The sequence below is a fragment of the Rhodococcus yananensis genome, from assembly GCF_020515525.1.
Lineage (GTDB): Bacteria > Actinomycetota > Actinomycetes > Mycobacteriales > Mycobacteriaceae > Rhodococcus > Rhodococcus yananensis.
Genome location: NZ_JAIYEP010000005.1, coordinates 56,850 through 107,767, shown reverse-complemented (window position 1 = coordinate 107,767; position 50,918 = coordinate 56,850). Strand labels below are relative to the sequence as shown.

Annotated in this window: 45 protein-coding genes (1 of these 45 only partly in view); 26 read left to right on the top strand and 19 right to left on the bottom strand. The window is 67.5% G+C overall.

What is annotated here, in order from left to right:
• Positions 1–54: 54 nt before the first annotated feature.
• Positions 55–1,056 carry a siderophore ABC transporter substrate-binding protein gene (locus tag LDQ05_RS02310; RefSeq protein ID WP_226435276.1) on the bottom strand — a complete coding sequence of 334 codons (1,002 nt, stop codon included), beginning with the start codon at positions 1,054–1,056 and terminating at the stop codon, positions 55–57.
• 186 nt (positions 1,057–1,242) lie between these two features.
• Here LDQ05_RS02310 and LDQ05_RS02305 point away from each other — a divergent pair, with 186 nt between their 5' ends.
• Positions 1,243–2,133, top strand: coding sequence for an amidohydrolase family protein (locus tag LDQ05_RS02305; protein ID WP_226435275.1), 891 nt, complete (start codon positions 1,243–1,245; stop codon positions 2,131–2,133).
• Here the strand turns inward: LDQ05_RS02305 and casG are convergent.
• Complete coding sequence (casG, locus tag LDQ05_RS02300) at positions 2,069–3,733, bottom strand: steroid-24-oyl-CoA synthetase (RefSeq protein ID WP_226435274.1); 1,665 nt, start codon at positions 3,731–3,733, stop codon at positions 2,069–2,071. The genes LDQ05_RS02305 and casG overlap by 65 nt on opposite strands.
• Positions 3,734–4,069: 336 nt before the next feature.
• On the opposite strand from casG, the gene LDQ05_RS02295 reads away from it, so the two are divergent.
• From LDQ05_RS02295 to LDQ05_RS02270, 6 genes are all read left to right on the top strand, one after another.
• Positions 4,070–5,455, top strand: a complete 1,386-nt coding sequence (locus LDQ05_RS02295) for an ABC transporter substrate-binding protein (RefSeq protein ID WP_264184317.1) — start codon at positions 4,070–4,072, stop codon at positions 5,453–5,455.
• Positions 5,456–5,517: 62 nt separating this feature from the next.
• Entirely contained in the window at positions 5,518–7,785 is a 2,268-nt protein-coding gene (locus LDQ05_RS02290; RefSeq protein WP_226435272.1) for an ABC transporter permease, read from the top strand.
• The gene (locus tag LDQ05_RS02285) at positions 7,778–8,521 is read left to right on the top strand and encodes an ABC transporter ATP-binding protein (protein WP_226435271.1); all 744 of its coding nucleotides are present in this window, start codon (positions 7,778–7,780) and stop codon (positions 8,519–8,521) included. Before LDQ05_RS02290 ends, LDQ05_RS02285 begins: the two co-directional genes overlap by 8 nt.
• Positions 8,518–9,219, top strand: a complete 702-nt coding sequence (locus LDQ05_RS02280) for an ABC transporter ATP-binding protein (protein ID WP_226435270.1) — start codon at positions 8,518–8,520, stop codon at positions 9,217–9,219. The genes LDQ05_RS02285 and LDQ05_RS02280 overlap by 4 nt, the downstream gene beginning before the upstream one ends.
• Positions 9,220–9,221: 2 nt before the next feature.
• Positions 9,222–9,584 (top strand): hypothetical protein, encoded by a 363-nt coding sequence (locus LDQ05_RS02275; RefSeq protein WP_226435269.1) that lies wholly within the window; start codon positions 9,222–9,224, stop codon positions 9,582–9,584.
• 276 nt (positions 9,585–9,860) lie between these two features.
• A complete protein-coding gene (locus tag LDQ05_RS02270) occupies positions 9,861–10,679 on the top strand; it encodes an IclR family transcriptional regulator (protein WP_372461013.1) in 819 nt (272 codons plus the stop codon).
• A gap of 82 nt (positions 10,680–10,761) precedes the next feature.
• Here LDQ05_RS02270 and LDQ05_RS02265 read toward each other — a convergent pair whose 3' ends face one another.
• The 7 genes from LDQ05_RS02265 to LDQ05_RS02235 all read right to left on the bottom strand — a co-directional run bounded on the left by LDQ05_RS02265 (position 10,762) and on the right by LDQ05_RS02235 (position 18,486).
• On the bottom strand, positions 10,762–11,910 hold the full coding sequence (locus LDQ05_RS02265) for an acyl-CoA dehydrogenase family protein (protein ID WP_226435267.1): 1,149 nt from the start codon (positions 11,908–11,910) through the stop codon (positions 10,762–10,764).
• Entirely contained in the window at positions 11,907–13,583 is a 1,677-nt protein-coding gene (locus tag LDQ05_RS02260; RefSeq protein WP_226435266.1) for a class I adenylate-forming enzyme family protein, read from the bottom strand. The genes LDQ05_RS02265 and LDQ05_RS02260 overlap by 4 nt, the downstream gene beginning before the upstream one ends.
• Positions 13,584–13,618: 35 nt before the next feature.
• The gene (locus LDQ05_RS02255; protein ID WP_226435265.1) at positions 13,619–14,350 is read right to left on the bottom strand and encodes an SDR family NAD(P)-dependent oxidoreductase; all 732 of its coding nucleotides are present in this window, start codon (positions 14,348–14,350) and stop codon (positions 13,619–13,621) included.
• Positions 14,351–14,388: 38 nt separating this feature from the next.
• On the bottom strand, positions 14,389–15,183 hold the full coding sequence (locus LDQ05_RS02250) for an enoyl-CoA hydratase-related protein (protein ID WP_226435264.1): 795 nt from the start codon (positions 15,181–15,183) through the stop codon (positions 14,389–14,391).
• A gap of 350 nt (positions 15,184–15,533) precedes the next feature.
• Entirely contained in the window at positions 15,534–16,307 is a 774-nt protein-coding gene (locus tag LDQ05_RS02245) for an SDR family oxidoreductase (protein ID WP_226435263.1), read from the bottom strand.
• 70 nt (positions 16,308–16,377) lie between these two features.
• Positions 16,378–17,310, bottom strand: coding sequence for an AurF N-oxygenase family protein (locus LDQ05_RS02240; RefSeq protein ID WP_226435262.1), 933 nt, complete (start codon positions 17,308–17,310; stop codon positions 16,378–16,380).
• A gap of 132 nt (positions 17,311–17,442) precedes the next feature.
• Positions 17,443–18,486: an adenylate/guanylate cyclase domain-containing protein gene (locus LDQ05_RS02235; RefSeq protein ID WP_226435261.1), complete on the bottom strand. Its 1,044-nt coding sequence runs from the start codon at positions 18,484–18,486 to the stop codon at positions 17,443–17,445.
• Positions 18,487–18,625: 139 nt separating this feature from the next.
• Between LDQ05_RS02235 and LDQ05_RS02230 the strand changes: the two genes are divergently transcribed.
• Positions 18,626–19,390, top strand: coding sequence for a DUF6319 family protein (locus tag LDQ05_RS02230; RefSeq protein WP_226435260.1), 765 nt, complete (start codon positions 18,626–18,628; stop codon positions 19,388–19,390).
• Positions 19,391–19,485: 95 nt separating this feature from the next.
• On the top strand, positions 19,486–20,148 hold the full coding sequence (locus LDQ05_RS02225; RefSeq protein ID WP_226435259.1) for a chymotrypsin family serine protease: 663 nt from the start codon (positions 19,486–19,488) through the stop codon (positions 20,146–20,148).
• Between the two features lie 13 nt (positions 20,149–20,161).
• Here LDQ05_RS02225 and ilvD read toward each other — a convergent pair whose 3' ends face one another.
• Both ilvD and LDQ05_RS02215 read right to left on the bottom strand, forming a co-directional pair.
• A complete protein-coding gene (gene ilvD, locus LDQ05_RS02220; protein ID WP_226435258.1) occupies positions 20,162–21,886 on the bottom strand; it encodes a dihydroxy-acid dehydratase in 1,725 nt (574 codons plus the stop codon).
• Positions 21,883–22,455: a TIGR03086 family metal-binding protein gene (locus LDQ05_RS02215; RefSeq protein WP_226435257.1), complete on the bottom strand. Its 573-nt coding sequence runs from the start codon at positions 22,453–22,455 to the stop codon at positions 21,883–21,885. Before LDQ05_RS02215 ends, ilvD begins: the two co-directional genes overlap by 4 nt.
• Before the next feature lie 133 nt (positions 22,456–22,588).
• Here LDQ05_RS02215 and LDQ05_RS02210 point away from each other — a divergent pair, with 133 nt between their 5' ends.
• Genes LDQ05_RS02210 through LDQ05_RS02200 form a run of 3 tightly spaced genes read left to right on the top strand, consistent with a single transcriptional unit; the run spans position 22,589 to position 25,663 of the window.
• Complete coding sequence (locus tag LDQ05_RS02210; RefSeq protein WP_226435256.1) at positions 22,589–23,584, top strand: aldo/keto reductase; 996 nt, start codon at positions 22,589–22,591, stop codon at positions 23,582–23,584.
• Between the two features lie 44 nt (positions 23,585–23,628).
• Positions 23,629–24,969 (top strand): MFS transporter, encoded by a 1,341-nt coding sequence (locus tag LDQ05_RS02205; protein ID WP_226435255.1) that lies wholly within the window; start codon positions 23,629–23,631, stop codon positions 24,967–24,969.
• Positions 24,944–25,663 (top strand): GTP pyrophosphokinase, encoded by a 720-nt coding sequence (locus tag LDQ05_RS02200; protein ID WP_372461012.1) that lies wholly within the window; start codon positions 24,944–24,946, stop codon positions 25,661–25,663. The genes LDQ05_RS02205 and LDQ05_RS02200 overlap by 26 nt, the downstream gene beginning before the upstream one ends.
• Positions 25,664–25,794: 131 nt before the next feature.
• On the opposite strand, the gene LDQ05_RS02195 is transcribed toward LDQ05_RS02200, so the two are convergent.
• The 5 genes from LDQ05_RS02195 to LDQ05_RS02175 form a co-directional block, all read right to left on the bottom strand.
• The gene (locus LDQ05_RS02195; RefSeq protein ID WP_226435254.1) at positions 25,795–28,272 is read right to left on the bottom strand and encodes an ATP-dependent Clp protease ATP-binding subunit; all 2,478 of its coding nucleotides are present in this window, start codon (positions 28,270–28,272) and stop codon (positions 25,795–25,797) included.
• 253 nt (positions 28,273–28,525) lie between these two features.
• Positions 28,526–29,374 (bottom strand): 3-hydroxybutyryl-CoA dehydrogenase, encoded by an 849-nt coding sequence (locus LDQ05_RS02190; RefSeq protein WP_226435287.1) that lies wholly within the window; start codon positions 29,372–29,374, stop codon positions 28,526–28,528.
• A gap of 62 nt (positions 29,375–29,436) precedes the next feature.
• On the bottom strand, positions 29,437–30,594 hold the full coding sequence (locus tag LDQ05_RS02185; protein ID WP_226435253.1) for an acyl-CoA dehydrogenase: 1,158 nt from the start codon (positions 30,592–30,594) through the stop codon (positions 29,437–29,439).
• Positions 30,595–30,725: 131 nt separating this feature from the next.
• A complete protein-coding gene (locus LDQ05_RS02180) occupies positions 30,726–31,439 on the bottom strand; it encodes a TetR family transcriptional regulator (RefSeq protein WP_226435252.1) in 714 nt (237 codons plus the stop codon).
• Between the two features lie 34 nt (positions 31,440–31,473).
• Positions 31,474–33,099 (bottom strand): acyl--CoA ligase family protein, encoded by a 1,626-nt coding sequence (locus LDQ05_RS02175; RefSeq protein ID WP_226435286.1) that lies wholly within the window; start codon positions 33,097–33,099, stop codon positions 31,474–31,476.
• A 158-nt stretch (positions 33,100–33,257) separates the two neighbouring features.
• Here LDQ05_RS02175 and LDQ05_RS02170 point away from each other — a divergent pair, with 158 nt between their 5' ends.
• Positions 33,258–34,109, top strand: coding sequence for a response regulator transcription factor (locus LDQ05_RS02170; protein ID WP_226435251.1), 852 nt, complete (start codon positions 33,258–33,260; stop codon positions 34,107–34,109).
• Positions 34,110–34,113: 4 nt separating this feature from the next.
• Here the strand turns inward: LDQ05_RS02170 and LDQ05_RS02165 are convergent, their stop codons facing one another.
• Positions 34,114–34,911 (bottom strand): 3'-5' exonuclease, encoded by a 798-nt coding sequence (locus LDQ05_RS02165; protein WP_226435250.1) that lies wholly within the window; start codon positions 34,909–34,911, stop codon positions 34,114–34,116.
• Between the two features lie 83 nt (positions 34,912–34,994).
• On the bottom strand, positions 34,995–35,594 hold the full coding sequence (gene lppU / locus LDQ05_RS02160; protein ID WP_226435249.1) for an LppU family putative lipoprotein: 600 nt from the start codon (positions 35,592–35,594) through the stop codon (positions 34,995–34,997).
• 177 nt (positions 35,595–35,771) lie between these two features.
• Between lppU and LDQ05_RS02155 the strand changes: the two genes are divergently transcribed.
• The 11 genes from LDQ05_RS02155 (at position 35,772) to LDQ05_RS02105 (ending at position 47,730) form a co-directional block, all read left to right on the top strand.
• Positions 35,772–36,854: an ATP-dependent DNA ligase gene (locus tag LDQ05_RS02155; protein WP_226435248.1), complete on the top strand. Its 1,083-nt coding sequence runs from the start codon at positions 35,772–35,774 to the stop codon at positions 36,852–36,854.
• The gene (locus LDQ05_RS02150; protein WP_226435285.1) at positions 36,854–37,903 is read left to right on the top strand and encodes a DNA polymerase domain-containing protein; all 1,050 of its coding nucleotides are present in this window, start codon (positions 36,854–36,856) and stop codon (positions 37,901–37,903) included. The genes LDQ05_RS02155 and LDQ05_RS02150 overlap by 1 nt, the downstream gene beginning before the upstream one ends.
• Positions 37,904–38,105: 202 nt before the next feature.
• Complete coding sequence (locus LDQ05_RS02145; RefSeq protein WP_308013141.1) at positions 38,106–38,669, top strand: DUF6764 family protein; 564 nt, start codon at positions 38,106–38,108, stop codon at positions 38,667–38,669.
• 96 nt (positions 38,670–38,765) lie between these two features.
• Entirely contained in the window at positions 38,766–40,016 is a 1,251-nt protein-coding gene (locus LDQ05_RS02140) for a serine hydrolase domain-containing protein (RefSeq protein WP_372461011.1), read from the top strand.
• A 112-nt stretch (positions 40,017–40,128) separates the two neighbouring features.
• Positions 40,129–40,353: a dodecin gene (locus LDQ05_RS02135; RefSeq protein ID WP_226435246.1), complete on the top strand. Its 225-nt coding sequence runs from the start codon at positions 40,129–40,131 to the stop codon at positions 40,351–40,353.
• A gap of 125 nt (positions 40,354–40,478) precedes the next feature.
• A complete protein-coding gene (locus tag LDQ05_RS02130; protein WP_226435245.1) occupies positions 40,479–42,158 on the top strand; it encodes a 4Fe-4S binding protein in 1,680 nt (559 codons plus the stop codon).
• Positions 42,159–42,337: 179 nt separating this feature from the next.
• Positions 42,338–43,264: a L,D-transpeptidase gene (locus LDQ05_RS02125; protein WP_372461010.1), complete on the top strand. Its 927-nt coding sequence runs from the start codon at positions 42,338–42,340 to the stop codon at positions 43,262–43,264.
• Between the two features lie 174 nt (positions 43,265–43,438).
• Positions 43,439–44,362: a carbohydrate ABC transporter permease gene (locus LDQ05_RS02120; protein WP_226435243.1), complete on the top strand. Its 924-nt coding sequence runs from the start codon at positions 43,439–43,441 to the stop codon at positions 44,360–44,362.
• Positions 44,363–44,388: 26 nt separating this feature from the next.
• On the top strand, positions 44,389–45,252 hold the full coding sequence (locus LDQ05_RS02115) for a carbohydrate ABC transporter permease (RefSeq protein WP_226435283.1): 864 nt from the start codon (positions 44,389–44,391) through the stop codon (positions 45,250–45,252).
• Between the two features lie 32 nt (positions 45,253–45,284).
• Positions 45,285–46,613 (top strand): ABC transporter substrate-binding protein, encoded by a 1,329-nt coding sequence (locus tag LDQ05_RS02110; RefSeq protein WP_226435282.1) that lies wholly within the window; start codon positions 45,285–45,287, stop codon positions 46,611–46,613.
• 31 nt (positions 46,614–46,644) lie between these two features.
• On the top strand, positions 46,645–47,730 hold the full coding sequence (locus tag LDQ05_RS02105; RefSeq protein WP_287218654.1) for an ABC transporter ATP-binding protein: 1,086 nt from the start codon (positions 46,645–46,647) through the stop codon (positions 47,728–47,730).
• On the opposite strand, the gene LDQ05_RS02100 is transcribed toward LDQ05_RS02105, so the two are convergent.
• Positions 47,725–48,495 (bottom strand): DeoR/GlpR family DNA-binding transcription regulator, encoded by a 771-nt coding sequence (locus LDQ05_RS02100; protein WP_226435242.1) that lies wholly within the window; start codon positions 48,493–48,495, stop codon positions 47,725–47,727. The two genes, LDQ05_RS02105 and LDQ05_RS02100, sit on opposite strands and share 6 nt — an antisense overlap.
• 235 nt (positions 48,496–48,730) lie before the next feature.
• Between LDQ05_RS02100 and fgd the strand changes: the two genes are divergently transcribed.
• Positions 48,731–49,735 carry a glucose-6-phosphate dehydrogenase (coenzyme-F420) gene (fgd, locus tag LDQ05_RS02095; RefSeq protein WP_226435241.1) on the top strand — a complete coding sequence of 335 codons (1,005 nt, stop codon included), beginning with the start codon at positions 48,731–48,733 and terminating at the stop codon, positions 49,733–49,735.
• Between the two features lie 11 nt (positions 49,736–49,746).
• A protein-coding gene (pgi, locus tag LDQ05_RS02090; RefSeq protein ID WP_226435240.1) for a glucose-6-phosphate isomerase crosses the window boundary here: on the top strand, positions 49,747–50,918 show its 5' portion. 472 nt of this gene lie beyond the right edge of the window; 1,172 of the gene's 1,644 nt are visible here — the first part of the coding sequence; it begins with the start codon at positions 49,747–49,749; the stop codon falls past the right edge of the window.

The window sequence follows — 50,918 nt, the reverse complement described above, 5'->3', positions numbered from 1 at the left end:
TGTGCTCTTCCGATCTCCCGGCAGGTCGGCCGGGCCCACGATCGGTGGTGTGAGTCAGTTGTCCGCTGCGCTCGACGCCGCGTTCTTCTCGAGCAGATCCGCGAGGGAGTTGAAGAACTCCGTGTACGTCTGGATGCTCTCGTTGGTGTAGGTGTCGGCGGGCAGGTAGATGATGTTGCCGTTCTGGATCGCCGACACGTTCTGCAACGCGGGGGAGTTCTCGAGCACCGTGGCGGCCGGCTGGTAGTCCGGTTCGTCCGCGGCCACGGCGGCGTCACGGTCCATGACGATGATCAGGCCCGGATCGGACGCGGCGATGGCCTCGACGGAGATGTCGTCACCCTGCTCGTCGTTGGTTCCTTCGGGAACCTGGAGGGCCGGGGTGAAACCGAAGATGTCGAACATCGGGCCGATGGTGCGTCCGTTGCTCGGGGCGACATAACCGATCTCGCCGCCCGAGACGATCAGTCCCATCACCGACTGGTCGGGGGAGTAGGCGGCCTTCACACGGGCGATCGACGCATCGAACGCGTCGCTGAGCGCCTGCGCTTCCGCTTCCTTGTCGAAGATCTCGCCGAGGACGGTGACGCCGCGCTTGAGTTCGGTATCGAACGCTTCGCCGTCACGGGGCGCGACCTCGACGATCGTGGCGTCCGGGGCGAGCTGCTGGAACTTCTCGCGGTGCTGCGCGTAGCGTCCGCCGTTGATGATCAGGTCGGGATCGACGGCGACGACCGCTTCGAGGTCGGGTTCCCGATGCGACCCGAGGTCGACGATGGTGTCGTCCCGGGTGTAGGAGATCGTGTCGGGCATCAGAGTGACGGCACCGGCGGTGAGCGGGATACCCCAGGTGTCGAGGGTCTCGAACGTGCTGTTGTCCGTGGCGACGACGGACCGCGGCGGCACGGTGACCGTCTGGGTACCGAAGTTGTCCTCGACCGTGACGGTGGAATCGGCGGCGGTCGACTCGGTGGCGGGGTCGCTCGAACACGCCGTCAGGGCCAGAGCTGCCAAGGTGCCGAGCACGGCACCTCGGTACAGGCGGGATGCGTTCATCGATCTTCCTTGCTGTGCGCTTACCAGGAACTGGGTGAGGTAATTGAAATACCTTACAAATTTGTTAGCTTAACCTAACCTGTTGCGGGGGTTGGTTTCGGGCCCGATACGGCCTTCGACCAGCGACTTTCCCGCCGGGTGCGCGCGTCGGCCGATGCGCCCGCGCACAGTCGGTACGGTCGCGATGTGAACGAAATCGATCGCGTCGCAGACTTCCGTCGCCGCCACGGCATCGACCGTCTCATCGACGTCCACACCCACTTCATGCCGAAGAGCGTGCTCGACAAGGTGTGGCAGTACTTCGACGAGGCGGGACCGCTCGTCGGGCGGGAATGGCCCATCACCTATCGGCACGACGAGGACGAACGCGTCGCGCGGCTCCGCGATTTCGGGGTCCGGAAGTTCACGTCGATGCTGTACCCGCACAAGCCGGCGATGGCGGCGTGGCTGAATTCGTGGGCCGCCGACTTCGCTGCGCGCACCCCGGACTGTCTGCACACCGCGACGTTCTACCCGGAACCCGAAGCGGCCGGGTACGTCGCCGACGCGATCGGTGCGGGTGCGGTCGTGTTCAAGTCACACATCCAGGTCGGTGGCTACTCGCCGCTCGACCCACTCCTCGAGCCGGTGTGGTCGCAACTCGAGGAGGCGCGGATCCCGACGGTCGTGCACTGCGGATCGGGGCCGGCACCGGGGGTGCACACCGGACCGGAACCGATGGCGGAACTGCTGCGCCGTCACCCCGAACTGACCGTGATCGTCGCGCACATGGGGTTGCCCGAGTACCGGGAGTTCGCCGATCTGGCGGAGCGGTACCCGCGCGTGTACCTCGACACGACGATGGCGTTCACCGACTTCACCGAGGCCGCCACCCCGTTCCCGGCGAACGAGCTGTCGCGGCTGGCGGCGCTGCGCTCGAAGGTTCTGCTGGGCACGGACTTCCCGAACATCCCGTACCCGTACGTCCATCAACTCGATGCGCTCGAGCGGGTCGCGCACGGGTGGGGTGGGGTCAGAGGGCGACGTCGCGCCGCATCACCTTTCCGGTGGCATTGCGGGGCAGCAGATCCCGCGTGATCTTCCACTTCGTGGGGACCTTGTAGTACGACAGTCGGTCCTTGCAGTACGCCTGCAGATCCGCCTCGTCGGCCTCCGCACCCGGGTGCAGCACCACGACCGCGGCGACCTCCTGGCCCAGATCCGGGTGATCGACACCGATCACCGCGCATTCCTGCACCGCAGGATGCTCGTCGAGAACCTGCTCGATCTCGACGGGATACACGTTCTCCCCGCCGCGCAGGATCAGGTCCGACCGGCGACCGGTCAGACGCAACCGGCCGTTCTCCAAGGTGCCGTAGTCACCCGTGCGCAGCCAGCCCTCGGAATCGATGGCCGCGGCCGTGGCCTCCTCGTTCTCCCAGTACCCGAGCATCACGAACGGGCTGCGCACGCAGATCTCGCCCTCCTCGCCGTCGGGAACCCGCTCACCGAACGGATCCCGCAGCTCCATGGCGACGGTGATGGTGGTGCTGCCGAGAGTGCCCGGAAACGCCTCGATCTCGGGGGCGGTGGCCAACGCGATCGCGGTGCTGCACTCGGTGAGGCCGTAGCTGTCCACCAGGGCCTGATCGGCGAACGGAAACTTGTCCCGCAGGCGTCGCTTGAACTCCGGCGACGACGGAGCCGACGCCAACGCGAACCCCGTCAGTGACGACAGGTCGTACTCGTCGGTGTTCTCGTGCTCGAGCATCCGCGCCGCCATCGTCGGCACCGCACCCCAGTTCGTGACCTTCTCGCGCTCGATGAGACCGAAGACCTTGTCGATGTCGAAACGTCCCTCGTTGATGATCACCGCGCTGCCCGTCGCCAGCCGCACGACCGCGAGATTGTGCAGGCTCGCGATGTGGAACAGCGGCGATGTCATCAGATACCGCGCGTCGTTGGGGACGGTCTCGTCGTACGGACGCCCGTACATCTCCGACATCAACGCATCCGAGTACTTGAGATAGTCGACGACCGCGAGCACGTTGCGCTGCGAGTGCAGGGCCCCCTTCGGGCGACCGCTCGTCCCGCTGGTGAAGAGGATGACGGCCGGGTCGTCCTCGTCGACGTCGGTGGACGGCAGTTCCGCGCCCGCGCCGTCGGCGACGATCCGCGGAACGTCCTCCTCCATCGTGAGCAGTGCGAAGCCCGACACGTCGGCCTTCTCGACCAGCTCGGCCCGCTTCGCGTCGGCGATGAGCACCTTCGGTCGGACGAGCCCGACACCGTGGGCGATCTCGTGCGGAGTCCACCACGAGTTCAGTCCCACCGCGATCGCACCGAGGGTCTGCGTCGCCCAGAACGAGATGATCCACTCGGGGGAGTTCGCACCGAGGATCGCGACGCGATCACCCTTGCCGACGCCGTACTCGTCGCGCAGCGTGGTCGCGACCGCCGCGACCGCGTCGGCGTGATCACTGAACGACAGGCGCCGATCCGCCGTGACGAGGTAGTCGCGGTCGCCCCACGCGCGTGACGCGGCGACGAGATCGCCGATGTTCCGACTGCGGTTCCGCATGACCTGCATGCGGTTTCCGCGGACCTCTTCCTCGACGATCTCGAAGCGCCCGCCGGGGCCGGTCAGTCGGGAAACGACCTGCTGCAGCATCTGCTGAAGATCTGTCGGTGCTGTCATGGGGGACCTTTCCTGCGTGCGGCCTTGTGTCGAGTCCGGTATCGAGCGTGACCATCTCACCCTCTTTCCGGCCGAGGGTAGTGATCGATACCACTGACCGGGACGAGCGTGTGGTGGAACGGGAACGGCGCACGGTGTGTCCGCCATCACCGATTCGTCCCACTCACCGGGATGTAGCGATCTGCGTCACTTTCCGGCTGGCTACCTTCGCGGCACCCGCCATCCGGACGCGAGGTGAGTGCCCCCTCGCCGTCGTCGTGGACCGGTCCCATCCGAAGGAGTTCCCGAGTGAAACGCAGCACCGCATCGAAACTGGTGGTGGGCCTCGCCGCCACCATGGTGGTGGCATCGGCCTGTGCCTCGAACCGAGGAGGTGATCCGGTCGAATCGGTCGCGTCGGGCCCCGATTCGGCAGCGACGGCCGCCGGAACCCAGCAGGGGGCGGACGCGAAGTTCGGAACCCTCGAGTCGCCGTGCGGCACCGGTGACGCGTCGGGTGCGACCGATCAGGGCGTGACCGACACCGAGATCCGCATCGGCTACGGCGACGACCGCGGCTTCACCAACAGCCCGGGCCTGAACAAGGAGATGGGTGATGCCGTCGCCGCCATGATCGACTGGTGCAATGCGCAGGGCGGCATCAACGGTCGGCAGATCGTCGGTACCCACTACGACGCCGCGATGACGCAGGCCAATGCGGCGATGCAGAACGCGTGCGGCTCCGAGTTCATGATGGTCGGCCACGGATTCGCGATGGATCAGACGTCCGAGCAGACGCGCGTGGCCTGCAACATGGCGGCGGTTCCCGGCTTCACGGTGTCCCCGGACGCCGCGAACGGGCCCATGACGTACCAGGGTGTTCCGTTCCCCGTCGACTACGCGAACGGCTCGCAGTGGTTCCAGATCGCCGAGATGTACCCCGATCTGATGGACGGTTTCGATCTCGTCGGCTCCACGATGCCGACGATCATCACGTCGACCACCAAGATCCGCTCGGTCGCGGAAGCCGCGGGCTTCGATCTGAAGGATTGCGGTGTCACCCTCAACTACGAGGGCGAATCCAGCTACGTGCCGTTCGCCGAGAAGTTCCGGGAATGCGGCGTCGACGGGCTGTGGACGTCGCGGTCGCCGGTGCCCGCCGAGTTCAACTTCATCAAGGCCCTCGACCAGTCGGGCATCGACCCGATCTTCATGGGTGAGGCCACCTGGTACGGCGACGCCGCGCGCGAGTGGAACGGCGCGAACGGTGGCCTGCTCGACAACCTGCACGCCGGCATGACCTTCCAGATGATCGAGAACGCCGACATCGTTCCGGCCGTGCAGGACTACCTCGACATCGTCGAAGCGCAGGGCGGCAAGACCGCGCTGCTGGGCATGCAGGCCACGTCGTCGTTCCTGCTGTGGGCGACCGCCGCGGACGCGTGCGGCTCCGACCTGACCCGACAGTGCATGATCGACGAACTGTCGAGCATCCACGAGTGGGACGCGGGTGGACTGCACGCCGTGACCGATCCGGGCAACAACATGCCCGCGACGTGCGGACTCGTCACGACCCTGTCGGGCACGGAGTTCACGCAGGCGTTCCCGGCGGAGGCCGGCACCTTCAAGTGCGACGAGAAGTACCTGATCGCAACCGATTCCAGCACGTGGGGAACCGATCTGGGGCCCGACCGCATCGCCACGAAGTACCTGAATCCCAACATCATCAGGCCGGCGTCCTGATCCGATGACGACCGGTGCCGGCGGTGCACGCACCGCCGGCACCGACGAGCAGAGGTTTTCGCATGGACACCTTCTTGACCTTCACCGTCGTGGGGCTGGTGCTCGGATCGGTTTACGCGATCGCCGCGTCCGGCCTGGTCCTCACCTACAACACCTCGGGCATCTTCAACTTCGCGCACGGCGCCCAGGCGATGCTCGGTGCCTTCGCCTACTGGCAGTTCAAGGTCGGGTGGGGTCTACCCACTCCGGTGGCGCTGCTGATCGTGCTGGGCATCCTCGGGCCGCTGATGGGGCTGATCCTCTACACGGTGATCATGCGCGGAATGCGTGACACCGCCGAGGTGACGAAGATCGTCGTCACCGTCTCGATCCTCCTCGGGATGGTCGCGGTCTCGCACTGGTTCTGGCATCCGGAGACGCCGCGCACCATGGCGATGTTCTTCGGCGACCGCAACGGCATCGAAGTTCTCGGCGTCGGAATCCGCTATCACGAGCTGATCTGCATCGCCGTGGCGATCGCCATCGCGGTGGGTCTGCGCATCATGTTCACCCGCACCCGTTCGGGAGTGGCGATGCGCGGTGTCGTCGACGACCCCGACCTGTTGCGGCTCAACGGCCACGACCCCGATCGTCTCGCCGCGTTGTCGTGGGTGATGGGTTCGACCCTCGCGGTGCTCGCGGGCATCCTCATCACCCCCATCAACGGCGGCACCCTCGAGGCGAACATGCTGACGCTGCTCGTCATCGACGCCTTCGCCGCCGCGATGTTCGGTCGGCTGCGCAGCATTCCCCGAACGTTCGCCGGTGCGCTCTTCCTGGGGCTCGCCGCGACCTACGTCCTCGCGTACTTCCCGACCTCGTGGAACTGGACGTCCAACTTCCGGGTGTCGCTGCCGATGATCGCGTTGTTCGTGGTGCTCATCGTGCTGCCGCAGGATCGGTTGCGCGGAGCGGTGACCCGCACCCGCGAGCGCTACCACGTGCCGTCGGTGCGCAAGGCGGTCGCGTGGGCGGTGGCGCTCGTGGTGATCGTCTACGCGATCCGTCTGCTGATGGTGACCTCTGCGATCACCACGCTGACCATCGGCATGACGTTCGCGATCATCGCGTTGTCGCTGACGCTGCTCACCGGATACGCCGGTGAACTGAATCTGGCGCCCGTCTCCTTCGGGGCGATCGCCACGATCGTCGCGTTCCACCTCGGCATCTCGGGATCCGGTCTCGCCGCGTACCTGAACCTGTGGGGTGTGGTGTTGGGGGTGGCCGCGACCGCGGTGATCGGTGGCCTCATCGCGCTGCCGGCGTTGCGTCTGCGTGGCCTGTACCTGGCGCTCGCGACGATGGCGTTCGGTGTGTTCCTGTCGAACATGGTGTTGCGTGACACCACCCGCCACGAACTGTTCGGTGTCGAATTCTCGTTGTTCACCGACGGGAACATCGCGATCCCGCCGTTGAAGGTCGGTCCGCTCGACCTGAAGGACCCGACCACCTTCCTGATGACGGTCACGGTGATCTTCGCCGTGCTCGGTGTCGGTGTGATCGCGTTGCGCAACAGTGGATACGGACGCAGGCTCGCCGCGATGAAGGACAGCCCCGCCGCGTCGGCGATGCTCGGTCAGAGCCTCGTGCGGCTCAAGCTCGGCGTGTTCGGTCTCTCCACGGGCATCGCCGGTCTCGGCGGGTTGTTCATGGCGAGCGCCATGGGGTCGGTGTCCATCGAGACCTACTCGATCATGGTGAGTCTGTCGCTGCTGATGCTCACCGTCGTCGCGGGGATCGGATACGTCTCGGGCGCGTTGTTCGGCGGCCTGATGTCGGGTATCGGGTTCGCCGTGATCATGGTGTCGTTCTCGAATCTCGCGTCGGCGCAACCGGAACTCTCCGGGATGTGGACGTTCCTCGGGCACGTCGCGGCGGTGAGCCCCGCACTGATCGGTATCGGTGTGGCCGCGAACCCGAGCGGCACTGTGCACCAGATGGTCGAGGCGTACCGGACCCTCGCGAACGCCAGGCCGGTCCTCGCCGGTGGCGCGGTCGTGATCGGGGTGTCGTATCTGCTGGCCCTCACCGGTGCGCTCGACAACTGGTGGTTCGCATCGATCACCATCGCCACGGTGTTCCTGCTGCCCGTCGTCGGCCGGTGGCTGATGCCCGATGCGGTGCTCGGCGCCGAGGAAGCGGAACGTCGGCGCCCGCTCGTCCCCGAGCGCGTCGGGGTGGACGAGCCGTACGGCCCGGCCGTGCGCGACGAGATCGACCGGGAACTGGGTATCGCCGACCAGTTGAACATTCCCGCCCGCGCAGACAAGGAGTTGGTCACCCATGGCTGACGCACCACTGCTCGAAACCCGAGGGATCACGGTCAGGTTCGGCGGTCATGTCGCCGTCAGGGACGTGAGCATCTCGGTCGGCCCGGGTGTCGTCACCGGGCTGATCGGACCCAACGGAGCCGGCAAGACGACGTTGTTCAACACCATCACCGGCCTGCAGCGGCCCACGTCGGGCAGCGTCTTCCTGGACGGCAGGGACGTGACGCGGCTGGCCCCGTACAAGCGGGCCCGGATGGGCTTGGCCCGCACGTTCCAGCGTCTGGAACTGTTCGTGTCGCTGTCGGTGCGCGACAACCTGCGGGTCGCGGGGGACATCCACAACGCCAACGGACGTCACCGCATCGACGTGGACGCCGAGACCGATCGGCTCCTGGAACTGACCGGGCTCACCGACGTCGCGCACAGGGACGTCGCGGACATCCCCACCGGCCGCGCGCGTGTCGTCGAGGTGGCGCGGGCCCTGATGGCGGGACCGCGGGTGCTGCTCCTCGACGAACCGGCATCGGGGCAGACCGAACAGGAGACCGAGGAATTCGCGGCGCTGCTCGGTGAGCTCGCCGCCGGCGGACTGGCGATCTGCCTCGTCGAGCACGACATCCCCCTCGTGATGAAGATCTGCTCGACGATCCACGTGCTCGACTACGGTGCGGTGCTCGCGAGCGGGGTGCCCGACGAGATCAGGAACGATCCGGCGGTCATCAATGCGTACATCGGCACCGAGGAGGAGGCGGTATGACCGAGCCGTTGCTGGAACTGGCCGGGGTCCGGGCCGCGTACGGCACGATCGAGGTCCTCCACGGCGTGGATCTGGCCCTCGAGCCGGGGGCCGTCGTCGCGCTCCTCGGCCCCAACGGAGGCGGCAAGACGACGACGCTGAAGGTGTGCTCGGGGGTGCACCCGGTGGCGTCGGGCGAGCTGCGGATCGCCGGTCACGTCGTCAACGGCGCCTCGGCGGCGGACCTCGCACGGTCGGGTGTGTGCTCGATCCCGGAGGGGCGGGGAATCTTCCCGAACCTGACGGTGCGGGAGAACCTGTGGATCGCGACCGGGACCGGGGTGTCGCTCGCCGATCTCGAGGACGTCGCCTACTCGCGCTTCCCGATTCTCGGTGAGCGCCGGACCCAGCTGGCCGGGTCCATGTCGGGCGGCGAACAGCAGATGCTCGCACTGTCGCGCGCTTTGGGCACGCACCCCACGGTGCTGTTGCTCGACGAGTTGTCGATGGGCCTGGCCCCTCGCATCGTCTCCCAGATCTACGACATCGTCGGCGAACTGGCGGCGGAGGGTGTGTCCATCCTCGTCGCCGAGCAGTTCGCCAGGGCAGTCCTTCCGATCGCCACCGGTGCGGCACTGATGCTGCAGGGCCGGGTGGTGCGGACGGGTGATCCGGCGGAGATCGAAGAAGAACTGTCCGCAAGCTATCTAGGAGGTTGACCATGACCGCACTCGTCGACGAACGACGTGAGCAGTTCAAGAAGAACATCGCCGAGTTGGGCATCGACGCCGCCCGTCCCGCGTCCGGCGGCAAGGGCCGGATCGTCGGGCTCGTGCTGATGATTGTCGGTGTCGTCGCAGCGTTCGTGGTGTATGTGGCGTCGTTGACGCTGTCGGATCTGCGGGACATCGCGTCGTACCAGTTGCTGAGCATCGGATTCGTGACGTTGACCCTCGTCGGTGTCGCCGTGTACATCGCGTCGACGGTGTCGCGTGTGCTGAGCCTGTGGCTCGTGCGGCAGTTGCTCGAGAGCGACGCGCAGGCCACGCGGATCGCGGAGGCGCTGAAGGCCGGCGACGACTGATCCCGGCACCCGTCGCCGGAGGGCCCGCTCCCGGGCGGATACGGGCCCTCCGGCGACCGGTACGGATCCGGAATCGTTGCAGGCGGTATGTTCTCGGTGCCGCCGCCGCGAGAACGGTGTCCGGCCGTGTGCAGATCCCCGTGTCCCAAGTGTGACCGTTTCGGGCGTTTCGACCACTTCACTGAGACCGTGTGGTGCTGCTAACGTTACGGGAATCAATTTCAGTTCCGGATCCCGTCCGCTTCACCGTCTCGACCAGTTGTGATGGAGGTCACGTTGACTGTCGTCGACCCCGATTTCGTAGCCGTCGGTTCATCCGCGCAGCGGGAACTGCCGCCGTCGATGATCGAAAGGCTCACGCGCATCCTCGAGTCGTTCGATTCGGGAACAGCACGGCTCACCCTGGAGGAGGTGACGATCCGGTCCGGGTTGCCCCGGTCGACGGTCCACCGCATCCTGGATCAGCTGGTCCGTCTCGAATGGGTCGATCACGCACCGTTCGGATACTGCCTCGGGTCGCGTGCCCTCGGCCTCGGTGGCGACGTCAACCGCGACCGGATCCGGGAGAGCGCAGCCCCGTTCCTGCACGAACTCGCGATGCAGACCGGTGCCGTCGTGCACCTCGAAGTCCTCGACGGCGCGTCGACGTACTGCCTCGACAAGATCGGTGGTCCCCGCGCCGGGTCGGTCCCCACCCGAGTCGGTGGACGCGTCCACGCCCACGCCACCGCCGGCGGCAAGGCGATGCTCGCGACCCTCGATCCCGAGCACGTCGACGCACTGTGCCCGCCGCGCCCGGTGGCGCTCACCCCGCACACCATCACCGATCGTGTGGTTCTCCACCAGGAACTCAACCGCATCCGGAAACGTCGTGGTGTCGCGTTCGAACGCGACGAGGCGAACCTCGGTGTCGTCGCGGTGGGCGCACCGCTGCGCGGCGCCAACATCCCGCTCGCGAGCGTGTCGTTGGCGGGGGACGCCCGCGCAGTTCACGTCGACTGGATCGCCCCCCTCGTCGCGGACGTCGCCCGCCGCATCTCCCACGCCCTGACCGGGACCGATCCCGCCGTCGGCGCCGTCCTGGACTGGACCTAGATCTGAGTGTGCAGTTTTCGACGGATTCGGTGCGGAATCGCGTCCACAACTGCACACTCGACCGTCGCCGGCGGCTTCGAACTCAGATACCGAGGTCCTTGGCGACGATCGTCTTCATGATCTCGGTGGTGCCACCGTAGATCGTCTGGATGCGCGCGTCGACGAAGGCCCGGGACACCGCGTACTCGCGCATGTATCCGTAACCGCCGTGCAACTGCAGGCACCGGTCGGCGACCCGGACCTGCAGTTCCGTCGTCCACCACTTGATGCGGGCGGCGCGCGCCGCGGTCAACGCGCCGGCGACGTGCTCGGCGATGCAGTCGTCGAGGAACGTGCGGGCCAGGTCGAGTTCGGTGGCGAGTTCGGCGAGCACGAACTTCGTGTTCTGGAAGCTCGACACCGGCGACCCGAACGCGGTGCGTTCCTGCACGTACGCGAGGGTCTGCGCGAACACACCCTCGGCCGCGGCGACGGCGCCGACAGCCAGCGACAGCCGTTCCTGCGGCAGATTGTGGACGAGCTGACCGAATCCGTCACCTTCCTCGCCGAGCCGGTTCGCGACGGGCACCCGCATACCGGTGAAGACCAATTCGCTGGTGTCCTGCGCGTGCAGCCCGATCTTCTCCAGGTTGCGGCCGCGCTCGAAACCTGGGGTGTCGGCGTCGACGACGAGCAGGGTCAGGCCGCCGTGCGGATCGTCGGAGGTGCGGGTCGCGACGACGAACAGGGTGCCGTTCTGTCCGTTCGAGATGAACGTCTTGGAACCGTCGACGACGTACTCGTCGCCGTCGCGGACGGCGGTGGTGCGGATACCGGTCAGGTCGCTTCCGGTGCCGGGCTCGGTCATGGCGATGCCGAGGACGGTCTCGCCGGTGACGACGCCGGGGAGCCACCGCGCCTTCTGCTCGGCGGTGCTCATGTCGGTCAGGTACGGCAGCACCACGTCGTTCTGCAGCGAGAACGCGATCCCGGCCGCCGCGTGCCCGGCCCGATTCACTTCCTCGACGAGCAGGGCGTTGTACCGGAAGTCGTCGACTCCCGGCCCGCCGAACTCTTCGAGAACCGAGAATCCGAGCAGGCCGAGCTTGCCGGCGTCGGTGAACAGGCCCGGGTCGAGCAGCCCGGCGTGTTCCCAGTCCTCGTGGACGGGAGTGATCCGGTCGCGGACGAAACCGCGGGCGACGTCGCGGAACTGCAGGTGTTCGGGATCGTGGGTGAGGCGGGCGTTCATCGGACGAGTCTCGATTCGGTCGGGTGGATGAACGCGCCGCGGGCGTACTCGGCGGCGGCCGTCTCGGTGGCCTTGTAGTGGAGTTTCTTGCCGGTCGCCGAGACCGGCAGCGTATCGACGAACCGGTAGGCGCGGGGCCGCTTGAACGCCGAGAGCATCGGGTGCGCGCGACAGTGCGCGTCGAGGACGTCCGCGGTCGGGGCGACACGCTCGGCGTCGGCGACGACGTAGGCGACGACGATGCGTCCCCACCGTTCGTCCGGAACACCGACGACCAACGAATCCTGCACTGTCGGATGGCAGTTGAGGGCCTCCTCGACCTGCACCGGATGGACGTTCTCGCCCCCGCACACGAGCATGTCGTCCTTGCGTCCGACGATCGTGACGTACTCGCCGGCATCCCACGTGGCGAGGTCGCCGATGTGGAGCCAGCCGTCGCGGAACTTGGCCTTCTCCTGGTCGGGCGAATCGAAGTAGGCGTTCGCGCACTTGGGGGAGCGCACGATCACCTCCCCGACCTCGGTGTCGTCGCGGGCCACGACGTCGTCGGGATCGGCCGATCCGTCGGGGTGGACCCGTACGACGCGGACGTCGTCGTCGGTGCAGGCCCGTCCGGCGCTGCCGGCGTGGTCGGGCAGGTCCGACGGGCGGAGGAAGGTGTTCCAGAACCCTTCGGTGCTGCCGTAGCCGTTGAAGATCCGCGGGTTGAGCACCTGCTGGTAGCGCAGCGCCGCGTCCCGCTCGAGGGGCGCACCCATCGTGACGATCCCGCGCAGGCTCGACAGATCCCGCGGTCGCTCCTCCTGCGCAGTGGTGAGCATCGCGAGGTTGGTCGGCGCGCCGATGAGGAAGGTGACGCCGCGCTGCTCGACGAGATCGAGCACCGTGTCGGCGTCGAAGGTACGCAGCGGCACCACCTGTGCGCCCACGTAGAAGCTGGGATTCGGTCCGCCCGAGTACAGTCCGCCGCGGTGGAACCACGGTGTCATGTTCAAGGTGATGTCCTCGGGGGTCAGGGGGAAGTGCATGATCACGTCGTGCGCGCTGAACACCTCGATGAGGCTGTTGAGCGGCACGCCCTTCGGCATGCCCGTGGTGCCCGAGGTGTAGAGGCGGGTCGTCTCGTCCCATACGGTGCGGTGGTGCGGGGGAATCGCCACCCGGTCGGCAGCGAGATCGGTGTAGGCGATGTTCGTCGAACCGGGTGCGACCGCGGCGGGACCGTCTCCGACGGTGATGATCACGGCGGGGGTGTGCGCGGCGAGTTCGAGTGCGCCGGTGACGGTGTTCGTCAGCGCCGTGTCGTGGACGAACACCGTGGGGGTGCCGGTGTCGAGGACGAACGCGACCTCGCCGGCGGCGAGCCGGTGGTTGACGGGGGAACCGACGGCACCGACCGCCTGCACGGCGAGGTAGAGCTCGGCGAACTCGATGCCGTTGAACAGCTGGTAGGCGACGACGTCGCCGGGCCGTACACCGACGTCGGCCAGTCCGGTGGCGAGCCGGTCGACGCGTTCGCCGAGCTGCGCGTACGTCAGCTGTGCTCCGGTCACCGGGTCGGTGACGGCGACGCGGTGTGCGTACCGGGCGGTGTTGCGCCGGAACCCGTTGAGATAGGTGAAGTCGTTCTCGAAGTACTCGCGGTATGCGCGGGCGTTGTACGACGCGGTCATCGCGGACGGTCCTGTTCTCGGAGGATGGTGCGGGGTCAGCCGGCCATCGTCAGACCGCCGCTGACGCTGACGACCTGGCCGGTGATGAACGAAGCGTTCTCGGAGGCGAAGAACAGCACGGGTGCAGCGACCTCGTCGGGGCGCGCGAGACGGCGGAACGGGATCGCCTTGATCAGCGCGGATTTGAGCTTCTCCTCCTGCGCCTGGAACAGCGGGGTGTCGGTGGGTCCGGGGCACACGCAGTTGACGGTGATGCCGTGGCGCGCCATCTCCCGCGCCAGCGATTTCGTCAGTGCGATCACGCCACCCTTGGCGCCCGCGTAGATGGATTCGCCCGAGCTGCCGACCCGACCGGCGTCGGATGCGAGGTTGACGACGCGTCCGCCGTTCCCGGCCTCGATGATGCCGGGCAGGAACGCGCTGCAGATGTTGACGGGGCCGAGATAGTTGATCGCCACCACCTTCTGTGCGAATTCCGTTGTCGCGTTGAGAAACTGGTCTGTTCTGTCCCACCCTGCCGCGTTGACGACGATGTCCGGTACGCCGACGCGTGCGTGGGTTTCGTCGCGCAGTTCGTCGACCCGATGGCGGTCGGCGATGTCGACCGGCAACGCGGTGATGAGGTCGGGGAATTCCTTCGCGGTGGACTCGGCGGCGGCGAGGTCGAGGTCGGCGGCGACGACACGGTCGCCGCGACCGGCGAACGCGAGGGCGACGGCCTTGCCGATGCCGGATCCGGCGCCGGTGACCAGGGCGATGCTGCTCATGGTGGAAATCCTTCCGGGAGACTGAGTTCGGTGGGGAGTCAGGCCTTGACGAAGCGGGAGAAGTCGGCGGGACGTTTCTCGGCGAACGCTGTCGCGCCCTCGAGTCCCTCGTCGGACTTGCCGAACAGATCGAGCGCCGACATCGCGAGGTTGCTCAGGCCTGCCTGGTGATCGGTGTCGGCGTTGAAGGACTGCTTGAGGAAACGGATCGCGGTGGGGCTCTTCTCGGCGATCTCCGCGACGACGGACTTCGCTTCGTCGAGCAGAGTCTCTTGTGGCACAACCCAGTTGACGAGTCCCCAACGCTCGGCGGTCGCGGCATCGTACCGGCGGCACAGGTACCAGATCTCGCGGGCGCGCTTCTCGCCGACCACGCGGGCGAGGAATGCGGAACCGAATCCGGCGTCGAACGATCCGACGCGGGGGCCGGCCTGGCCGAAGGTGGCGTTCTCCGATGCGATCGTCAGGTCGCACAGCACGTGCAGGACGTGCCCGCCGCCGACGGCGACCCCGTTGACGGCGGCGATGACGGGTTTCGGGATGTCACGGATCAGCTTGTGCAGGTTGCCGATCTCGAACATTCCGGACTCGGTGGGCCCGTAGTCGCCGGTCTCGGCGCGTTGCTTGACATCGCCGCCGGTGCAGAACGCCTTCTCGCCGGCGCCGGTGAGGATGATCGCCGAGACGCGCGAGTCGGCCCACGCCGCGCGGAACGCCTTGATGAGTTCTTCGACGGTGCGGCCACGGAACGCGTTGTAGCGCTCGGGGCGGGAGATGGTGATGACGGCGGCCGGGCCGTCGATCTCGTAGGTGATGTCTTCGAAGATGCTCATGGTCCCTCCCGGGGATGCGGATGCGTGCCGTTCGGATGTCGAAGTGGCGTGTCGGCGGTGCGATGCGATGTCGACACCCGAGTGAATGAGTATTCATTCACTGAATGTGAACGTACCGTCAGCGCGGGAAGGTGTCAAGCGTCACAGCCTCGGGGGGTGCGGGATGGCTGGACGCCGTTCCCGGACCGGAATGCGAGCGCGGCGGTACGAGGCGGGTCGGTCGGAGGCCACCTCGAACAGCGATCACCCCCGGTCGAGGGCGCCTCGAGGGGAGGGCGCCGTCGACCGGGGGTGATCGGTGACGGGAGTCGGAATCGTTCGTCGGGTCGAAACTGCTGTCGGCCGCGACGTCAGGGGTGCAACGCGAGATAGCGTGCGGGCACCTCGCCGCCGCCGTGTACGGCGAGATCGGCTCCGTTGACGTACGACGCGAGCGGGCCGGCCAGGAACAGGCAGGCGCCGGCGATGTCCGCAGGCACGGCCATCCGCTGGATCGGCAGCGTCCTCGTCACCGCCGCGCCGCCGTCGTCGCCGTACACGTGGGCGGCGGCCTCCGTGCGGATCAGACCGGTGGTGATGTGGTTGACGCGCACCTTCGGCGCCCATTCGAGCGCGAGGGCCTTGGTCAGGGCGAGCAGTCCGGCCTTCGCCGCGGTGTATGCGGCGGTGCCCGGCTGCGGATCGTGCGCCGACACGCTGCCGATGTTGATGATCGCGCCGCCCGTCTCCTGTTCGCGCATCACCAGATTCGCGGCCTGCGCGACGTAGTAGGGCGCCGACAGGTTGAGCGAGACGATCCGGTCGAAGAACCGGGTGGAAGCGGTGGCAGAGTCGGAGTCGGGTGAACCACCGGCATTGTTGACGAGGACGTCGACGCGCCCGAACTTCTCGACGGCGGCATCGACCAGCGCGGCGGCCTGCGCGGCATCGCGGATGTCGACGGACACGAACGCGGCGGTGCGCCCGTCCGCGGACGGCAGGGTGTCTGGTTCCGAGCGTCCGCACACGAGGACGTCGGCACCGGCGGCCAGGAAGGTCTCGGCGATGACGAATCCGATGCCTTTCGTGCCGCCGGTGACGACGACGGTCTTTCCGGTGAAATCGGCGGGGTCGCTGATGCTCATGGGCCGGAGGGTAGCCGCGTCCGCGCGGCGCCGTCCCGCGGGATCCCGCTGAGCAGACGACCCGGCAGGGTCAGAGCAGGTGCACCTTCTTGTACAGGATCTTCGACGGTCCACCGATGAGGCCGACGCTGTCGAGGAAGGTCATGAGCTTCGCGCCGGACCTGCGCACCTTGTCGTGATGGTGCCGGTTGTTCTTCGCCTCCGCCAGGGCCCGCTCGGAATCGAGACCCGCGTTCGCGTACACGTCCGGGTGGATCATGCTCTTGACGACGAAATACACGGTGACGGCGGTGTTGACGCGCTCGAACGCCAGGCGCGCGCGGCTCGCGCCGGAGAGTCGGCGGGCGACCTCTTCGCGGGCGAACCGGATGTGCCGGGCCTCCTCGAGGACGTGGATGCGGCTGACCGACCGGGTGACGGGCTGCACGCGTTCGTCGCGCATGAACTCGCGCTGCATCATGTCGAGGATCTCCTCGGCGGCCATCACCGATGCGTAGGCGTTGGCGCCGCGGAAGAACATCCCCCACAGTCGGCCCAACTGGTGGATGTAGTTGGCGGGCCCGTACCCGGGCATGCCGAGACGTTCGCCGGCGCGCGCGAACATCACCGAGTGGCGGCATTCGTCGGCGACCTCGGTGAGCGCGAACTGGACGTGACGGGAGTGCTTGTTGCGGTCGTACACATCGCGCAACAGCATCTGCATGAGCAGGATCTCGAACCACAGTCCGACGCTCGACACGCTCGCGGCTTCGTGCTTGGTGACGGAGATGCGCTGTTCCTCGGTGAGTTCGTCCCACAACGCGGTGCCGTAGAGGGTGCTCCACTCGGGAGTCATGCCGTACTTGTCGTCGGGGATCGGGGCGTCCCAGTCGACCTCGATCGTCGGGTCGTAGGACTTGCGGGCGGACGACGCGAGCAGGCGCCGGGCGGTGTCCTCGCGATCGGACAGCGGGACGCCCGGGACGAAGCCCTTGCTGTTCTCGCGGGTGAGCGATGCGGTCATGCCTCCACCTTTAAGTGTGACTGAGGGTTACTGTTAACCCGAGGCTACAGTGATCGGGCCCACGACACAATGCCCACCACCCGACGGGTGGCAGGCACTGCGGGACGGGACGGGACGGGGCGGCGGGGGAGATCAGCGTCGCCGCGAGGACCGTTGATCGGTCCGCAACACGTAGGGACGCGACCGCCGGAAATCCTTGACACGCAACCGGCGCAACGGCTGGGTTCGGAACTCGTCGGGATCGAGCTCCGCCGCGAGCTTCTCGTCGAGCAGGATGGTGCCCGGTCGTGCCGCGCCCGTCAGGCGTGCCGCATTGTTGACGACGGATCCGAAGAGATCACCGAAACGCGCCAGCGCCGGACCCCACGCCATCCCGACCCGCAGGTCGGGGGTGTTCTTGCTGGCGCTGAACTCCTCCTGCAGATCGATCGCGATGCGGGCGGCGTCGGCGGGCGAGTCCGCCGCGAACATCACCTCGTCGCCGACGGTCTTGATGACCCAACCGTGGTGCGAGGAGATCACCGCGGTCACCGCAGACTCGAAGTACTCGAGCAACTCGTCGAGTTCGTTCGCGTCGATGCGGCGGGTGAGCTGGGTGTAGCCGACCATGTCGGCGAACCCGACGACGACGTCGTGGGTGACGGCGCCGCTCTGTGGCCGCACGATGTTGCGTTCGGTGTTGGCGACGATGTGCCGGCGCCAGACGTAGCTCTGCAGACTCTCGGCGCGCGTCGACATGCCCCGGACGAGGTCGTCGATGATGCCGCGCATCTGCGCGGGGGACGAATCGGCGTGCGCCTCGACGAGCCGCTCGAACATGTGGGAGTTGAACAACGTCAGTTCCCATTCGGCGAGGCGGGACACCGACTGTCCGAGCGACCGTGCCGCGGACAGTTCGAGACTGTGGTCGATCGCTCCGCTCTCCACGATCGCGGCGATGTCGCGCAGGGCCCCCACGTCGCCGTCGGTGAACATTCTTGCGCCCGGCGCGGGATCGACGGTGAACCCGAGTGCCTGCCACAGCCTGCGCACGCGCGGTGCGTCCATCCCCGACATCGCGGCGACCTGCTCCACCGTGTACCGGCGGGGCCCGCCGAGCAGGCTTCGCTCGAGCTCGGTCTGGACGGCAGCGAGCAGCTCGGATTCGGGAAGGGGTTCCGGCTGCGGCGAGGACACACCGACATCTTTCCCTGCCGAGGCGCAGAACACACGTTCCGGTATCCGTGGCCGCGGCGAACCCTGTCGTACACGTGTGCGACAGTGGGCGCCGTCGATCACCGCGACACGTGAAAGCGCGACATGTGAAAGGACGAGCATGCCTCCCCGCAAACGGGACCATCTGACCCCGGACCAGCTCACCGAACTGAGCGCGGCGATCGCGGAGGGCCGCCGCGCCACGGTGTATCTCGTCGAGGGCATTCCCAGCCTCGGAATTGCGCCGGGCGCGTCCGCGCGGGCCGTGGCCGTGTCCGGCAACACCGTCACCGTCCGCCCCAAGGGGGTCGACGACGAACTCCCGTTCGAAGCCGACGAGCTGCGGGCGACCCGCGAACCCGCGCAGGCCCGCGCGGCAGCCGCGAAGAAGACAACTGCTGCGCCCGCCGCACGCAGACCCGCCGACACGCCGGCGTCGAGCACGCCGGCGTCGAGCACGCCGGCGTCGAAGGTCCCGTCACCGAAACCCACCGCGGCGCCGGTCGCGCCGAAAGCTACGCAGGAGAAGACACCCGTGACGCAACCGTCCACCGGCACCACCGCGGCGGCCGACGCCCCGAAACCGCGTCCCGCGCGCAAACCGGCGAAGAAGCAGCCGGCCATCACCATCACCGTCACCATCGATCCGGAGAACGAGTGGACGGTCGGGGTGGCGCAGGGCACGAAGAAGATCGGGAAGCCGGCGCCCGTGACCCCCGACGCCGTCGAACGCGCCGTCCGGGCGCTCGGCGACGAGACCGCGGTGGAGGCGGTGCAGTCGGTGATCGACGAGGCGCGTCGCGCCGCGGAGGACCGGGTCGCTCAGCTCAGCCGTGAGCTGGAGGAGGCGAGGAAGGCGCTCGAGAGCCTCGGAGCCGGATCCTGACCGTCGCGGGATCGCGACCACGCCGTCGTGTGGCGTGGATCTCTAGTAATCTTTCCGCGAAAGCGGCCTGACCGGGCCGTGTGGGAGGGACATCGATGTTCAAACGATTCGGTTTGGTGCTCGCGGCCGCGGTCGCTCTGATCGCAGGTGGCTCGGGGGTGGCCGCCGCGGCGCCGCCGGTGACACTCGGCGGTGGCTCCGGTATCACCCTCGGCAACGGATCCGAGGACATCTTCGACTGCACGCTCACCACCATCGGCTACGACGGTGCGGGCCGTCTCGTCGGGTTGACCGCCGGGCACTGCGGCGACCCCGGAATGACCGTCAAGGCCGAATACGACATCGATGCCGGGACCGTCGGTCGTATCGTGTCCACCAACGACTCCCTCGACTACGCGGTCATCCAGTTCGACGCCGCCAAGGTCGTACCGGTCAACCGGGTCGGGAACGTGACCATCACCGGGGTCGGAGCCCCCGCCGACTTCCCGAACATCGCATGCAAGGAGGGCCGCACCACCGGCAACACGTGCGGTGTCGTGTGGGGCGACGTGTTCGGGGCGCAGGAGACCTGGTCCCAGGTCTGTGTCGTCGAGGGCGACTCGGGTGCACCGCTCGTGGTGGGCACCACCCTGGTGGCGATGGTGAACGCCTACCTGATGGCGCCGTGCATCGGCCCGGAGGTGGGTACCAACATCGACGTGATCTTCGATGACATCAACGCTCGCGGTGGCGTGGGCTCCGGATTCCATCCGATCTGATCGTCGGGGACGGTCACCCGCACACGGCGCCCCGTGACGCGGACCCGACCAGCTTCGTGTACTTCGCGAGGACACCCTTCGTGTAGCGCGGCGGCAGCGGCTCCCAGCCCTGCCGCCGCTGCTGCATCTCGGTCTCGTCGACGAGCACGTCGAGCAGACCGTTCGCGACATCGAGCCGGATCCGGTCGCCGTCCCGCACGAACGCGATCGGCCCGGCGTCGACCGCCTCGGGCGCCACGTGCCCGACACACAACCCGGTGGTGCCACCGGAGAACCGGCCGTCGGTCAGCAGCAGCACGTCCTTGCCGAGACCGGCACCTTTGATCGCGCCGGTGATCGCGAGCATCTCCCGCATCCCCGGTCCGCCCTTCGGGCCCTCGTAGCGGATGACGACGACGTCGCCGGCGGTGATCGTGCCGTCCTCGAGGGCGTCCATCGCGGCCCGTTCGCGTTCGAACACCCGCGCGGTGCCCTCGAAGACCGACTCGTCGAACCCCGCGGACTTCACCACCGCACCCCCCGGCGCCAGACTGCCCCGCAGGATCGTGATGCCTCCCGTCGGGTGGATGGGCTGCGCCAATGCGCGCAGCACCTTCCCGTCCGGGTCGGGTGGGGCGATGCCCGCCAGGTTCTCCGCGACCGTCCCGCCGGTGACGGTGAGACATCCGCCGTGCAGCAGTCCCGCGTCGAGCAGGGCCTTCATCACGACCGGCACACCACCGATGTGGTCGACGTCCTTCATCACGTACCGGCCGAACGGTTTGACGTCGGCCAGGTGGGGCACGCGCGCCCCGACCCGCACGAAGTCGTCGAGGGTCAGGTCGACGTCGGCCTCGTGGGCGATCGCCAGGAGGTGCAGCACCGCGTTCGTGGAGCCACCGAACGCCATCACCACGGCGATCGCGTTCTCGAACGCCTCCTTCGTGAGGATGTCGGAGGCGGTGATGCCGCGTCGCAGTAACTCCACGACGGCCCGGCCGCTGCGCCGCGCGAATCCGTCACGTCGACGGTCGGTGGCCGGTGGGGACGCGCTTCCCGGCAGCGACATGCCGAGCGCTTCGGCGGCACTGGCCATCGTGTTCGCCGTGTACATGCCACCGCAGGCACCCTCGCCGGGGCAGATGGCGCGTTCGATGGCGTCGAGATCGGATTCGGGCAGCAGACCCCGCGCGCACGCGCCGACGGCCTCGAACGCGTCGATGATCGTCACGTCGCGTTCGGTGCCGTCGGAGAGTTTCGCGGTGCCCGGCAGGATCGATCCCGCGTACAGGAACACCGACGCGAGATCGAGGCGTGCCGCCGCCATCAGCATGCCCGGCAGCGACTTGTCGCAGCCCGCGAGCAGCACCGACCCGTCGAGACGTTCGGCCTGCATCACCGTCTCGACACTGTCGGCGATCACCTCGCGGGACACCAGCGAGAAATGCATGCCCTCGTGTCCCATGGAGATGCCGTCGGAGACGGAGATCGTGCCGAACTCGAGCGGGTAGCCGCCGGCCGCGAACACCCCGTCCTTGACGGCCTGCGCGAGCCGGTCCAGCGACAGGTTGCACGGGGTGATCTCGTTCCACGACGAGGCGACACCGATCTGGGATCTGGCCCAGTCGTCGTCGCCCATGCCGACGGCGCGGAGCATGCCGCGGGACGCGGCTTTCTCCATGCCGTCGGTGACGTCGCGGCTGCGGGGTTTGATGTCGACGTGCGCGGCGTTGTCGTCGGGTTGGCTGCTGTCGTTCATGATCTCCCCCGGGGTCGTGGGTCGCGCCCGGTGAGGGCGATGAGCCGGTCCTGGACGGGTGCGTCGTAGGGAAGTGCGATCGGATCGGCGAACAGGCCGCTGGCGGCGAGCAGGTCGCGTTGCGGTTCGAGATCGGCCCACACGGCGTCGACGAGATCGGGATCGAGTCGTTCGTCGTCCCCGGTGGCGCGCGCGAGGTCCCACGTGTGCACGGCGGTGTCGCCGACCTGCTGGCGCAGATAGGCGATGCACGGGACGGCGCCGTAGGACAGGTGCACCTCGGTGTTCGGGGGAGTGACGGTCCACGCCTCGGTGGCCTGCTCGGCGTAGCGCGACCACTCGGACCGCAGGTCGTCGCCGATCGGTGCCAGCGATGCCTCCGCCTCGTCGAGGGTGCGGCCCGACAGGAGAGGCGCCACCCACCGTTGCTCGTCGACGACGTGCCGTACCAGATCGGCGACGGTCCACTCGGTGTCCGGGGTGGGGGCCGACCAGTCGTCGATCCGGGCGAGCCGATCGTCGAATCCCGCTCGGGCGGTGCGCTGCAGCCGGAGCCAGTCGATCGCCATGGACCCAGCGTAGGCGCGGGGCACTTGCTTCACTGCGATTTCGGATCCTGCGCCGAGCGTGGATGTGCGGAAGGATCGACGGGCGTGCCGTGTGTGAGGTACGCGTGCCGCCGACTCCGAGGAGAATCCCGCGATGACCGTCCCCACCGTCGAACTCGCCCCCGGCCTGACCGTCAGTGCGCAGGGGTACGGCGCCATGTCCGTCGCCCCGGTGTACGGGCCGGCCGATCCCGCGGAGGCCCTCGCGACACTGCACCACGCCGTCGACATCGGTGTCACCTTCCTCGACACCGCGAACGTCTACGGCAGCGGACTCAGCGAGCAGGTCGTCGGGAAGCTGCTGGCCGACCGACGCGACGAGGTGCAGCTCGCCACGAAGTTCGGGCTCGTCGGGAATCCGGCGAACGGGAACCGCGGGATCGACGGGCGCCCCGACCATGTGCGCGAGTCGATCGATGCGTCGTTGCAGCGGCTCGGCGTGGACGTCGTCGACCTGTACTACCTGCATCGGGTCGACCCGGACGTGCCGATCGAGGAGACCGTCGGGGCGATGGCCGAGCTCGTACGGGCAGGGAAGGTCCGTCACCTCGGGTTGTCGGAGGCCACGGGTGACGAACTGCGCCGCGCTCACGCGGTGCATCCGATCGCGGCGATCCAGTCGGAGTGGAGCATCGTCTCGCGGGACGTCGAACGGAACGTCGTGCCCACCGCGGCCGAACTCGGCATCGGATTCGTGCCGTTCTCGCCGGTGAGCCGCGGTCTGCTCACCGATGCGTTCGATCCCGCACATATCGGTGACGGTGATCTGCGTCGCCGGTTTCCACGGTTCGACGCCGATGCGTTGCCCGCCAACCTCGACGTGCGCGGTGCGGTGCGTGCCGTGGCCGACGAGACGGGCGCGACGGTCGCGCAGGTGGCGTTGGCGTGGCTCGGTGTGAAGGCCCGCGCGTTCGGTCTGCCGTCGGTGCCGATTCCGGGAACGCGGTTCGCGGCGAGGGTCGACGAGAACGCCGGTGCGCTCGACGTGACGCTCACCGGTGGGCAGGTGCAGCGGCTCGACGCGCTCGCCGACCGGGTCGTGGGGGCGCGGGCGTCGGATCCCCTGTGGGTGTCCCTCGGGCGCGAGTAACTCGTTACTCTCGGTAAGAGAATTTGTCGTATCGTTTTCCCATCATGAAATCGTGGCTGGTCTGGGGCGTCGGAGTATTCGCATACGTGGTCGCGGTCCTGCACCGCACCACCTTCGGTGTGTCCGGGCTCGCCGCGACCGAACGCTTCCAGATCTCCCCGTCCGTGCTGTCCGGCTTCGTCGTCCTGCAGCTCATCGTGTACGCGGGGATGCAGATTCCCGCGGGGGTGCTCCTCGACCGGTGGGGGTCGCGGAAGGTCGTGGCGCTCGGCGCCGCGACCATGGCGACCGCGCAACTCGTCCTCGCGATCACCGAGTCGCTGCCCCTCGCGTACGCAGCCCGCGTCTTCGTCGGCGTCGGTGACGCACTCACCTTCATCTCCGTGCTGCGCCTCGTGCCGGTGTGGTTCGCGGCTCGACGCATCCCGGTCGTCTCGCAGCTCACCGGCATCTTCGGGCAACTCGGACAGGTGCTCTCCGCCGTGCCGTTCGTCCTGATCCTCACCGACATCGGATGGACCGCCGCCTACGGCAGCGCCGCCGCGCTCGGCGTCCTCGCGTGCGTCCTCGTCGTCGCCGTCGTCCGCGACAGCCCCACCGGCGTACGCGAGGACTTCACACCCGCCGGCATCAGGGAGACCGTCGTCCAGATCGGAGTCGTGTGGCGCAGGCCCGGCACCCGCCTCGGGTTCTTCACGCACATGGGCACCCAGTTCTCGGTGACGACGTTCGCGTTGATGTGGGGCGTCCCCTACCTCGAATCCGCGCAGGGACTGTCCGCCGCCGCTGCCGGTTCGATGCTCACGGTGTCGGTGGGCACCGCCATCGCAGCCGGGCCGATCCTCGGGATCCTCACCGGGCGGTTCCCGAACCGGCGGTCGCTGCTCGTACTGACCATCATCGCCGCGTGCGCCACGATGTGGACCGTCGTCCTCGCGCTGCCCGGCCGGGCGCCCCTGTGGTTGCTGATCCTGCTCATCGTCGTCATCTCGGTGGGCGGCCCCGGATCGATGGTGGGCTTCGATTATGCACGCACCTTCAACCCCACGCCGGTGCTCGGTACCGCGCAGGGCATCGTCAACATCGGCGGGTTCCTCGCGACCCTCCTCGTGGTGCAGACGATGGGGTTGCTGCTCGACGCGTTCGGCGGGTACGGCTTCGATTCGTTCCGTGTCGCGTGGCTCGCCCAGTACCCCGTGTGGATCCTCGCGCTCGTCGGCGTACTCGTGACCCGAGCCAAGGCGAGACGGGAAACCGGGGTGTATCCGCGCACGTTGCGGCAGGTTTTTGCCGACCGTAGGTCGTCCCCACGCGGAAAGCTGGCAGACTCGGGGACGGTACATGTCGAGGAGGAACGAAGTGACGACGACCGTGGGCGAACCTGACCAGGGAGCGTCCGGACCCGACGAGGCCCGCAGCATCGACGAGCAGCCGCCTGTCGACGAGCGGCTGGACATCCTGGTCCCGTTGCCGGACCTGAGCCAGGAACTCGCGCGGTTCCTCATGGTGTACAAGTTCGGCATCGACGAGATGATGACGAAGATCAACATCTTGCGCGACGAGTTCACCTACGCTCGCGCCTACAACCCCATCGAGCACGTGAAGTCGCGGCTCAAGTCTCCCGAGTCGATCCTCGCGAAGGCCGAACGCAAGGGCGCCCCGCCCACGCTCGAGGGGATCCGCGAGTACGTCCGCGACATCGCGGGAATCCGCATCACCTGCAGCTTCATCTCGGATGTGTACTCCATCATGGAGATGATCACCCGGCAGGGCGACGTCGCCGTCATCGAGATCGAGGACTACATCGCCCGCCCCAAACCCAACGGGTACCGCAGTGTCCACGTCATCGTCGAGATCCCCGTGTTCATGTCCGACCGCGTCGAATCGGTGTACGTCGAACTGCAGATCCGCACGGTCGCGATGGATTTCTGGGCGAGCCTCGAGCACAAGATCTACTACAAGCACGACCGCGACGTCCCCGAAGAACTCCGCGACGAACTGCGGGTCGCCGCGGAGACCGCACGCGACCTCGACGTGCGCATGGAAGCCCTCCACGAACGCGTGCACGGCCGAATCTGACGTGCGATCGGCCGGGAGGTGCGCGCGGTGAATCGCTTGCGGGGCGGGAGCAACCTCGATGCCCGTCCTGTAGCGGCGCAAAATGGTGATGAGTGCGCGATATTTCGCGCACTCATCACCATTGACCGCAGCTATTCGTCGTCGCTGCCGGTTGTATCCGAGTCGTCGGTGGCGGTGTCGGAGGTCTCCGCGCGCGACAGTGTCAACCCGGTGTCGTCGACGTCGACGCGCACGGTGTCGCCGGCCGCGACCGTTCCGGCCAGCAGCAGGCTCGACAACTTGTTGTCGAGTTCACGTTGAATGGTGCGACGCAGTGGGCGCGCGCCGAATTCGGGTTGGAAGCCGGTGTCGACGAGCCAGCCCACCGCGGCGTCGGTGATGTCCAGGTCGACGTCCTGCGCACGCAGCAGGCGTCGTGTCCCGTCGAGGATCAACCCGACGATGTTGTGCAACTGCTCCTTGTCGAGGCGATGGAACACCACCGTCTCGTCGAGACGGTTGAGGAACTCGGGTCGGAAATGGGAATGCAGGCGTTCCATCAGTTTCGGGGTGAGTGCCTCGAGGTCGTCGCTGGTGTCGGCGAGGATCAGGTCGGAACCGATGTTGCTGGTGAGGATCACGATGGTGTTCTTGAAATCGACGGTGCGGCCCTGGGCGTCGGTGACGCGACCGTCGTCGAGGAGCTGCAGCAGCACGTTGAACACATCGGGATGCGCCTTCTCGATCTCGTCGAACAACACGACCGAATACGGTTGCCGGCGAACCTTGTCGGTGAGTTGCCCGGCCTCCTCGTACCCGACATACCCGGGTGGTGCACCCACGAGACGGGAGACGGTGTGCTTCTCCTGGAACTCGCTCATGTCGAACCGGATCATGCGATCCTCGTCTCCGAACACCGCCTCTGCCAACGCCTTCGCCAGTTCCGTCTTGCCGACACCGGTGGGTCCGAGGAATAGGAACGAGCCGATGGGCCGGTTCGGGTCGGCGAGGCCCGCGCGAGCGCGACGCACCCCCTCCGCCACCGCGCGGACCGCCTCGTCCTGTCCGATCACGCGGGCGTGGAGCACATCCTCGAGGTCGAGGAGGCGCTGACGTTCCTCGGTGGTCAACTCCGACACGGGAATACCGGTCTGGCGGGAGATGACCTCGGCGATGTCCTCGACCGCCACCTGCGGGGTGGATCCGGTAACGGTGTCGCCGCTGCTCTCCTGGAGTTCAGTGATCTCCTTCTTCAGTTCGGCCGCGCGGTCGTAGTCTTCCGCGGCGACCGCTGAATCCTTCTCCCGTTCCAGCCGGGAGAGTCTCTCCTCGAGTGAGCGGGTGTCGGCGTCGGGTGTCTTCGTGCGCAACCGGACTCGCGCACCCGCCTGGTCGATGAGGTCGATGGCCTTGTCGGGCATGAACCGGTCGGTGATGTAGCGGTCCGACAGTTCGACGGCGGCGACGAGCGCTTCGTCGGTGTAGTGCACCTGGTGGTGTTCCTCGTAGACGTCGACGAGCCCGCGGAGGATCTCGATGGTGTCGTCGACGGACGGCTCGGAGATCAGCACCGGTTGGAAGCGTCGTTCGAGCGCGGCGTCCTTCTCGATGTAGCGTCGGTACTCGTCGATGGTGGTCGCGCCGATCGCGTGCAATTCGCCGCGCGCGAGGGCAGGTTTGAGGAGATTTCCGGCGTCCATGGATCCCTCGCCGCCGCTGCCGGCCCCGACGATGGTGTGGAGTTCGTCGATGAACAGGACGAGTTCGTCGGAGTGCTCGCGCACTTCGTCGAGGATCTTCGTGAGGCGTTCCTCGAACTCGCCGCGGTATTTGCTTCCGGCGACCAGTGATCCGACGTCGAGGGCGATGACGCGTCGGTTCGCGAGCGTCGACGGTACGTCACCGTTGACGATGCGTTGGGCGAGTCCTTCCACGATCGCGGTCTTGCCGACGCCGGGATCACCGATGAGCACCGGGTTGTTCTTACGGCGACGGGACAGGATCTCGATGGTCTGTGCGATCTCGTCGGAGCGGCCGACGACGGGGTCGACGTTGCCGACGCGTGCTTCGGCGGTGAGGTCGCGCCCGTACTCGTCGAGCGTGGGGGTGGAACTGGGCGTGGATCCGCGGCCCGTTCCGGAGCCGTCCGTGCCGAGGTTCGCTCCCGCAAGGACGTGCTCGGCCGGATTCTCGCTGTTCGCGGCGATCCCGTACAGGATGTGCTCGGGCCCGATGTAGCTGATCCCGGACTGTCCCGCCTGCTGCTGCGCGACCCGGAGTGCGCGTTTCGTGGCGGGACTGAGGACGATCGGTCCGCCGTCGTTTTCGCCGGTGGTGACGAGGGACCGCATCTGGTCGGCGACGGCGTCCGGGTCGAGACCGAGCCCGCTGATGACACCGCGTGTCGGGTCGTCGAGGGTGGCGGCGAACAGCAGGTGTTCGGGGGTGAGTTCGGAACTGCCCCAGTCTTCCGCGGCTTTGCGGGCACCGGCGACGAGGCGTTTCGCGTCGTCGTTGAGCAGCCGACTGAGATCGACGCGCTGGACGGGAGGTTGCCGCATACTGCTCGAACCGAAGAAGCGGTCGAAGATGTCGTCGAACGGGTCGCGGGAAAGCCAGCTGTCGGTCATGTTCGCTCCGTGCGGTTGTGATCCGAAACTTCTCGACGCTCACCGATCGTAGCGGAGCACGGAGGTCCCCACGGAGGGTTACAGCGGCAGGACCGGTGATGAGCGGACATTGGTCGGAATCGGCGCGAACCGGAGCAAGCAGACGTAAAGCGGCAATCAGACGTAAAGCGAATGTGCCGTCGGCTCTGATCAATAGAGCCAACGGCACATTCGCTCGGTCCCGGGCGGTCCCGGGCGGTCCCGGGACGGGATGCTACTTGTAGCTGTAGAAGCCCTCACCGGTCTTGCGGCCCAGGCGACCCGCCTCGACCATGCGGCGCAGGAGCGCCGGCGGAGCGTAGTTCGGCTGTGCGAACTCGTCGTACAGCGACTGCGCGGCGTTGAGTGCGATGTCGAGGCCGACGGTGTCGAGCAGGGTCAGCGGGCCCATCGGGTAGCCGCAGCCACCCTTCATCGCATCGTCGATGTCCTCCTTCGTCGCGTAACCCGACTCGAGCATCCGCACCGCGTCGCACAGGTACGGGATGAGCAGGGCGTTGACGATGAAGCCGGCGCGGTCGCCCGCGCGCACCGCGGTCTTGCCGAGGGTGTTCTTCGCGTAGTCGAACACCGCGTCGGCGGTGGCCTCGTCGGTGGTCAGCGCGGAGATGATCTCGACCAGCGGCATCACCGGCACCGGGTTGAAGAAGTGCACGCCGACGACCTTGCCGGGACGCTGCGTCGCCTGCGCGATCTTGATGACGGGGATCGACGACGTGTTGGTCGCGAGGATGGCGTCGGGTCCCACGATCTTGTCGAGCTCGGCGAAGATCTCGGCCTTCAACGACTCGATCTCGGGGGCGGCCTCGATGACGAGATCGCGGTCGGCGAACTCGTTCATGTCGAGCGTGACCGTGATGCGGGCGAGGACCGCGTCGGCGTCCTCCTGCGTGATCTTGCCGGACTTGACGCCGCGGCCGATCGACTTCTCGAGACGCTGACGCGCGGCCGCGGCGAATTCCTCGGTGGTTTCCTTGACGAGGACGTCGCTACCTGCCTTGGCGCACACCTCGGCGATGCCGGCACCCATGGTGCCGCCGCCGATGACGCCTACCTTTTCGATTGCCACTACAAAGACTCCTGATCGGTGAGGGGTTCTCGACTACAGACCGTATCCGAGCGGGATCAGCGCAGCAGTGCCCGCGACATGACGACGCGCTGGATCTGGTTGGTGCCCTCGTAGATCTGGGTGATCTTGGCGTCGCGCATCATGCGCTCGACCGGGAAGTCCGTGGTGTAGCCGGCGCCACCGAACAGCTGGACGGCGTCGGTGGTGACCTCCATCGCGACGTCGGAGGCGAAGCACTTCGCAGCGGCGGAGATGAAGCCGAGATTGCCTTCGCCGCGCTCGGCGCGTGCCGCGGAGGTGTACACCATGAGGCGCGCGGCCTCGACCTTCATCGCCATGTCGGCGAGCATGAACTGCACGCCCTGGTTGTCGGCGATCGGGCGGCCGAACTGCTTGCGGTCCTTGACGTAGGCGAGCGCGGCGTCGAGGGCGCCCTGCGCGAGGCCGACGGCCTGCGCGCCGATGGTCGGGCGAGTGTGGTCGAGGGTCGCGAGGGCCGTCTTGAAGCCGGTGCCGGGCTCGCCGACGATGCGGTCGCCGGGGATGCGGCAGTTCTCGAAGTACAGTTCGGCGGTGGGGGAGCCCTTGATGCCGAGCTTCTTCTCCTTGGGTCCGACGATGAAGCCTTCGTCGTCCTTGTGCACCATGAACGACGAGATGCCGTTGGCGCCCTTGTCGGGGTCGGTGACGGCCATGACCGTGTACCAGGTGGACTTGCCGCCGTTGGTGATCCAGCACTTCGAGCCGTTGAGGATCCAGTCGTCACCGTCGGCCTTCGCGCGGGTGCGCATGGACGCGGCGTCGGAGCCGGCTTCGCGCTCGGACAGCGCGTACGATGCCATCGCGCCGTTCACGATGTCGGGCAGGACCTTGGCCTTGAGTTCGTCGGAACCGCGCAGGATCAAGCCCATGGTGCCGAGCTTGTTCACGGCGGGGATCAGCGACGACGAGCCGCACACGCGGGCGACCTCTTCGATGACGATGCACGCGGCGATCGAATCGGCGCCCTGGCCCTCGAACTGCTCGGGGACGTGGATCGCGTTGAAGCCCGACTTGTTGAGGGCGTCGAGGGCTTCCTGCGGGAACCGCGAGTTCTCGTCGACGTCCTTGGCGTGGGGTGCGATCTCCTTCTCGGAGAGCGCGCGGATCGCCTCGCGCAGGGCGTCGTGTTCTTCGCTGAGCTTGAACAGGTCGAAATCGGCGTTGAGGGCCATGAGAGCGGAACTCCTTATCGGCACGCGGTGCCATTCCTGAGGGTGGATCCGCGCCCACCTTAGCGGCTCGAAGGGGCGCGACGTCATGGAATCTTCCAATTCTAACCACGGCACTCAGTGCCAAGTCAACGTCACCCGCCGAGTTGGCGGCGGACCTGCTCGGCGACCTCCGCCGGTGGGATACCGGCCGGATACGTCACCACGGTGACGGCACGCGGTGTCGCAGCGGGGGATTCGGCGCCGGGAAGTACTCCGAAGGTGCGACGCAGGTCCGACAACTCACAGGCCAGCGTCTCCGACGTCGCGGTCTCGTCGCCGCGGATCATCGCCCGCAGCAGATAGTTGTGCGCCGACGTGATCGCCGCCGCGTAGCTCACGATCCGGACCGGTTTCTCGGTCGGCACCGCCGCGCGCAGGAACTCGGTGAACAACCGCTCGTACCGGTACGTCGTCACCAACTCGCGGTCGCGCAACGCCGGCACCCGCTGCACCACCCGATACCGCCACACCGCAAGTTCGCGACGGTCGCGGAAATGCTTGAACACCAGTTGTGCCGCGTCGCACGTCGCCCCCCACGGATCGTCGAAGTCCTGCGACAGATACTCCGACACCTGCTCGAGCAGCGATTCGTGATCGGCGAAGATCACGTCCTCCTTCGAACGGAACTGCCGGAAGAAGGTGCGCCGCGACACCCCGGCGGCCGCGGCGATCTGCTCGACCGTCGTCGACTCGTACCCGTACTCCGAGAACAACCGGATCGCCTGCGTGACCACGTGCACGCGGAATTGTGCAGGGTCGGGGCCCGCCGCGTCGTTCCGGCGGGACGATGTCGATCCGGTCGTCATGTGTCGAGTATCCAAGGTCGCCGCGACCGCACGGTCAGGACGTCGGGATTTCCGCCGCGCGAAGCTCGAATTTGAGGATCTTCCCCGTCGACGTGCGAGGCAACTCCAGTGGAAACACGATGTCGCGCGGCACCTTGTACCCGGCGAGGAGGGTGCGGGTGTGGGCGATGAGGTCGTCCGCGGTGACCGACCGCCCCTCCTTCAGGATCACGAACGCCTTCGGGCGCTCACCCCACTTCTCGTCGGGCACCCCCACGACCGCGACGTCGATCACCGCGGGATGCGCCATGATGGCCTGCTCCACCTCGACCGTGGAGATGTTCTCGCCGCCGGAGATGATGATGTCCTTCGCGCGGTCCTTGAGCTGGATGTAGCCGTCGGGATGCATCACCCCCAGGTCACCGGTGTGGAACCAGCCGCCCGCGAACGCCTCCTCGGTGGCCTTCGGGTCCTTGTAGTAGCCGAGCATCACGTTGTTGCCGCGCAGCACGATCTCCCCCATCGTCTCGGCGTCGGCGGGCACGTCGTTCATGTTCTCGTCGACGATCCGCGCGGTCTCGGCCTGCACCATGCCGACGCCCTGCCGCGACAGCAGCGCGGCGCGTTCGTCCCCGGACTTCGCGTCCCACGAGTCCTGGTACTCGCAGATCGTGTACGGCCCGTACACCTCGGTGAGCCCGTACACGTGCACGACGGTGATCCCCATCGACTCGAGCTGCGCGATCACCGTCGGTGACGGTGGTGCGCCCGCGGTCGTGATGTGCAGCGGCCGGTCCAGCGGATGCGCCTGCTCGGCGTTCGCGATGGTCGAGCACACCGCCGGGGCTCCGCACAGGTTGGTCACCCCGAGGTTGTCGATGGCGTCCCAGATCGCGTCGGCGCGCACCGCGCGCAGGCAGATGTGGGTGCCGCCGGCCGCGGTCACCGCCCACGGTGTGCACCATCCGTTGCAGTGGAACATCGGCAGAGTCCACAGGTATCTGCTCTGCCCGGTGAACCCGTTGTGGAAGGTTTCGCCGAACGAATTCAGATAGGCGCCGCGGTGCGAATACATCACGCCCTTCGGCTTGCCGGTCGTGCCGGACGTGTAGTTGAGGGTGATCACGGAATTCTCGTCGTCGACGGTCCACGACAGCGGAGACGGGTCGAGCGCGTCCGCGGACGCCAGGAGATCGCGGTACTGTGCGGTCACCACACCCGCGGGTACGTCGGGTGCCGGTACCGAGGGATCGGGAATCTCGACGACCTCCGTGAGAGAGGGCACATCCACGCCGGTCAGCGACCCGACGAACTCGGAGTCGACGAACAGCAGCGACGCCTCCGCATGGTTGAGGATGTAGTCCAGTTCGGGCCCGGCCAGCCGAGAGTTCAGCGCGATGAGCACACCCCCGGCGAGCGGCACCGCGAAATGCGCGATGAGCATCTCGGGGACGTTCGGCGTCAGATAGGCGACGCGGTCGCCCGGCGTGATCCGCGACCGCAGCACCCGCGCGAGCCGCTGCACCTCGTCGGCGAACTCGGCGTACGAGTAGGTGCGGTCGCCGTAGACGATCGCGGTGCGGTCGGGGAACACGGCCGCCGAACGCTCGAGGAAGCGCAGGGGGGTGAGCTGGCTGTGGTTGGCGGTCGCGGTCGACACGGAAACCTCCGGGATCGTCATCGGCAGAACCGGCGTCATCTGTGATGGTTGCAACACCGGACGAAGTGGAGGCTACGAATCACCGGATCGGCACCGCTACCCTACGAAGAGGGTGTTCGGCCGACCGGATCGTCGCGTCACCGACACCCGACCGAGCGGTACCCCGGAGGACGGAACGAATGAGTGGCTCAGTGCTGCGTCCCCGCGACATCGACACGTTGCGGGCCGAACTGCGCAGTCTCGGATCCGCGACCGGCCTGCCGATCCTCTTCGGCGGTGCCGTGCAGGGTGCCGACCTCGTGCTCACCGGCCACGTCGGGACCCGCGGCCGTCGCCTGCGCAACCTCGTGATCAGCTCCGAACGTGGCCTCGGTGGCCGGGCGATCGCGGAGCAGCGTCCCGGAGCCGTCGCCGACTACTTCGCGTCCCGGCACATCACCCACGACTACGACCGGCCCGTCGCATCGGAGGGCATCGAATCGTTGCTGGCCGTGCCCGTGGTGGTTCGCGGTGTCACCCGTGCCGCCATGTACGGCGGGCTGCGCACCCCCGCCCCGATCGGCGAGGTCGTCGCCGAGCGGTTCGTGCGGTCGGCGCGCGAACTGGCCCGCGAGATCGAGATCCGTGACGAGGTGGATCGACGCATCACGCTCCTCGAGAACACCGAAGGTGATCCGCGGCCGTTGCCGCGCGCGGTGTCCGACACCATCACCGAGAGCTACCTGGCGTTGCGTGAGCTGGCGGCGATCACCGCCGATCCGGAACTCGAGGAGCACCTGCGGGCCATCGAGGAGAAACTGCGCGGTATCGGTGGCGCGGGCGGGAAGACCGCGCGCGTGTCGCTGACCGCGCGGGAACGTGACGTCCTCGGCTACGTGGCGTTGGGTTGTCGCAACGCCGAAATCGCCGAGCGGTTGTCGCTGAGCACCGAGACGGTGAAGAGCTACGTGCGCGGTGTCCTCGCGAAACTGGAGGTGCACAGCCGGCACGAGGCGGTCGTCGAGGCACGCAGGCAGGGTTTGATCGTCTGAACGATCACGGGCGCGGCCTCCGTCGGCGACGCACCGCCGCCGTGAACCGTTCCCATGCTCGGCGCGGCCACGATCGTGCGGTGTCCGGCCGTCCACGGCCGGGATCGCCGACGAGGACGTCGACCGCCGGCCCGCGCACGGGCCAACTGCCGTCGACGTCACCGGCCTCGCGACCCGACCCGGTGAGGTACTCGGCGAAGCTGCGTTGTCGCTCCGCATGCCAGGTGGCCTGGTCGGCCATGATGTCGAGTTCGGCGAGTTGCGGGAAGCGCACGACGAGCGCCCGCACCAGATATCCGGCGGCCAGCGCGTCCGCTTCGGCGTCGTGCGCGCGGGTCAGGTCCACGTCGTAGGTCTTGCACACCGCGGCCAGGGTGCGTTTGCCGGGACGTGTCCGGTCCATCTCCCGGTCGATGACGTACGGGTCGACGACCGTGCCGAAGGCCAGCGCCGGCAGGCCCAGACGCCGACCCTCGGCGTCCATCACCGTCAGGTCGTAGCTCGCGTTGAACGCGGCGACGGTGTGCCCGGCGGCCCACGCGTCGATCAGCGCGCGGCGGATCTCGAGGTATCCCGTGCGGTAGTCCATCCCGTCGGCGCGGGCCCGTTCGGTGGTGATGCCGTGGATGGCGGTGGTCTCGGGTGGGATGGGGACCGCGGGGTCGAGCAGCCACGTGCGGGAGGTGACGTGGTCGCCGTCGAGGGTGGCGACGCACGCGCTGACGATCCGCGCCGTCCGCGGGTCACGATCGGTGGTTTCGAGATCGAATGTGCAGATGGGGCGGTCCGGCCAGGGCGTCATCGTGGGGTACCTCGTCTCGCTGCTCCGGTCGTGCGGTGGTCTGCGGGCATTGTCGCCGCGACCACCGACACGATCGGGCCGCGTCAGAACGAGTCGGTGCAGACGACGAAGTCGCGGTCGCGGTAGACGAAGCCGCCGTCGGACGTGGAGCAGTCGTTGACGTCGGTGGTGCCGGTGAGGATCTCGCTGACCCTCTCCCCCTGGATCGCGGTGGCGTCGCAGTCGATACGTTGCGGGTCCTCGCCGCCGAGGTCGAAGCAGTCGCCGAGCATCCAGTCGATGTCGAGGCACAGGGCGCCGGCCTCGATGCCGCGGAAGGTTTCGTAGTAGGTCTGGTCGACGTCCGAGATGCAGGCGTCCCGGCCTTCGACGACGTCCACGACCTTGTAGTTGGCGTCGTCGGTGCCGCAGATCGCGTTGGCGATCGTCGCGTCGTCGACGGTGCCGCCCAGTCGGACGCAATCGCCGATCTCGACGTCCACGTCGAGGTCGACGGCGGCGCCGGTGGTCGGTGTCGTCGTGCGGGGGGTGGTCGTGGACGGGGCGGCGGACGAGGTGGTCGTGGTGGCGGAGACGGCGCCGGCTTCGGGGACGGCGGTGGGTTCCACGTCCGAGCAGGCAGCCAGGAAGGTGATCGCAGCGAGCGCGGCGACAGCGCTACCTGCGTGACGGAGAATCGACATGGACCGGAGCGTACGGAACATCGATGGCAGAGCACGATCACGGGGCGTGCCCGACCCGTGTTCCCCCAGGCTGCACCCATCGTGTGATGTGCACCACTGATCGGGAATGCCGTTGCCGGAGCGCAGGTTCGATGCAACCGGCGTGCCGGGGGTCGATCCGGGTGCGACCATGGGCCCATGGATCTGCCGGTGGTTCCCCCTGTCGCGCCGATGCTGGCGAAGGCGGCGGCCGTCGTGCCACGACAACCCGCCGAGGCGCCACCCGAATGGTCGTACGAGCCCAAATGGGACGGGTTCCGCGCCGTGATCTTCCGCGACCGCGACGACGTGGTGTTCGCGTCCCGCGGCGGCAAGGATCTCGCCCGGTACTTCCCGGAACTCGTCGACGCGGTGCGTGCCGAACTGCCCGACCGCTGCGTGGTGGACGGGGAGATCGTGGTCCCGCGTCCGCGCGACGGATCGATCCGGTTGGACTGGCAGGCGTTGTCCGAGCGGATCCACCCGGCGGCGAGCCGGATCGCACTCCTGGCGGCCGAGACACCCGCCCGGTTCGTCGCGTTCGACCTTCTCGCTCTCGGTGACCGCGACATCATGGACACCCCGTTCGGGGACCGCAGACGAAGCCTCGTCGCCGCGGTCGGGGGCGGGCCGTCCTGCCACGTCACGGTGGCGACGACCGACACCGCGACCGCGCAGCGATGGTTCGAGGAGTTCGAGGGTGCCGGTCTCGACGGGGTGGTCGCGAAACGGCTCGACGGCGTCTACCGACCGGACAAACGCGACATGATCAAGATCAAGCACGCGCGGACCGCCGACTGCGTCCTCGTCGGCTACCGCAGACACAAGAGCATCGACGGTGTGGGATCCCTGCTCCTGGGCCTGTACCGCGGGGACGACCTGACACCGGTCGGCGGCGCGTCCGCGTTCACCGCGGACCGGCGCCGCGAACTGCTCGCCGAACTCGAGCCGTTACGTGTGGGCGCGGACGTCGTCGCCGAGGGTGAGGCCACCCGGTGGCGGTCGGCAGCCGATCGCAGCTGGATCCCCCTGCGGCCCGAGCGGGTGCTCGAGGTGGCGTACGACCAGATGGAGGGCACCGTCGAGACCGGAGCCCGATTCCGGCACGCCGCGCGGTTCCTGCGGTGGCGCCCCGACCGGGACCCGCGCAGCTGCACGTACGACCAACTCGATGTGCCGGTGCGCTACGACCTCACCGACGTGCTCGAGACGGATGTGCTCGAACGTACGGAGGACCGATGATGGCGAACGCGAAACGCTCCCCCGCGGAGGAACTCGACATCGACGGGGTCCCGGTGCGCCTGTCGAACCCCGACAAGGTGTACTTCCCTCGGCTCGGTGCCGACGGCGGAACGAAACGCCACCTCGTCGAGTACTACCGCGCCGTCACCACCGCGCTCGGTGCCCCACTGCTCGATGCGCTCCGCGACCGACCCACCCACCTGCAGCGATTCCCCGACGGCGTCGAGGGTGACGAGATCTACCAGAAGCGGGTGCCCGCGCGGCACCCCGACCACGTGGCGACGTGCGAGGTGACGTTCCCGTCCGGACGCACCGCCGATGTGCTCCGCGTGCGGTCGGCCGCCGACGTGGTGTGGGCCGCCAATCTCGGCACGGTGACCTTCCACCCGTGGGCGGTGCGCTGCGGCGACACCGACCGCCCGGACGAACTGCGCATCGATCTGGATCCGCAGCCCGGCACCGACTTCTCGGATGCTCGTGCCCTCGCCCTGGAGGTGATGCGGCCGCTGCTCGACGAACTGGGACTGACCGGGTTCCCCAAGACGTCCGGGGGGCGCGGCATCCACATCTATCTGCGGATCGTGCCCGAATGGGATTTCGTGGGCGTGCGCCGCGCCGGGATCGCACTGATGCGCGAGGTGGAACGACGCAGCGGAGGCCGGGCCACCACCGCGTGGTGGAAGGAGGAACGCGGCGAACGGATCTTCCTCGACTTCAACCAGAACGCGCGCGACAAGACGATCGCGTCCGCGTACTCGGTGCGACGCACCCCGATCGCGACGGTGTCGACACCGCTGACCTGGGAGGAACTCGTCGACGCCGAACCCGACGACTTCACCGTGGCGACGGTACCGGCGCTGCTCGCGCGTCGTTCGGATCCGATGGCGTCCCTGGATTCGACGGCGTTCTCTCTCGACCCACTGCTCGAGATGGCGGACCGCGACGCTGCGGCCGGGCTCGGCGATCTGCCCTACCCGCCGAACCACCCGAAGATGCCGGGCGAGCCGAAACGCGTGCAGCCCTCGCGCGACACCGATCGCCGAGCGTAGTGAACGGATCCGGTGGACGGACCGACCGGGCACAGGACGACGGCGGGGCGTGAACGGCGGGTGAATTCGTCGCGCCGCGACGCTCCCGTGACCTCGACTGTGACGCGGCCACGCCGACGACTCCCTAGACTGTCGGAGGAAACAGGAACCTGCCGGGGGAGCAGGAGCCGGTCGGGAACCGAAGCGCGGGAGGGCCGTCATCGTGTCGTGGACGCGGAGGTCGTGGCTGACGAGGATCGCCACGGTGATCGTGGCGACCGCCGGTGTGTCGCTCGGATTCGTACTGCCGGCGCAGGCGATGACGCCGACGAACACGTTGACCTGCGAGGCGAGACCGGGCGCCGCCGCCGAGACCACCCGCGTCGACGGACTGCAGGCGTGCGGCGCGGTCACCGACGGCGCCGGTACGGCCTACGGGTACAGCGACGGCGGTGTCGGCTTCGCGGATGCGCACGGCGACTCCACCGTCGGCGCGGTCGGTCTCGGTGGTGGCGTGGGGGCAGCGGAAGGTCACGGTGCCCTCCTCGGTGCGTTCGGCACCGGCGCCGACGCACTCGCGTTGGGTGTGCTCGACGAACCGGGGGTCGCGCTGGTGGCCGCCGGGCCGCACTCGCAGGCGTTCGTCGGGGACGGCGCGGATCCGATTCTGTGCCAGGGCGACATGGCTCTCGCCGTCAACGTCACGAACGGTCGCGGGTGCCTGTCGTTCGGCGAGTTCCGGTTCGCGACTCCGGAGCCGGTGGAGACCGACGGGCCCGTCCTGTAGGCAACCGCGGCACCAACCGACAAACTGTACGAAACCCCCTTCACGCGACGGCAGGTAACACGTAGCCTTTGCGGCATTGTCCGAATGGAGGTGCCGATGACCGTCGAGGCGATGCCCTGTCGAGGATCGGAAACGTACGAAACGCGGCCGACGCCGGTCGTCGAGCGGCACGATGCCGAGGCGTCGCCGACGGCGATGCACGTCGACCCGCGGTTCCTGCGCCTGGCCGACCGCTTCTTCGCGCTCTACCGGCAGCGCCGGGACGGGGGCGGGGCGCTCACCGCGTACCTGCACGGTGAGAAGGTGCTCGACATCTGGGCCGGCTGGTCGGATCGTGACCGCCGGTGGACACACGACACGATGGCGCTGTCGTTCTCCACGGGCAAGGGGGTCGCGTCCACGGTCGTGCACCGACTCGCCGAACGCGGGCTCATCGACTACCACGCACCCGTGACCCGGTACTGGCCGGAGTTCGGTGTACGCGGCAAGCACGAGATCACCGTCGCCGACGTGATGACCCACCGTGCCGGACTGCACCGGGTGCGGGGACTGCTGCCGGAAACCCGCGGGATCCTCGACTACGAGCGGACGGTGGCAGCGCTCGCCGCAGCGCGACCGGACCGGCGCCGGCTCGCCGGCACGGGATATCACGCCGTCACCTACGGTTGGCTCGTGGCCGAGATCGTGCGCCGCGCCACCGGGATGCCGTTCGAGGACGTCGTCGAGCAGGAGATCGCGGCACCTCTCGGCAGTCGCGATTTCTGGTACCGGGTGCCGCACCGGGAGCGGCACCGGATCGCGACGCTGTTCCCGCGGCTCAACGTCGGTGGCCTGGACTGGAAGCTGAGCGCATCCCTGCTGTCGCTGGCCGGGCCCACCAGCGGGATCGCTGAAGCAGCCATGCCCGACGGGTTCGACGAACTCGTCCATGACCCAGCGGTGCACGATGCGGTGATGCCCGGCTGGAACGGTGTGTTCACTGCCCGGGCCCTCGCCCGGATGTACGGCGCGATCGCGGCCGGCGGCACGATCGACGGCACCGCATTCCTCGATCCCGCCACGATCGCGGAGATGGATCGGGTGCGGGTGCGGGGCCGTGACTACGTCCTCGGTGTCCCCATGGCGTGGCGTCTCGGTTACCACCAGCCGATCTTCGCGAGCACGGAGCGGCCGCGCGGCGCGCTGGGGCACTACGGGGTGGGTGGTTCGGGGGCGTTCGCGGATCTCGAGACGGGGCTGTCACTCGCGTTCGTCACCAATCGGCTCGGATCCGGTCCGATCACGTTGGGCGATCTGCGGTTGGCGAAGCTCGGCGCCCTGGCCCGAGAGTTGACCCGGAAGGTGTGATCGGCGGCGGAATCGCGTGGATTTCGTCGTTTCGCGGGTGGGGTGGGGCCGCGGGCGGGAGTATCCGAGACAGGTGGGATGTACGCCGAGTCGGATGCGAAGGAGTTCCGTGATGAGCCATGTGTATCGGGTGATCGAGGTGGTGGGGTCGTCGACCCGGGGTGTGGACGACGCGATCGCGAAGGCGGTGGCGCGGGCCGGGGAGACGACACGTCACCTCGAGTGGTTCGAGATGGTCAATGTCCGCGGCCACATCGACGACGGTTCGGTGGCGCACACGCAGGTCACCCTCAAGATCGGATTCCGGATAGAATCGTCCGACGAACTGTCTGATTAGCGCGTTTCTGGGTGACGGTGATCCTGCTGGTGCCGCCCGAGAATGTAATTCTCGACCAAATCTGTAACGTGTTATAGTCTGGGGCTCCGACGAGACCCCACCCGGCACACCCAGGCAGGTATCCAGTGGCATACGTGATCACCCAGGCATGTTGCAACGACGTTTCGTGCGTCGAAGTCTGCCCGGTCAACTGCATCCACCCGACGCCGGACGAAGCGCCGTTCGCGACGACCGAGATGCTGTACATCGATCCCGATACGTGCATCGACTGCGGTGCCTGCGTCGACGAATGCCCGGTGGACGCGATCTTCGCCGACAACGAACTCGAGCCCGATCAGGAGCCCTACCTCGCGATCAACGCGTCGTACTTCGAACGGCACCCGATCGGGCCCGACTGGCCCGAACTACGCAGCCGCACGAAGATCCCGGCCGAACTCGGTGAGCTGCGCGTCGCGATCGTCGGGTCGGGGCCGTCGGCCTGCTACGCCGCGCAGGAACTGGTCGGCCACTCGTGTGCCCGCGTCGACGTCTTCGACAGGCTGCCCACCCCCTACGGGCTCGTGCGCGCCGGTGTCGCGCCCGACCACCAGAGCACCAAGGGCGTGGGCGACGTCTTCCGCAGCGCCATCGGGCACAAGAACACGCAATGCTGGTTCAACGTCGAAGTGGGCACCCACATCACCCACGAGGAACTGCTCGCGCACCACCACGCGGTGATCTACGCGGTCGGTGCATCCGGTGACCGTCGGCTCGGCGTCGACGGTGAGGACCTGCCGGGAAGCCACGCCGCCACCGAATTCGTCGCCTGGTACAACGGGCACCCCGACTACGCCGACCACCACTTCGACCTCTCCGGCGAACGAGCCGTCGTCATCGGCAACGGCAACGTCGCGCTCGACGTGGCCCGCGCACTCGTCATGGATCCCGACGAACTCGACCGCACCGACATCGCCGCGCACGCCGTGGAGGCGCTGCGCAACTCGAACATCCAGGAAGTCGTGGTCGTCGGTCGGCGCGGCCCCGTCCAGGCCGCATACACCAACCCCGAACTTCTCGCGCTCGGCCGGCTCGACGGTGTCGACGTCCTCGTCGACCCCGCCGACCTCGAACTCGACGCCGCCAGCCGCGCCGTGCTCGACGACCCCGAGGTCGAACCCCGGATCACGCTCAAGATGACACAGGCGACGGGATACGCGCAGAACACCCCGACCCCCGGCAACAAGCGGATCGTCCTGCGGTATCTCGCCTCTCCCGTCGAGATCTCCGGTGACGGCAAGGTCGAGTCGATCACCCTCGAACGCAACGAACTCGTCGAGATCGACGGTCGACTCGAGGCGCGCCCCACCGGCGAAACCGAAACCCTCACCGCCGGCCTCGTGCTGCGCTCGATCGGATACCGCGGCAACCCCGTCGCCGGGATCCCGTTCGACGAGCGGCGCGGTGTCATCCCCAACGACGCCGGCCGTGTCGTGGACCCCGAGACCGGCGACCCCGTCCGGGGTGTGTACACCGCCGGCTGGATCAAGCGCGGCCCGAGCGGGGTCATCGGCACCAACAAGCAGTGCTCGGGCGCCACCGTCGACGGACTCGTCGACGACTTCATCGCCGGCCGCCTCGCCGAACCGATCGCCGATCGCGAGAAACTCGCCACGCTCGTCGCGGAACGCCGCCCCGACTACGTCGACTACAAGGGCTGGCAGGCCATCGACAAGAAGGAACGCGCCAACGGTGCCGCCGCGGGTCGCGCCCGACTGAAGTTCGTGTCGATCGAGGAACTGCTCGCGGCCTCCCGGCCCGAATCCTGAGCCCGTCCGAGTTCGAACTCACAGAGTTGCTCCGCGCCTGGTCGGACGGCATTCGAGCGCGTCCGTCCCGGGCATTCGGATTGCCCCCGACCGGTGCGGTGTGTCTAATGAACCAGGTATGCGCCGCCGCGGTCGGGGTGGACGAACGCGAGGCGCGCCGTCCGACGATGGGTTGTGGAATGTCTGTGAATCGGTTTCCGGCGAACCGGCGTGGCCGGTCCTCGCGTACTGCTGCGCGGGTCGTTGCGTCGCTCACGGGTGCGGTCGCGGTCGCATTCGCCGCGGTGGGGCCCGCTGCGGCGGCGCCGCTGTGGCCCGGCGGCCCGGAGGTCCCGACCGTCGAGGAACTGATCCAGAACCTGGCGCCGACGGTCCCGCCGCTCGAGATCCCGCAGGCCCAGGCACCGTTCTCGACACCGTCGGTGAACCCGACGAGCGGCGAGACCGTCGGTGTCGCCCAGCCGATCATCATCCGGTTCGGTGAAGCCGTCACCGATCGCGCGGCCGCGGAGCGGGCCATCCGCGTCACATCGGAACCCGCCGTCGCCGGGCACTTCTACTGGGCCTCCGACCAGCAGGTACGGTGGCGGCCCTACGAGTTCTGGCCGGCCCACACGACCGTCACGGTGCAGGCCGGTGACGCGCGTTCCTCGTTCACGATCGGGGACGCATTGATCACCGTCGCCGACGACAACACCAAGACCATCACGGTCACCCGCAACGGCGAGGTCGTGCGCACGATGCCGACGTCCTTCGGCAAGGCCGGGTACGAAACCCCGAACGGCACGTACATCGTCGGGGAGAAGTACCGCGACATGTACATGGACTCGTCCACCTACGGAGTTCCGGTGGACAGCCCCGAGGGCTACCGCACCTACGTCGAGTACGCGACCCGCATGTCGAACAGCGGCATCTTCCTGCACGCCGCACCGTGGTCGGAGTGGGCGCAGGGCAACACCAACACCAGCCACGGCTGCCTCAACGTCAGCACCGACGACGGCAGGTGGTTCTACGAGAACGCCCGCAAGGGTGACCCGGTGATCGTGCAGAACACCGGCGGTGGCGTCCTGAACGGCTGGGACGGCCTCGGCGACTGGAACCTCTGACGGGCCCACTCCCTCCCACGCGACACCCCTCCCCGTCCGAGCGACACCCCTCCCCGTCCGAGCGAATGTACCGTCTGCTCGACTCAGTAGAGCGAGCGATACATTCGCTCGGAATAGGGAGGGGTGTCGTGCGTTCGTAACCGGAGGTTCGCCCGCCGCGTCCACACTTCCTCGGTGCCATCGAGTCCGGAACGAACCCTGCCCCACGGTCGGGGCCTGCGCGGCCGCCCGTGGACCGACCACGCACTCTTCGCGGTGCTGGTCGGTCCGAACCTCGCGCTGCTGATCCTCTTCACCTATCGCCCACTGGCGGACAACGTCCGGCTCTCGTTCTTCGACTGGAACATCGCCGGATCCGCCGCGACGTTCGTCGGATTCGACAACTACCTCGAATGGTGGCGACGACCGGACACCTGGCAGATCGTCGGCAACACCGTCGCGTTCACCGCCGCTGCCGTGGTCGGCTCGATGGTCCTCGGACTCGGGCTCGCGATGCTGCTCGACCGGAAGCTCCTCGGCCGCAACCTCGTCCGATCCGCGCTCTTCGCGCCGTTCGTCATCTCCGGCGCGGCCGTCGGTGTCGCCTTCCAGTTCGTGTTCGACCCGAACTTCGGACTCGTCCAGGATCTACTGGGCCGCATCGGAATCACCGCACCGGACTTCTACCAGGACCCGACGTGGGCGATGGTGATGGTGACACTCACCTACCTGTGGAAGAACCTCGGCTACACCTTCGTCGTGTATCTCGCGGCGCTCCAGGGGTTGCGCCCCGAACTCGGGGAGGCCGCGGCGATCGACGGCGCCTCCCGCTGGACCACCTTTCGCTCGGTGATCCTGCCGCAGCTGCGTCCCACCACGTACTTCCTGTCGATCACGGTGCTGCTCAACTCGTTCCAGGTGTTCGACATCATCAATGTGATGACCCGGGGTGGTCCGCTCGGAACGGGGACGACGACGATGGTGTACCAGGTGTACGACGAGACGTTCCGCAACTTCCGCGCCGGCTACGGCGCGACCGTCGCCACGATCATGTTCCTCGTCCTGCTGGCGGTGACGGTGTATCAGGTGCGCATCATGGATCGGGGTGAACACCGGTGATCGCCGTCGACGACCGACCCCGCGTCCTGCACACGACCACGCGCGACGAGGAGCAGCGGCATCGGGCCCGTGCCCGCTGGGTGACCGTCCTCGGTTACGCCGCGATGGTGTGCGTACTGCTGATCGTGGCGCTGCCGCTGTTCTGGATCGTGATGACGTCGTTCAAGGAACGCCAGGACATCTACACGATTCCGGTGACGTGGTGGCCGTCGACCTTCCACCCGCAGAACTACGGTGAAGCGACGCGATCGGTGGATCTCGCCGCCTACTTCAGGAATTCGCTGATCATCACGACGGTTCTCGCGACCGTCAAGTTCGTGCTCGGGGTGCTCAGCGCATACGGATTGGTGTTCCTGCGCTTCCCCGGTAAGAACTTCGTGTTCCTCGGCATCATCGCGGCGTTGATGGTGCCCAACCAGATCACCGTGATCTCCAATTATGCTCTCGTCGCGGAATGGGGATGGCGCAACACCTTTCAGGGGATCATCGTGCCGCTCGCCGGCGTGGCGTTCGGTACGTTCCTGATGCGCAACCATTTCCTGTCGATTCCCGCCGAGATCATCGAGGCTGCGCGTATGGACGGTGCGGGGCACTTCAGGCTGCTGTGGCGCGTGGTGCTGCCGCTGTCGGGGCCGACGATGGTTGCGTTCGCTCTGATCACCGTGGTCAACGAGTGGAACGAGTACCTGTGGCCGTTCCTGATGGCCGACGACTCGTCCGTGGCGCCACTGCCGATCGGCCTGACGCATCTGCAGAACAACGACGGAGTCACCGACTGGGGACCGGTCATGGCGGGCACGGTGCTCGCGATGCTTCCGATTCTCGTGATCTTCCTTCTCCTGCAACGACACATGATCAAGGGCCTCACCTCCGGTGCGGTCAAGGGATGAACACTGACGGGAGTGTAGTGATGGGTATCGACATCAGGAACATGGACAGGCGGGGCTTCCTCGGCCTGGCGGGGATCGCCGCTGCCGGAGCCGCGCTCACGGCATGCGCGGGAACCGGCGGTGATGCCGGTTCCGCGGCAGGGAGCTCGAGTGCGTCGGAGGACGCGAGCACCGTCACCTTCTGGTCGAATCATCCGGGCAGGTCGATCGACGTCGAGAAGGAACTCATCCGACGGTTCGGAGAGGTACGGCCCGACCTGACGGTGCAACTCGTGGACGGCGGGAAGAACTACGAGGAAGTGGCGCAGAAGTTCAACGCCGCACTGAGTGGCGGGGCACTTCCCGACGTCGTGGTGTTGTCGGATGTGTGGTGGTTCAACTACGCGATGGCGGGTGCCATCACACCCCTTGACGAGTTGTTCACCGCGCACGGTGTCGACACCGGCGACTACGTCGACTCGCTCCTCGCCGACTATCTGCACGACGGCGGTCACTACGCGTTGCCGTACGCGCGGTCGACACCGTTGTTCTACTACAACAAGGACGTGTGGGCTGCGGCGGGGCTCCCGGACCGGGGCCCCGAATCCTGGCAGGAGTTCGACGAGTGGGGCCCGCGGATCCAGGAGGTCGTCGGGTCCGGGCACCTCGCTCACGGATGGGGGAACGCCGCGGACTACCTGGGGTGGACGTTCGAGGGACCGATCTGGACGTTCGGTGGTGCGTACTCGGACCGGTGGGACCTGAAGTTCACCGATGCGAAGACGATCGAGGCGGGGCAGTTCCTCCGCGACATGATCCACACGAAGAAGTACGCCGCGGTGTCCAACGACATCGCCAACGACTTCTCCGCGGGCCTCCTCGCCTCGACCATCGCGTCCACCGGCGATCTGTCCGGTATCACCACGAATGCGTCGTTCGATTTCGGGACCGCCTTCCTCCCGGCAGCCGAGGGCGTTCCGGGATGTCCGACGGGTGGTGCAGGACTGGCGATTCCGTCGGGTATCTCCGACGAACGCAAGGCGAATGCGTTGGCGTTCGTCGAGTTCGTGACCAATGCCGACAACACCGCCCACTTCTCGCAGAACACCGGGTACATGCCGGTGCGCAAGTCGGCCGTCGACAACCCGGACATGAAGGCGTTCCTCGATGCGAATCCGAACGCCCGGACCGCGGTCGATCAACTCGCCCGCACTCGATCCCAGGACTACGCGCGTGTGTTCGTACCCGGCGGTGACCAGGTGATCGGTACCGGGCTGGAGAAGGTCGCGTTGCAGAACGCCGACGTCGAGACGACGTTCGCCGACGTGCAGAGCCGACTCCAGCAGATCATCGATCGTCAGATCACCCCGAATCTGAAGTAGCGCAGTACATCACCTTTCGAAAGGACTGTTCGTGGCCCGGATCGGTTTTCGGAACGTCACCCACCGCTATCCGGGTGCGGATCGCTCGGCGGTGGACGGACTCGACCTCGAGATCGACGACGGAGAGTTCCTCGTTCTGGTCGGACCGTCCGGGTGCGGGAAGTCGACGAGCCTGCGGATGCTCGCCGGTCTCGAGGCGGCCGATTCCGGTCGTATCGAGATCGGCGGGCGGGACGTCACGGGGTTGCCTCCGAAGGAACGGGACGTCGCGATGGTGTTCCAGAACTACGCCCTCTACCCCAACATGACGGTTGCGCAGAACATGGGGTTCGCGTTGCAGAACGCGGGAATGAGAAAACCCGAGCGGACGCGGCGGGTGCTCGAGGCCGCGCGGATGCTGGAACTCGAACCACTACTGGACCGCAGACCCGGCAAGTTGTCGGGGGGTCAGCGACAGCGAGTTGCCATGGGACGGGCTATTGTTCGGAACCCCGCCGTGTTCTGCATGGACGAACCGTTGTCGAACCTCGACGCGAAGCTGAGGGTGAGCACACGCGCTCAGATCGCCGATCTGCAGCGTCGTCTGGGGACGACGACGGTGTACGTCACGCACGACCAGGTCGAGGCGATGACGATGGGGGACCGGGTCGCGGTGCTCGACGGCGGGCGGCTGCAGCAGGTCGCGTCGCCCCGGCAGTTGTACGACGATCCGGTCAACACCTTCGTTGCGGGATTCGTGGGTTCGCCGGGGATGAACCTGATCCCGGCGCCGGTTCGGGACGGCGCGGTGGTTCTGGGGGAGTCGAGGATTCCGGTGCCCAGGTCGATTCGCGCGGAGCAGGTCGTCGTGGGGGTTCGTCCCGAGTCGTGGACCATAGTCGGTGCGTGGCGGACCGATGCGTGGACGGTCCGCTCGGTGCTCGTCGAGGAACTGGGAGCGGAGTCGTTCGTGCACGCCGTGCCGGCCGATCCGTCGGAGGAGTTGTCGATGGGCCGGATCGTGGTGCGCACGGATCGTCGCGGCGGGATCACCTCGGATTCGGAGCTCCGACTGCTACCGAAATCCGGTGAGGTGTACTTCTTCTCGGCCGACACCGGTGAGCGAATCGGATCATGATCCGTTCGGGACCTCGGTGACGACGAGCTTGCCGTGGTAGCCGCCGCGGAGGTCCTCGGGCAGGCCGGAATCGGTGATGATCCGGTCCACCTCGTCGATCGTGGCGATGCGGGCCAGTGTGCGATGCCCGAACTTCGAGTGATCCGCGACCACCACGGTGCTGGCCGCGGCGGCGATGAGGGCGCGTTTGACGGGGACCTCGAGGGTGTTCGTGTTGGTGATGCCGGCGGTGGGATCGATCGCGTCGGCACCGAGGAACGCCCACCGGGCAGAGTACTGCGACATGAAGGCCACTGCGTGGTCGCCGATGAGGGTGTAGACGGAGCCGAGCAGTTCGCCTCCCGAGACGAGCAGTCGCACATCCGGGAACGTGGCCACGAACTTCGCGATCCGCAGATCGTTGGTCAGTACGGTGAGCGACGAGCGGTGTCGCAGCGCGACGGCCACCTCGTAGGTCGTGGATCCGCTGTCGAGCACGACGCTGTCGCCGTCGGCGACGAGTGCCGCGGCGGTCTCGGCGATCGCGGTCTTCTCGGCCCGTCGGACGTCCTTCTTCAGGACGTAGGGGACTTCGAAGGAAACGCCGTCGACGGCCTTGGCGCCTCCGTGGGTGCGTTCGACCTTGCCTTCGCGCGCGAGTGCGTCGAGGTCGCGTCGGATCGTCGAACTGTCGACGCCGAGCGCGGTGGAGAGGGTCTTCGCGTCGACGTAGCCATCGGCGAGTACCCGATGGAAGATCTCACGTCGCCGTGCGCTCGCGGACACGATTGCTCCTCGGATCGGTGTCGGGGATCGGTGTGCTGCCTGACAATAGCGCACACATGCGACACGATTGCGTGGTTGTTGACACATTCGCGCGAATTCGTGCATGATTTCGTGCAGTGTCGGCACGATCTCGCGTGCAGGCTCGGAATTACTGCCAAAATTGAAGGTGTCGAGGTCGCGGCTCCTCCCGGATCCTCGGCGGACCAGATCCATCCCGGCGTTCGGAGGTCACACAATGGTCAAGTTGGGGTACAAGGCGTCGGCCGAGCAGTTCGGTCCGCGAGAACTCGTCGAACTGGGGGTGCTGGCCGAAGAACACGGAATGGATTCGGCGACGGTGTCGGACCATTTCCAGCCGTGGCGGCACAACGGCGGGCACGCCCCCTTCTCTCTCGCATGGATGACCGCGGTCGGGGAGCGCACCGAGCGACTGCAGCTCGGCACATCCGTGCTCACCCCGACCTTCCGATACAACCCCGCCGTGATCGCGCAGGCCTTCGCGACGATGGGCTGCCTCTATCCGGGGCGGGTGATGCTCGGTGTGGGCACCGGTGAGGCCCTCAACGAGATCGCCACCGGATTCGAGGGCCAGTGGCCCGAATTCAAGGAACGATTCGCCCGTCTTCGCGAGTCCGTGCGCCTCATGCGCGCCCTGTGGTCCGGCGATCGCGTCGATTTCGACGGCGAGTACTACCGCACCAGGGGTGCGTCGATCTACGACGTACCGGACGGGGGCATCCCCGTGTACATCGCGGCCGGCGGTCCCGTGGTCGCGCGATACGCCGGTCGCGCCGGAGACGGCTTCATCTGCACCTCCGGCAAGGGCATGGATCTCTACACCGAGAAGCTCATGCCCGCGGTCGCGGAGGGGGCGGCGAAGGCGGAACGCGACGTCGAACAGATCGACAGGATGATCGAGATCAAGATCTCGTACGACACCGATCCGGACAAGGCCCTCGAGAACACCCGGTTCTGGGCGCCGCTGTCGCTCACGCCGGAACAGAAGCACTCGATCGAGGACCCCATCGAGATGGAGGCCGCAGCCGACGCCCTGCCGATCGAGCAGGTCGCCAAGCGGTGGATCGTCGCGTCCGATCCCGACGAGGCCGTGGAGAAGGTCCGCGCCTACGTCGACGCCGGGCTGAACCATCTCGTCTTCCACGCGCCCGGCCACGACCAGAAGCGTTTCCTCGAGCTCTTCGAACGCGACCTGGCTCCGCGCCTGCGTGCCCTGGCCTAGAGGAGAACGGCATGCCCGAATCGATGGACATCGCAACCACCGCGCAGTGGCGGGCCCTCGAGGCTCATCGTGGCGAGGTGGAGTCGATGCATCTGCGGGGGTTGTTCGAAGCGGATCCCGGGCGGGGGGCGCGCTGGTGTGCACCGGCGGCGGATCTGACGGTCGACTACAGCAAGCACCGGATCACCGAGGACACGCTGCAACTGCTGTTCGACCTGGCTCGTGCGGCCGGGGTCGAACAGCAGCGCGACCGGATGTTCGCCGGTGAGCACATCAACGTCACCGAGGACCGCGCGGTGCTGCACACCGCGCTGCGGCTGCCGGCGGGCACGCGACTGGTGGTCGACGGACAGGACGTCGTCGCGGACGTGCACGCAGTCCTCGACGCGATGGCCCGGTTCAGCGATCGGGTGCGGTCGGGACAGTGGCGTGGCGCGACGGGGGAGCCGATCTCGACGGTCGTCAACATCGGGATCGGTGGCTCCGACCTCGGCCCCGTCATGGTCGCACGCGCACTGCGGCACTACATCGACGGACCGCGGGTGCGGTTCGTCTCCAACGTCGACCCTGCGGATCTGACGGCGGCGCTCACCGGGCTGGATCCGGCATCGACGTTGTTCGTCGTGGCGTCCAAGACGTTCACCACGCTCGAGACCCTGTCGAACGCGCAGGCGGCACGGAAGTGGCTGGTCGCGGCGCTCGGCGAGGACGCGGTGTCGTCGCACTTCGTGGCGGTGTCCACCGCGGCGGACAAGGTCGCCGAATTCGGCATCGACCCGCAGCACATGTTCGGGTTCTGGGAATGGGTCGGTGGGCGCTACTCGGTGGATTCCGCGATCGGGCTGTCGGTGATGTGCGCGATCGGTCCCGAGCGGTTCGCCGAACTGCTGTCCGGGTTCCACGCGATGGACACCCATTTCCGCACCGCGCCGCTCGAGTCCAACGTTCCGGTCCTGCTCGGCCTGCTGGGCGTGTGGTACACCAGTTTCCTCGGCGCCCAGTCGCGCGTCGTGCTGCCGTACAGCAACGACCTGGTGCGGTTCCCGGCCTATCTTCAGCAGCTGACGATGGAATCCAACGGGAAGTCCGTCCGCGTGGACGGTAGTGCCGTGTCGTACCCGACGGGCGAGATCTTCTGGGGCGAGCCGGGAACCAACGGGCAGCACGCGTTCATGCAGCTGCT

What these genes read in the sequence shown, in the direction of transcription:
- LDQ05_RS02310 (WP_226435276.1), bottom strand. Translation starts at nt 1,056, where the DNA reads ATGAACGCATCCCGCCTGTACCGAGGTGCCGTGCTCGGCACCTTGGCA.
- LDQ05_RS02155 (WP_226435248.1), top strand. Translation starts at nt 35,772, where the DNA reads ATGGATCTGCCGGTGGTTCCCCCTGTCGCGCCGATGCTGGCGAAGGCG.
- fgd (WP_226435241.1), top strand. Translation starts at nt 48,731, where the DNA reads ATGGTCAAGTTGGGGTACAAGGCGTCGGCCGAGCAGTTCGGTCCGCGA.
- LDQ05_RS02205 (WP_226435255.1), top strand. Translation starts at nt 23,629, where the DNA reads ATGAAATCGTGGCTGGTCTGGGGCGTCGGAGTATTCGCATACGTGGTC.
- LDQ05_RS02185 (WP_226435253.1), bottom strand. Translation starts at nt 30,594, where the DNA reads ATGGCCCTCAACGCCGATTTCGACCTGTTCAAGCTCAGCGAAGAACAC.
- LDQ05_RS02170 (WP_226435251.1), top strand. Translation starts at nt 33,258, where the DNA reads ATGAGTGGCTCAGTGCTGCGTCCCCGCGACATCGACACGTTGCGGGCC.
- LDQ05_RS02180 (WP_226435252.1), bottom strand. Translation starts at nt 31,439, where the DNA reads ATGACGACCGGATCGACATCGTCCCGCCGGAACGACGCGGCGGGCCCC.
- LDQ05_RS02280 (WP_226435270.1), top strand. Translation starts at nt 8,518, where the DNA reads ATGACCGAGCCGTTGCTGGAACTGGCCGGGGTCCGGGCCGCGTACGGC.
- LDQ05_RS02245 (WP_226435263.1), bottom strand. Translation starts at nt 16,307, where the DNA reads ATGAGCATCAGCGACCCCGCCGATTTCACCGGAAAGACCGTCGTCGTC.
- LDQ05_RS02225 (WP_226435259.1), top strand. Translation starts at nt 19,486, where the DNA reads ATGTTCAAACGATTCGGTTTGGTGCTCGCGGCCGCGGTCGCTCTGATC.
- LDQ05_RS02135 (WP_226435246.1), top strand. Translation starts at nt 40,129, where the DNA reads ATGAGCCATGTGTATCGGGTGATCGAGGTGGTGGGGTCGTCGACCCGG.
- casG (WP_226435274.1), bottom strand. Translation starts at nt 3,733, where the DNA reads ATGACAGCACCGACAGATCTTCAGCAGATGCTGCAGCAGGTCGTTTCC.
- LDQ05_RS02150 (WP_226435285.1), top strand. Translation starts at nt 36,854, where the DNA reads ATGGCGAACGCGAAACGCTCCCCCGCGGAGGAACTCGACATCGACGGG.
- lppU (WP_226435249.1), bottom strand. Translation starts at nt 35,594, where the DNA reads ATGTCGATTCTCCGTCACGCAGGTAGCGCTGTCGCCGCGCTCGCTGCG.
- LDQ05_RS02230 (WP_226435260.1), top strand. Translation starts at nt 18,626, where the DNA reads ATGCCTCCCCGCAAACGGGACCATCTGACCCCGGACCAGCTCACCGAA.
- LDQ05_RS02210 (WP_226435256.1), top strand. Translation starts at nt 22,589, where the DNA reads ATGACCGTCCCCACCGTCGAACTCGCCCCCGGCCTGACCGTCAGTGCG.
- LDQ05_RS02125 (WP_372461010.1), top strand. Translation starts at nt 42,338, where the DNA reads ATGTCTGTGAATCGGTTTCCGGCGAACCGGCGTGGCCGGTCCTCGCGT.
- LDQ05_RS02275 (WP_226435269.1), top strand. Translation starts at nt 9,222, where the DNA reads ATGACCGCACTCGTCGACGAACGACGTGAGCAGTTCAAGAAGAACATC.
- LDQ05_RS02285 (WP_226435271.1), top strand. Translation starts at nt 7,778, where the DNA reads ATGGCTGACGCACCACTGCTCGAAACCCGAGGGATCACGGTCAGGTTC.
- LDQ05_RS02140 (WP_372461011.1), top strand. Translation starts at nt 38,766, where the DNA reads ATGACCGTCGAGGCGATGCCCTGTCGAGGATCGGAAACGTACGAAACG.
- LDQ05_RS02295 (WP_264184317.1), top strand. Translation starts at nt 4,070, where the DNA reads ATGGTGGTGGCATCGGCCTGTGCCTCGAACCGAGGAGGTGATCCGGTC.
- ilvD (WP_226435258.1), bottom strand. Translation starts at nt 21,886, where the DNA reads ATGAACGACAGCAGCCAACCCGACGACAACGCCGCGCACGTCGACATC.
- LDQ05_RS02260 (WP_226435266.1), bottom strand. Translation starts at nt 13,583, where the DNA reads ATGACCGCGTCGTACAACGCCCGCGCATACCGCGAGTACTTCGAGAAC.
- LDQ05_RS02265 (WP_226435267.1), bottom strand. Translation starts at nt 11,910, where the DNA reads ATGAACGCCCGCCTCACCCACGATCCCGAACACCTGCAGTTCCGCGAC.
- LDQ05_RS02195 (WP_226435254.1), bottom strand. Translation starts at nt 28,272, where the DNA reads ATGACCGACAGCTGGCTTTCCCGCGACCCGTTCGACGACATCTTCGAC.
- LDQ05_RS02250 (WP_226435264.1), bottom strand. Translation starts at nt 15,183, where the DNA reads ATGAGCATCTTCGAAGACATCACCTACGAGATCGACGGCCCGGCCGCC.
- LDQ05_RS02255 (WP_226435265.1), bottom strand. Translation starts at nt 14,350, where the DNA reads ATGAGCAGCATCGCCCTGGTCACCGGCGCCGGATCCGGCATCGGCAAG.
- LDQ05_RS02290 (WP_226435272.1), top strand. Translation starts at nt 5,518, where the DNA reads ATGGACACCTTCTTGACCTTCACCGTCGTGGGGCTGGTGCTCGGATCG.
- LDQ05_RS02175 (WP_226435286.1), bottom strand. Translation starts at nt 33,099, where the DNA reads ATGACGATCCCGGAGGTTTCCGTGTCGACCGCGACCGCCAACCACAGC.
- LDQ05_RS02165 (WP_226435250.1), bottom strand. Translation starts at nt 34,911, where the DNA reads ATGACGCCCTGGCCGGACCGCCCCATCTGCACATTCGATCTCGAAACC.
- LDQ05_RS02215 (WP_226435257.1), bottom strand. Translation starts at nt 22,455, where the DNA reads ATGGCGATCGACTGGCTCCGGCTGCAGCGCACCGCCCGAGCGGGATTC.
- LDQ05_RS02240 (WP_226435262.1), bottom strand. Translation starts at nt 17,310, where the DNA reads ATGACCGCATCGCTCACCCGCGAGAACAGCAAGGGCTTCGTCCCGGGC.